We start from the raw sequence: 57,373 nt of genomic DNA, 5'->3' as shown, positions 1-57,373 counted from the left end.
CAGCGCCTCGTCCAGCAGCCGGCCCTGGTTGAGCAACGCCAGGTCCAGTGGGTCTGGCAGCAGCTTGCCATTCTGGTCGCGCACGCGCACGCCGTTGGCCCATGTTCCGCTTTCGACCTTGCCACTGGGCAGAATCAGCCGCCCATGGCCATGGTAGGCATCGTTCAGGAAGCCGCCGATGTACTTGCTGCCGTCGGCCAGTTGCAGGCTGCCCTGGCCCGACAGACGCCAGTCGGCAAACTCACCCTTGTAGTGGCTGCCATCGCTGCCCAGCAACTCGCCTTCGCCGATCAGCGAGCCGTCCTTGAATTCACCGATCCACACGTCGCCATCGGCATTTTCGTAGCGGCCTCGGCCCTCCAGGCGGTTGTCCTTGAACTCGCCGATGTACTGCTCGCCATCAACGCTGTCGTAGGTGCCGGCGCCTTGTAGCTGGCCGTTGACGAAGTGGCCGCTGAACTGGTTGCCGCTGGCATCGCTGCGCACCCCGGCGCCGTTGGGCTTGCCCTTGGCGAACAGGCCTTGGTAGCGACTGCCGTCGGCCAGCTCCAGTTGGCCTGCGCCGTCGTACAGGTCGTCCTTGAACTGGCCGCGGTATGTCTGGTCGGCTTGCTTGAGGGTGCCCTCGCCGTCGCGGCGGCCGTGGCGGAAGGTGCCGCTATAGTGGCTGCCTGGGGTGATCAGGTCACCCAGGCCCTGAAACAGCCCCTCGGCGAACTGGCCGCGGTAGACCTCACCGTTCTGGCCATGCCATTCGCCCTGGCCGTGCCACTGGCCGTCCTTGAAGCTGCCGGCGTACCAGCTGCCGTTGGGGTAGTCGATCCGGCCCTCACCCTGCAGCAGGCCATCGACCACCTGCCCCCGGTAACGCCCACCGTCAGGCAGCCGTGCGTCCGGCGGGAGCAGCGATTCGCCATCGCCACAGGCGGCGAGCAGCAGGACCAGGGTAATGGGGAGCAATGGACGCATGGCGATGACCGGGCAATAGGTCTGCCGAGTATGACGCAGAATGGGATCCTGAGACAGCGAGCCCCTGTGTCGGCGCACAGCCTTGGAACCTTGCGCGTGCCCTGTAGGAGCGGCTTCAGCCGCGAACACCGGCGAAGCCGGTGCCCTCGACCGTGTTGCTTCTTCGCGGGCCCGCCCGCTCCCACAGGTGCCACGTTGCCTTCAAGGTGCAATCAGCGCACACCTGGTGAAACGATGATCTTCACGTTCTCCTCTTTGTTGTTCACCAGTTCCTCGAAGCCCAGCTCGACAATCTGCTCCAATCCGATCCGGCCGGTTACCAGCGGGCGAATATCCAGCCGACCATCAGCAATGAAGGCAATCACGTCAGCAAACTCGCCGTTGTACGCCAACGCCCCCAGCACCTGTTTCTCGGTGGACACCAGCTCGAAGAAGTTGAACTCGCTGGGCTCTTCGAAAATACCCACCAGCACGCACTTGCCTGCTTTGCGGATGGTGTCGATGGCCAGCTTGGCCGTATGTTTGTTGCCGATGCACTCAAAACTCACATCGGCGCCCAGCCCTGCAGTCAGTGCGCGGATTTCCGCCAGGGCATCGCACTGGCTGGGGTCCAGCACCACGTTGGCGCCTACCTCTTTGGCCTTGGCTTTGCGTGCTGAGGACATTTCCAGGGCGATAACCTGCGCTGCGCCCGCGGCTTTGGCACACATGATGGTGCAAAGGCCGATGGTGCCGGCCCCCACCACTACAACGGTTTGCCCAAGCAGGCTGCCGGCCTTTTTCACCGAGTGCATACCCACCGCCAGCGGTTCGATCAGTGCCCCGGCTTCGGCAGGGAAGCCCTGCGGCAGCCGGTAGAGCAGGTTGGCGGGCACGTTGACCAGCTCGGCGAAGGCACCGTTGTTCATCAGGCCGGTGAACGCCAGGCGTTCGCAGATGTTGTACAGGCCATGGGTGCAGTAATAGCAGGTACCACAATGCTGGCACGCGTCTGCCGCCACCGGGTCGCCTACGGCATAGCCTTCCACGCCTTCGCCAAGCTTGGCGATGTGGCCGCAGAATTCGTGGCCGAGGATGCACTGGCCCTGAATGCCGGTCAGCGGGTGCGGGGCCTCTACCGGGATGAACACCGGGCCGGCAACATATTCGTGCAGGTCGGAGCCGCAGATGCCGCACCAGTCCACCTTGATCTGCACCCAGCCCGGCGCTGGGTCGGCCGGCAAAGGTACCTGTTCGACACGAATATCGTTGCGGCCATGCCAGACGGCCGCGCGCATGTGGGTGTGGCTCAGGTCATTCATTGTTGTTCTCCAGGCTCACGAAAAGGGCTTAGTGCTTGCGCAGGAATGCGAGCAGTTGCTGGTTGACCTGTTCGGCCGCCTCCATCTGCACCATGTGGCCGGCCTCTGGCAGCACCAGTACTTCGGCCTCCAGGCCCTCGGCATGGCTGGCCGGGATGATCGCATCCTTGCCACCCCACACCACCAGTGCCGGGTGATTGCCAAGGACCCCGCGCAAGTCGTGGCGCTGCCGGTCGCCGTCGGCGAGCGCCCCTGCCAGCTGCTGCAGGGCCTGGTCCACACCTTCCAGGCGCTTGAACTTGAGCATGTCCTCCAGCATTTGCCGGGTGACCAGCGCCGGGTCGGCAAACAATTGCACCATCTGCGGTTTGAGTGCATTGCGGTTGGCCGCGGTGACGAAACCTTGCAAGTACTGCCCGTTGATCGCTTCGCCCAGACCGGCGCTGGCCACCAGGCTCAGGCTGGCCACCCGCTGCGGGGCCAGGCGCGCCACGTTGAGGCTGACGGCACCGCCCATGGAATGGCCGGCCAGGTGGGCCTTGGCGATGTCCAGGTGGTCGAGCAGGGCGAGCACGGTTTCGCTCAACTCATCCAGGTCGCCCCGCTGCAGGGCCTTGGCCGACTCGCCGTGGCCCGGCAGGTCGAGGGCGATGACCCGCCGCTCGGCAGCCAGCGCCGGGTGGTTGAACAGCCAGTTGTTGAGGTCACCGCCAAACCCGTGCACCAGCACCAGCGGTGTGCCGCCTTCACCCAGCTCGAACCAGCGCAGCAGGCGCCCGCCTACTTCCGCCTTCTGAGGGGCCGGCCCCTGGCTCTGGTCGGCGCCGCCTTCGGCGACGAACTCGGCCTGGAAGCGCTGTACCACGGCATCGATCTCGGCCTCTTCTGCTTCGCCTTCAACGACCACCGCCAGCAGCGCGCCGACGGGCAGGGTTTCATCCGGCTTGGCCACCTGGCGGCGCAGCACGCCGCTGAACGGCGCTTCGACGCTGCTGCTGATCTTGTCGGTCTCGACGTCCAGCACTTCGTCGCCCTTGCTGATTTCGTCACCTTCCTGCTTGAGCCAGGTGTCCACCCGGCCCTCGGTCATCGACAGGCCCCATTTGGGCATGGTCAGGGTATGGATCTGGCTCATGCGGCACTCCTTGCGGCTTCGATCACCTTGCGCACGGCGGCTTCGATCTTCGCCGCGTCAGGGATGTACAGGTCTTCCAGGGCGTCGGAGAACGGCACCGGGGTATGTGGCGCGGTGACCATTTCGATCGGCCCCTTGAGTGCGGCAAAAGCCTTCTGTGCCACCAGCGCGCTGATGTCGGTAGCCATCGAGCAGCGCGGGTTGGCTTCATCGATCACCACCAGGCGGCCAGTCTTCTCCACACTTTCCAGAATGCTGTCCTCGTCCAGCGGGCTGGTAGTGCGCAAGTCCAGTACCTCGCAGTCGATGCCCTGGCGGGCCAGGTTGTTGGCAGCCTCCAGCGCCACATGCACCATGCGCCCGTAGGTAACGAGGGTCACGTCGTCGCCATCGCGCAAGAAGTTGGCTTCGCCGAACGGTACGGTGTACACCTCTTCCGGCACCTCGCCCTGCATGCTGTACAGCAGTTTGTGTTCGCAGAAGATCACCGGGTCGTTGTCGCGGATCGCCTGGATCAACAGGCCCTTGGCATCGTAAGGCGAGGATGGGCACACCACCTTCAGGCCGGGGATGTGCGTCCATAGCGAAGTGAGCATCTGCGAGTGCTGGGCTGCCGCACGCAGGCCGGCGCCATACATGGTGCGCATCACCAGCGGGGTCACGGCCTTGCCGCCGAACATGTAGCGGAACTTGGCGGCCTGGTTGAGGATCTGGTCCAGGCAGCAGCCGGCGAAGTCGACGAACATCAGTTCGCACACTGGGCGCAGGCCCTGGGTGGCGGCACCGACGGCCGCGCCGACGTAGCCGATTTCCGACAGCGGCGCGTCAAGCACGCGGCCGGGGAATTGGTGATACAGGCCTTTGGTCACGCCCAACACGCCACCCCAGGCGTCATCCTCGCCGGGCGCACCGGCGCCGCCGGCGACGTCTTCGCCAATGATGAACACTGTGCTGTCGCGACGCATTTCCTGGGCCAGGGCTTCGTTGATGGCCTGCTGGTAGCTGATCTTTCTTGCCATGGTGGTTCTCCTGTTGTTCTTGTAATCCGCGGCTCAGGGGTAGGCGACGTAGACGTCGGTGAGCAGGTCGGCGGGCTGTGGCTTGGGATCGGATTTGGCGCGGCGTACGGCGTCTTCGATCAGGTCCTCGACGCGGGCGTCGATGGCGTCCAGTTGCTCGGCCGTGAGCAGGCCGGCGCGGGTGGTCTTGTTGCGAAATTGCATGAGGCAGTCGCGGGATTCGCGCAGGTTCTTCACTTCATCAGGGGCGCGGTAGGTTTGCGCATCGCCTTCGAAATGGCCGTAGTAACGGCTGAGCTTGACCTCGATCAGCGACGGCCCTTGCCCGGAGCGGGCGCGCTCGATGGCAGCGCCGGCGGCCTCGTATACGGCAAAGAAGTCAAAGCCGTCGATGGTGACCCCTGGCATGCCGAAGCCGGCAGCGCGGTCGGCAATGTGGTCGCAGGCTACGGACCAGTTGGAGGCAGTGGCCTCGGCGTAGCCGTTGTTCTCGGCCACGAAGATGCAGGGCAGGTTCATGATCGACGCCATGTTCATGGCCTCGAACACGGCGCCCTCGTTGGATGCCCCATCGCCGAAGAAGGCTACCGACACGTCATCGCGGCCCTTGAGCTTGGCCGCCAGCGCCGCCCCGGCCACCAGTGGTGCGCCGGCGCCGACGATACCGTTGGCACCGAGCATGCCCTTTTCCAGGTCGGCAATGTGCATCGAGCCGCCTTTACCACCGCACACGCCGGTCTTCTTGCCGTAGATCTCGGCCATCATGCCGTATACGTCCACGCCTTTGGCGATGCAGTGGCCATGGCCGCGGTGGGTCGAGGCGATGCAGTCGCTGTCGCGCAGGTGGGCCATGACCCCGGCTGCAGAGGCTTCTTCGCCGGCATACAGGTGGACGAAGCCGGGAATTTCGCCGGTGGCGAACTCCACATGCAGGCGTTCTTCGAAGGCGCGGATGGTCCGCATGACTTCATAGGCATGCAGCAGTTGATCAGTACTGAGTTGATTGGACATCTTGTTGTTCTCCGGGGTTGTCTCAACACGGGTTTGCAGGGTGCAGCCGGTGGCCGCGCGGGACGGCCAGCAGGTGGTGGCGGGCGGCATGCGCCAGCACGGCCTCGACATCCACACTGAGTGGGCCTTGGTGGTCGAGGGTGATGGTGGGGGTGTCATGCTCGGCAAATTCGATTTCGCGTTCGCCGTCCAGGGCCAGGGTGCCGCTGGCGAGGCTCAGGCGCTGGGCGACGCCGGGCGTCAGCTGACCGCAGGCGGAGATGCCGCAGGCTTGCAGCAGGCCGGGCGCCAACGGCGCCAACAGCGCCTGTTCGGCGTCGGGGGCCAGGCGTACCCAGGCGCCGTGCGGGTCTTGCCGTGACACCGGGCACCACAGACCGCACAGGGCCGACAGGCCGATGGCGTGGGGTTCGGCGAAGCAGGCGAAGACTTCGCAGAGGTCCTCGCTGCGGCTGAGCGCACGGGCACCGATGAAGCGCTGCGGCGACACGGCCACCTCGACCAAGGCCCATTCGGCCAGCTGTTGTTCAGGCACGTTCACCAGTAAGCGTTTGTTGCGGCGCAAGCCGATGCTGGCCGGTACCCGGCCACTGGCAAGCAGGCCACCGGCCAGGCCCGCGCTGGTGGCTTCACGAAGTTCGGGGAAGGCGTTGTTGGTGCCGGTGGACAGGGTCAGCAGCGGCACGTCAGCGGCCTCGGCGGCGACCGCCTTGTGGGTGCCATCACCGCCCAGCACGGCGATCATCGCCACGCCGCGCTCGACCATGCGCCGGGTTGCCAGGCGGGTATCGGCCACGGTCTGGGTCAGTGGCAGGTCGAGGATCTCGATGGCCGGCCAGTGCTGGTCACGGGCCCCTGGGCCCTGGCTGGCCTTGAGCACTGCGGCAGCGATGCCGGTCATGTCGCTGGGCAACAACACCTGGCCAATGCCGGTGGCGCCGAAAGCGGCCAGCAGGCGCTGGATAGCCGAGGCCTTGTCGGTGCTTGAATAGAGCCCGGCATTGGCGGTCAGGCGGCGCAGGTCGCGGCCAGAGGCAGGGTTGGCAATGATCCCGACAATCGGGGCGGGTAGCGGCATGGCGCACCTCGTATTTTTGTTTGCAAGGGCAGGAGCAAGCGGGGTGCCAGCTTTCTTCGCGATGGCTGAAGTGGCCGGGCTAGAGGGTTCTGGTCGTGTTCGGGCAGGTCTTCACGGGTGTGGCGGCGAGACGCCGGGTGCCAGCGCCGGGCCAGCGTTGCCGAGACGCTGAGACGCTGCGTCTCAAGCCAGCCGGTAATCACACAGTGCTTGTCGGGGCATGCCCAGAGGCGCTTAATGGCCGGACAACGATAAAAACAGTAACGAGAACCGGAGGGCCTGAATGCTTGCCGCGAACTCCCGAGCCCATGTGGACTGCGTCAGCAGGGTGTTGAAGAATGCCGACCGCCTGCCGCAGGCGCCGGTACCACCGCTGATCCTCGATTCATGGCGCCGCTCCATGGATGTGTACCGCCTCGACCCCGGTTCCCAGCAGGGGCCGCGTATCCTTTCCCAAAGCCTGCTCAACGAATGCCGCGAACGCGCCGAGCTGTTCCTGCGCATCGCCAGCGATGCCGTGGCGCGCTTGCACGAACGGGTGCGCGGCGCTGACTACTGCGTGCTGCTTACCGATGCCCAGGGGCGCACCATCGATTACCGGGTCGAGTCGGCCATCCGCAACGACTGTCGCAAGGCCGGGCTGTATCTGGGGACCTGCTGGTCGGAGGGCGAGGAGGGCACATGCGGTGTGGCGGCGGTGCTGACCAGCAAGGCCCCGGTCACGGTGCACAAGCGCGATCACTTTCGCGCCGCCTTCATCGGCCTGACCTGCACAGCGGCGCCGGTGTTCGACCCATTGGGCGAGCTGCTGGGCGTGGTCGATGTGTCGGCCTTGCAGTCGCCGGACGATCGGCGCAGCCAGCACCTGATCCGCCAACTGGTCGAGCAGACCGCCCGCGAGATCGAAAACGCTTTCTTCATGCACAGCGCCCAGGGCCACTGGGTGATGCGCGCGCATGGCACGCCGGGCTATGTGGAGAGCCAACCCGATTACCTGCTGGCCTGGGATGCCGATGGCCGTTTGCAGGCAATCAACAGCCTGGCGCGGCAACGGCTGGTGGAGCGCCTGGGGCGCTTGCCTGAGCATATTGGCGAACTGTTCGACATCGACCAACTGCGCCGGGTGAGCGCGTCGTCCGCCCAGCGCCTGCCTGGTCTGGGCGGTTTGTATGGCCGGGTCAGCGCACCGCAGCAACGCCAGCGTGCGCAGCCTTTGCGCCAGGCCCAGGACACCCGAATCGAGCAACACCTGCGGTTGGCCACGCGGGTCAAGGACTGCAACCTGGCGGTGCTGGTACTGGGTGAGACCGGAGCCGGCAAGGAGGTATTCGCCCGCCAGCTGCACCAGCAAAGCCAGCGCTGTGATGGCCCGTTCGTTACCCTGAACTGCGCGGCCATTCCGGAAACCTTGATCGAGAGCGAGTTGTTCGGCTATGTGGCCGGGGCCTTCACCGGGGCTTCCAGCAAAGGCATGCAAGGGCTGTTGCAGCAGGCCGATGGCGGCACGCTGTTCCTCGACGAGATCGGGGACATGCCGCTGAACCTGCAAACCCGCCTGCTGCGGGTGCTGGCGGAGGGCGAGGTGGCGCCGCTGGGTGCGGCGCGGCGGGAGCGGGTGGATATTCAGGTGATCTGTGCGACCCATCGCGATCTGGCGGCGATGGTGGAGGACGGGCGATTTCGTGAAGACTTGTACTTCCGCCTGGCCAATGCCCGCTTTGAGCTACCCCCCTTGCGTGAGCGTGATGACCGGCTGGGGCTGATTCACCAGTTGCTGGCCGAAGAGGCTGCGGCCTGCGGGGTGGAGGTGGTGTTGGCGGATGACGCGCTGCAGGCGCTGCTGGTTTATCGCTGGCCGGGCAATTTGCGCCAACTGCGGCAGGTGTTGCGGTATGCCTGTGCGGTGAGTGAAGGCGGGCAGGTGCGGCTTCAGGATCTGCCGCAGGAGGTGCGCGGTGAAGCGGTTGGCTCGGCTGAAAGCGGGGTGTCGTGCCCGGCACGGCAGTTGTTGCTGGACGCGCTGATTCGCCATCGCTGGAAGCCGGCTGATGCGGCGCGGGCTTTGGGTATTTCGCGGGCGACGCTTTATCGGCGAGTGCATGAGCATCGCATCGACATGCCGCGGATGAAGGGGTAGAGCCCTGGGGGCGCGCTGCGCCCCTTTCGCGACGCAAGGCCGCTCCCACAAGGACGGCGTCAGTCCTGAGGCATGCGCGCAACCTGTGGGAGCAACTGTCTTGCTCAATTTCTAAAAGCGGGCGCGATCCCTGTGGGAGCGGCCTTGTGTCGCGATAGGGCCGCAACGCGGCCCCAGCTTCAGGCAGGCAATAAAACAACCTGGCACAGAGCCGGGGTGCCCACAAGGACGGCGTCGGTCCTGAGGCACGCGCGCAACCTGTGGGAGCGGCCTTGTGTCGCGATAGGGCCGCAACGCGGCCCCAGCTTCAGGCAGGCAATAAAACAACCTGGCACAGAGCCGGGGTGCCCACAAGGACGGCGTCGGTCCTGAGGCATGCGCGCAACCTGTGGGAGCGGCCTTGTGTCGCGATAGGGCCGCAACGCGGCCCCAGCTTCAGGCAGGCAATAAAACAACCTGGCACAGAGCCGGGGTGCCCACAAGGACGGCGTCGGTCCTGAGGCACGCGCGCAACCTGTGGGAGCGGCCTTGTGTCGCGATAGGGCCGCAACGCGGCCCCAGCTTCAGGCAGGCAATAAAAAACCCCGGCACAGGGCCGGGGTTCTGGTACATCACACTACACGATCACTCCTGGTTGGCCAGTTTGTGCTCGAGGTAGTGAATGTTGACGCCGCCTTTGCAGAAGCCTTCATCACGCACCAGGTCGCGGTGCAGCGGGATGTTGGTCTTGATGCCGTCGACGACGATCTCGTCCAGGGCATTGCGCATGCGCGCCATGGCTTCGTCGCGGTCCTTGCCGTAGGTGATCAGCTTGCCGATCAGCGAGTCGTAGTTCGGCGGAACCGAATAACCGCTGTACAGGTGCGAATCGACGCGTACGCCGTTGCCGCCCGGGGCGTGGAAGTGCTTCACCTTGCCTGGGCTCGGGATGAACTTCTTCGGGTCCTCGGCGTTGATCCGGCACTCCAGCGAGTGGCCGCGGATCACCACGTCTTCCTGGCGGAACGACAGCTTGTTGCCAGCGGCGATGCTCAGCATCTCCTTGACGATGTCGATGCCAGTGACCATCTCCGACACCGGGTGCTCAACCTGCACGCGGGTGTTCATCTCGATGAAGTAGAAGCGGCCGTTTTCGTACAGGAACTCGAAAGTACCCGCACCACGGTAGCCGATCTCGATGCACGCATCGACGCAGCGCTTGAACACTTCCTGGCGGGCTTTCTCATCGATGCCCGGGGCGGGTGCTTCTTCCAGGACCTTCTGGTGACGGCGCTGCAGCGAGCAGTCACGGTCGCCCAGGTGAATGGCGTTGCCCTGGCCGTCGGACAGTACCTGCACTTCCACGTGACGTGGGTTGGTCAGGAACTTCTCCAGGTAAACCATCGGGTTGCCGAAGGCTGCACCGGCTTCGGTACGGGTGAGCTTGGCCGAGGAAATCAGGTCCTCTTCCTTGTGCACCACGCGCATGCCGCGACCACCACCGCCACCGGCGGCCTTGATGATCACCGGGTAGCCGACGTCACGGGCAATCGCCAGGGCGACTTCTTCGTCTTCCGGCAGTGGGCCATCGGAGCCCGGTACGGTCGGTACGCCCGACTTGATCATCGCGTCCTTGGCCGAAACCTTGTCGCCCATCAGGCGAATGGTGTCGGCTTTCGGGCCGATGAAGGCGAAACCGGATTTTTCCACCTGCTCGGCGAAATCGGCGTTTTCAGCCAAGAAGCCGTAACCCGGGTGAATCGCGGTGGCGCCAGTCACTTCGGCGGCAGCGATGATCGCCGGGATGTGCAGGTAGGAATCCTTCGACGATGCAGGGCCGATGCAGACCGACTCGTCTGCCAGGCCCAGGTGCATCAGTTCACGGTCGGCAGTGGAGTGCACGGCGACGGTCTTGATGCCCAGCTCTTTGCAGGCACGCAGGATCCGCAGGGCAATTTCCCCGCGGTTGGCGATCAGGACTTTTTCGAGCTTCCCAGACATCGTTGGCTCTCCGCGATTCAAACGATGGTGAACAGCGGCTGGTCGAACTCAACCGGCTGGCCGTCTTCTACCAGGATGGCGTCGATGACACCGCCAACATCGGCTTCGATGTGGTTCATCATCTTCATGGCTTCGACGATGCACAGGGTGTCGCCTTTCTTCACGGACTGGCCAACTTCAGCGAAGTTAGGCGAGGTCGGCGAAGGCTTGCGGTAGAAGGTACCTACCATTGGCGAACGGATCACGGTGCCTTTCAGGGCCGGGGCGGCAGCAGTGGCTTCGGCGGCTGGCGCAGCAGCGGCAACCGGCGCAGCGGCAGGGGCGGCGGCCATAGGCGCCGGTGCGTAGAACTGCTGGGCAGCTGGGGTCTTGCTGTGACGGCTGATACGGACCGACTCTTCGCCTTCCTTGATCTCCAGTTCGTCGATGCCAGACTCTTCCAGCAGCTCGATCAGTTTCTTGACTTTACGGATATCCATTAATCATCAACTCCCAAAGGTTCGGTCAGGGGGCGAAATACAAAAAAACGTATCTGAAACGTTTCTCTCGAACCCCGGCCCACTTAGGCCAGGGTTTTCATCATTTGGGCTGTGCGTTGGCAGCCAGTTGTTCCAGCGCGGACTCCAGGGCCAGGCGATAACCGCTGGCGCCCAGACCGCAGATCACCCCTACGGCAACATCGGAAAAGTAGGAGTGGTGACGGAACGGTTCGCGTTTGTGCACGTTGGACAGGTGCACTTCGATGAATGGGATGCTCACCGCAAGCAATGCGTCACGTAATGCGACGCTTGTGTGGGTGAAAGCAGCCGGATTGATCAGGATGAAGTCCACACCCTCGTTGCGTGCGGCGTGAATGCGGTCGATCAGTTCGTATTCGGCATTGCTCTGCAGGTACTGCAGATGGTGGCCTGCGGCGCGGGCGCGTTGCTCCAGGTCCTGGTTGATCTGAGCCAGGGTCACGGCGCCGTAGTGGCCTGGCTCGCGAGTACCGAGCAGGTTGAGGTTGGGGCCGTGGAGCACCAGTAGCGTTGCCATCTGCGGATTCCTTGGATTTGTAGGGCAATTCGACACAGCGCGGCGAGTGTGCCGTAAAGCAACGGCAAGTGTCCAGTTCCCGGCAATAGCCAGCACGATGTCCGAGGTTCGCGCGAAGTATGTGACCGAATAATTAAATCCGGTCACTCATTTCAGGATTTTTCCCGGCTCGCGGGAAGTTATAGACCGACTTTGCCGCGCACGCGCGTCAGAATCTGCGCAAATTCACCGGCATTTATCTCGCCAATCACCCGATCAGCGGTAATTTCGCTGCCGTTCGCAGCAAAAAACAGCAGGGCGGGGGGGCCGAACAGCTGGTAGCGGTCGAGCAGCGTGCGTTGCTCGGCATTACTGTCGGTGATGTCGAAACGTAGCAGTTTGAAGCCGGCCAGCTGTGTTTGCACTTGCGGTGCATTGAGCACCTCATGCTCGATCACCTTGCAGCTGATGCACCAGTCGGCGTACCAGTCCAGCAGCACTGGCTGGCCGGCGGCCTGGGCCTGCGCCAGGGCTGCGTCCAGAGCATCAGGTGTGGTGATGGTCTGCCAGGCATCGGCTTTTGCCGTCGGGAGGCTGCCGCTGGCGGCTAGTGACGCCCCCGGCAGTGGGCGCAGTGGGTCGCCCTGGCCAGTGAGTGCGCCGTACCAGCAAGCCAGCGCGTACACCAGCAAGGCCAGGCCGAGCAGTTGCGCCAGGCGCTGGGCCGCCGTCTTGACGACGAATTCCAGCGCGCCGAGGAACAGTGCCACACCCGCGGCCAGGAAACCGACCAGCAGCAAGGTCACAGGGCCTGGCAGTACACGGCTGAGCAAACCGATGGCCAGCCCCAGCAGCAGTACGCCAATGGCGTTTTTCACCGTGTTCATCCATGGGCCGCTTTTGGGCAGCCAGGCCGCGCCACCGGTGGCCACCAGCAGCAGTGGCGCACCCATGCCCAAACCCAGGGTGAACAGCTTGAGCGCGCCACCCAGGGCATCGCCGCTGGCGCTGATATAGAGCAAGGCACCGGCCAGGGGGGCCGAGACACATGGAGAAACCAGCAAGCTGGAGAGTACACCGAGCACTGCTGCCCCCAGCAGCGAGCCGCCGCGGGTGTGGTTGGCGACGTTGTTCAGGCGGTTGCTCAGGGCCTGGGGCAGCCTCAGTTCGAAGAGGCCGAACATGGCCAGGGCGAACACCACGAAAAACAGCGCGAAAGGTACCAGCACCCAGGCCGACTGCAGGCGCGCCTGCAGGTTCAGGCTTGCGCCGAACAGGCCCATCAGTGCGCCGAGCACCGCGAAGCTGGCGGCCATTGGTAGCACGTAGGCCAGCGACAGCGCCAGGCCGCGCACGCCGCCAACCTGGCCGCGCAGCACCACACCGGAAAGGATCGGTAACATTGGCAGGACGCAGGGGGTGAAGGTCAGGCCGACCCCAGCGAGGAAGAACAGCAGCAGCGACTTCCAGTTCCAGCCGTGTTCGCGGGTGGCTGGCGTGTTTGCAACGCCTTCGCCATCGATATTCAGGCGTGCGGTTTCCGGCGGGTAGCACAAGCCCTTGTCGGCGCAACCCTGGTAGCCCACCAGCAGGGTGAAGGCGCGTGGGTCTTTGCGCGGCAACTCGATATCGAGCACCCCGTGGTACACCTCGACATCGCCGAAGAATTCATCGTGCTTGGCCTCACCCTTGGGGATGTTCGGCGTGCCCAGGATGATGTCGGCCGGTTCCGTGCGGAACTGGAAGCGGTGGCGGTAGAGGTAGTAGCCATCGGTGGCGACGAAGCGCAGCTTGATGGTTTGCGCATCGGCCTGGACCAGGTTGAGCTTGAAGGCCTCGTGTACCGGCAGGAAGTCGGCGTTGTTGGCCAGCGAAGCGGCGCCAAGGGTGGCGCTGGGGCGGTTGTCGAGCAGGCCTGCGGCGAAGACAGGGCTGGCCAGCAGCAGGAACAGCATGAAAAACAGGCGGCGCATGGCGGACTCGCGAGGTGGAACGTGCCCGGCATGATAACGGATGCGCAGGAATAATTGGCCCGAAACAAACGTAGGAGCGGGTTTACCCGCGAAGCGCCGCGCGGGCGGCGCTCGATCTCAGACCCTGAACGCTCGCACCGCCCGGTTCAGCTCACCGCCCAGGCTCAGCAGCTGTTCACCCTGTTCACGCCCCTCGCCAATGCGCTGCAGGTTGTCTTCACCCAACGCGTGAATCCGTTCGCTGTGGTCACGAATCTCGCTCACCGCGCCACTCTGCTGCGCCGTGACATCGGCAATCCGCACCGCCGTATCGGCAATGGTACGAATGGCACAGACAATCTCATCCAGTGCCCCATCCGCCGCCTGGGCTTGGTTGGCCGTGGCCTCGGCATGTTCCAGTTGCGCGCGCATCCCCGCCACCGAACTTCTGGCGGCCTGCTGCAGGCGGTCGATCAACGCCTGGATCTCGCCGGTAGCCCCCGTGGTGCGCTGAGCCAGTGAGCGCACCTCATCGGCGACCACGGCAAAGCCACGGCCCATCTCGCCGGCACGGGCCGCTTCGATCGCGGCATTCAGTGCCAGCAGGTTGGTCTGCTCGGCAATCGCGCGGATCACCGTCAGTACCCCGCCAATGGTGGCCGACTCTTCCGCCAATTGTTCGATCATGCGGGCGTTGCCTTGCACTTCATCGACCAGCTCACGCAAGCCCGACAGGCTCTGGCCGATTACCGCCTGGCCTTGTTCCACCGCACGCCCGGCATTGCGGCTGGCCTCGGCGGCTGCGCTGGCGTCACCTGCCACTTGTTGAATGGTCGCTTCCAGCTCGCCCAAGGCATCGCGGATCTGCCCGGTATCGCCGGCCTGGCGCTCGGCGCCGCCGTGCAGCGCAGCGCTCATGCCGGCCAGGGCGTGGCTGCTGCCGGCCACCTGCTCGGCGTTATGGCGGATGGTGCCGACCAGCTCCACCAGGTACTGACGCAGGCGGTTGAGCGACTCCTGGATGTCGTGCAGTTCGCGGTTGGTCTTGCCCAGGGCGATGGCTTGGGCGAAGTCGCCCTCGGCCCAGCGTGACAGGGCCGGGGCCAGTCCGGTCAGGGTACGGGCCAGGCGCCGTTGCAGCGTGTCGATCAGTAGGGCGATCAGCAGGATCAGGCCGATCATGAGGCCTTGGATAATGCGCACCTCGGCAGCGATTTTCGCATGCTGGCCGCGCACTTCGGGTTCCAGCGCGGCGATGGCCTGTTGTACGGCTTCCAGGTGCTGGCCGGTGGTGGTGGCCAGCGCGACGCGGCGCTCGATCTGTTCGCGGGTGCGTTGCAGTTCGGCCGGGTAGCGGTTGAGCAGGCTTTGCAATTCACGCTTCAGGCCTACGGCAATGTCTTCCTGCTGGGCACTGGCCTGGGATTCCAGGCCCATCATTGCAGCGAAGTCGTCGGCACCGGATTCGGCAGTGCGGGTTACGCCGAGCAGTGGCAGGCCGTCGACCGTTTGGGCCTGGGCGCGGATCAGTTGCAGCTCGCGTTCCACCTCATCGGCCAGCTCCGGGCGGCCGCTGCTGACCAGCTTGTCGCGAGCCAATGACAGCCGCCCCAGGTGCAGGGTGGCGTCGAGCAAGGGCAGCAAGTAGCGATTGGCCTCGGCGTTGCCACTGTCGCGGGCATAGCTGGCCATCTGCTCGAAGTTCGCCCCCAGCTCCCGCTCGGCTTGCAGCAGCAGGGCTTGTGGGTCGCCGGCCAGCTTACCGGCGGCCAGCAGTTCGTTGGCGGTGAAGGCCTGCAGGCTATCCAGGCTGGGGCGCAACTTCTCGGCCAGCTCTACGGGCCAATCCGTCAGTGCGGCCTGCAACTGCTGGGTCGCCTCCATGGCTGCGGCCTGACGCAGGGCATCGCCACTGCCCAGGTAGGCCTGGATATTGCGCGCCGTCTGGTTCTGGAACTGCTGAGACAGGCCCAGATAGCGCTCCATCAGCTGGTAGGGGCGCTCGAGGGCTCGCTGCGACCACCACAGGGTGGCGCCCAAGGCGATACACACGGTCACCAGCAACAGGGTGTTGAAATTGGTCAGCCACTTCAGGCGCATAGCCGCGAATTTCCTGCGCAGGTGAGAGGTAGGCGCCTGAAGTTATTGCGATTTTGTGACGGGGTGATGACGCCAGGGGCTTGGTGTCAGAAAAAAAGTGGCACAGTGCCTCTATTGGTGTGGCTGGCACAGTGAGTGCGAATCTCAGGGCTCTACACGAACGACGCAATTACGCCCCGCATGCTTGGCCCGGTACAGCGCCTCGTCCGCTGCACTGGCCATGGTCAGTGCATCCAGCCCCTCGTCCAGTTGCACCACCCCTGCACTGAAGGTGCACTGCAAATCCCGCGGCTGCGCCGGGTAGAGAATTTCGGCAAAGCGCCGGCGAATTTCGTCCAGCACCTTGTGTGCGGCGTCCAGCGCGGTATTGGGCATGACGATGGCAAACTCTTCGCCACCGTAGCGGCCAATGAAGTCGGTCTTGCGCAAGCGCTGCTTGAGGAATAGGGCAAGGCTCTTGATCACTCGGTCGCCCATGGGGTGGCCGTGGCGGTCGTTGATCTTCTTGAAGTGGTCGATGTCGAGCATGGCAAAGCTCAACGGCTGCTGCTCACGGCGGGCGCGGAAGCTGCAGTCTTCAAGCAGCTGCAGGATATGGGTGTGGTTGTACAGCCCGGTCAGGCTGTCGCGGACCATGCGTGCCTTCAAATGGCGAGCGCGGGCGGCGCGGTTGCGCACGGTAGTGATCAGGTGGCGTGAGCGAAACGGCTTGGTCAAAAAGTCATCACCGCCTTCGCTCATGGCATCCAGTTGCTTGTCCAGGTCGTCCTCGGCAGACAGGTAGATGATCGGCACGCTCACATAGCGGTCACTGTGGCGGATTACCTTGGCCAGCTCCGGGCCGGTGCAGGCCGGCATGTACAGGTCGAGGATGATCAGGTCAGGCTGGAAGTCGGCAAGCTCTGCCATCGTGCGGATCGGGTCGGTCAGGCTGCGGGTGAGCATGCCGGCGCCGGCCAGTACACGCTCGGTGTACAGGGCCTGGGTGCGCGAGTCGTCGATGATCAGCACGCGCAACGGGTCGTGCGGGGCGGTGTTGGTCAGCAGTTCGACCTTTTCCAGCAAGCTGGAAGCTTCCAGGCTGCCGGTGAGAAAGTCCTGACCACCGGCGCGTACTGCGGCAAGGCGGGTCGGGGTGTCGGCTTCGTGATGGCTGAAGAACAGCAACGGAATGGCGCGTGCCAGGCCCTGCTGCACTTGGGCGGCCAGCAGCAAGCCCAGGCCGGCGCCGGTGAAGTCGACATCCATGATGATGGCCGAAGGCGGGTACTCGCTGATCGAGGCGAGAAACGCCGCTGTGCTGGGCAACGCTTGCACCACCAGGCCAAAGAATTCCAGTTGCTGGGCCAGGCGCTGGGCACGCTCGTGGTCCTGCAGCAGGATGTACACCGGTTTGCGCACCGGCAGCAGCAGCGGGTCGAGCGGGTCGTCCTTGCGCAGGCCGTTACGCGTCAGCTGTTGGACGGGGCACTGCGGGCTCGGCTCGACTGCTTGGCTCATGTCCTGGCTACTTATAGGTTGGGATGTGCAGGGGCAATGATGGCTCTATGCTAGCAGCTCTTTTCACGTGCGTGAGTGCCCTGCGTCAACAAAGCGGGCAGAACGAATATTCAGTTGCTGACTGAATGGTCGCTTATGCGTACGGTGGTGTCTGCTTTATAGTGCAGCCATTCGGGCTTCCCGTGGCACGCTAGCGCAGGCCTGTGGTCAAAGCCCCTGAACCGTCGTGACTGATTAAGGACAAAGCCATGCTGGACTGGAAAAACCGCGAGGCCAAAGCCGAGCCCCGTGAGCGTGTCGACGGGCGCGGCGCTGCCGCCCGTAGCTACCTTGGCGGCCTTTGGAGCCGTGCCCTGGGGACCCTGATCGGGTTGTACCTGCTGGTGTGTATCGGCCTGGGCTGGTACTGGAGCCAGGAGCCTGCTCTGTTCCCGGTGCAGCAAAACGCCCAGGCCGCAGCCGAACGTACTGGCCAGCAGATGGTGGTGGGCTATACCACCGTCGAAACCCTCAAGACCGTGGCCGGCACCTTGCTGAACAAGCCGGGCGGCTACATTTCCAACGACCGCTTCCCGCCAGGGCTGTGGATGGACAACATGCCAAGCTGGGAATATGGCGTGCTGGTCCAGGTCCGTGACCTGTCCCGTGCCCTGCGTAAAGACTTCGCCCGTTCGCAGTCGCAGTCCACCGAAGACGCCGACCTGGCCAAGGCCGAGCCGCGCTTCAACTTCGACAACAAGAGCTGGATTCTGCCATCGAGCGAGTCGGAGTTCGAAGAGGGCATCAAGTCGCTGACCCGCTACCAGACCCGTCTGGCTGCCGGGGACAAGGGCGCTATCTTCTATACCCGCGCCGACAACCTGAACAACTGGCTGGGTGACGTGGCCACCCGCCTGGGCTCGCTGTCGCAGCGCCTGTCGGCCAGCGTTGGCCGGGTCAAGCTCAACACCACGCTGAAGACCGAGTCGGTCGTTGCCGGCCAGGCGCCGCAGGTGGATGAGGAGCTGGTGGAAACCCCATGGCTGCAGATCGACAACGTGTTCTATGAAGCCCGTGGCCAAGCCTGGGCGCTGTCGCACCTGCTGCGTGCCATCGAGGTGGACTTCGCCGACGTGCTGGCGAAGAAGAATGCCACCGTCAGCGTGCGTCAGATCATCCGTGAGCTGGAGGCCTCGCAAGAGCCGCTGTGGAGCCCGATGGTGCTCAACGGCAGTGGCTTCGGCATGTGGGCCAACCACTCGTTGGTCATGGCCAACTACATTTCCCGGGCCAACGCTGCGGTTATCGATCTGCGTCAGCTGCTGTCGCAGGGTTGATGATGGCTATCAGCCCAACCGAGGCCGCCCATCGGGCGGCTTCCGACCGCGAGCTGGTCACCTGGGTGGACGAAACCGACCAGGTACTGGGCGCCTTGCCCCGTGCCGAGCTGCGCGAGCGTGGCCTGATCGGTCGCTGCACGTTCATTCTGCTGTTCAACAGTGCCGGTGAATTGTGTGTACACCGGCGTACCCTGAGCAAGGCGCTGTACCCCGGGTATTGGGATGTGGCGGCGGGCGGCATGGTCACGGCTGGGGAAGCGTATGCCGAGTCGGCCGCGCGCGAGCTGGCCGAAGAGCTGGGCATCGAGGGCGCCGAGCTGCGCTTTCACGAGCGGTTCTACTTCGACCAGCCGGATAACCGCTTGTGGTGTGCGGTATATTCGGCGGTGTCGGATGCGCCGTTGCGGTTGCAGCCGGAAGAGGTTATTGAAGCGCGCTTCATCGGTCTGGAACAGGCTGAGCAGGAAAGCCTGAGCAAGCCTTATTGCCCGGACTCGTTGGCGGCGTTGCAGCGCTATAAGGCCACTTTGTAGGCTCGGGTTTGCCCGCGAAATACCGGCCCAGACACCCGTTTCGCAGGGCAAGGGCTTTGCCCTTGTTCGCGGGTAAACCCGCTCCTACACAACCGGCGTATTTATCGTTACACTGCGCGCCCTTTTCGGGCTGCCGCAATTCTTGCAGCAGTAGCGCCGCCCCTGCCAGAGTGGGGCTTCGCGGTCGGCCTCAACCCCAAGGCACGACCAGTTTTTGTCCTCAGCACCGAGGAACAAAAGTGGCCAAGAAAGCTTCTTCCTTTTCCGCCCTTGGCGGTCTCGTGTACTCCACCGACGCCGGTCGGCACTGCCCCGACTGTGGCCAGCCGGTGGACGCCTGCACCTGCAAGCAGCAAATCATCCCCGAAGGCGACGGCATTGCCCGCGTGCGCCGCGAAAGCAAAGGCCGTGGCGGCAAGACCGTGACCACTGTCACCGGCGTGCCGCTGCCGCCCGACCAGCTCAAGGAGCTGGCGACCACGCTCAAGCGCCGCTGCGGTACCGGCGGCGCCCTGAAGGACGGGGTTATCGAGATCCAGGGCGACCATGTCGAGCTGTTGATCGGCGAGCTGACCAAACAGGGTTTCAAGGCGAAAAAGTCCGGCGGCTGAGGCCATCGCACGATTTTTTGCCCAGCGCTTTCTAAACTCGTTCCCGTGGTCAGAGTCTATGCCTGAGCACGGATGAATCGTCATTTTCAGCTTTTACACTCGCCCCGCTGCCTGCGGGCAGTGTCTTCGACTTATTTATAGGGGACTTGAATGTCCGTACGACGCACACGCAAAGACGATGGTAGCCAATGGACCGTGGCTGACAGCCGCAGTGTTTATGGCATCCGCCATTGGGGCGCTGGCTATTTCGCCATCAATGAAGCCGGGCGCGTCGAAGTACGCCCCAACGGCCCTCAAAGTGCTCCGATCGACCTGTTCGAACAGGTCGACGAACTGCGCCAGAGCGGCTTGTCGCTGCCCTTGCTGGTGCGCTTCCCTGACATTTTGCAGGACCGTGTGCGCCAGCTGACCGGTGCCTTCGACGCCAACATCGCGCGTCTGGAATACCAGAGCCAGTACACCGCGCTGTACCCGATCAAGGTCAACCAGCAGGAAGCGGTGGTGGAAAACATCATTGCCACGCAAAACGTTTCCATCGGCCTGGAAGCCGGCTCCAAACCCGAGTTGCTGGCAGTGCTGGCGCTGGCGCCGAAGGGCGGCACCATCGTCTGCAACGGCTACAAGGACCGTGAGTTCATTCGCCTGGCACTGATGGGCCAGAAGCTTGGCCACAATGTGTTCATCGTCATCGAGAAAGAGTCGGAAGTGGCCCTGGTGATCGAAGAGGCTGCCGAGCTCAAGGTGAAACCACAGGTTGGCCTGCGCGTTCGCCTGTCGTCGCTGGCCTCGAGCAAGTGGGCCGACACCGGTGGCGAGAAGTCCAAGTTCGGTTTGTCCGCCGCCCAGTTGCTTTCGGTGGTGCAGCGCTTCCGCGATGCGGGCCTGGATCAGGGCATCCGCCTGCTGCACTTCCACATGGGTTCGCAGATCGCCAACCTGGCTGACTACCAGCACGGTTTCAAGGAAGCCATCCGTTATTACGGCGAACTGCGTGCGCTGGGCCTGCCGGTCGACCACATCGACGTGGGTGGCGGCCTGGGTGTGGACTACGACGGCACTCACTCGCGCAATGCCAGCTCGATCAACTACGACATGGACGACTACGCCGGCGTGGTGGTGGGCATGCTGAAGGAGTTCTGCGACGCACAGGGCCTGCCGCACCCGCACATCTTCTCGGAGAGTGGCCGTTCGCTGACCGCGCACCACGCCATGCTGGTGATCCAGGTGACCGACGTCGAGAAACACAATGACGACGTACCGACCATCGAGAACAAGGAAGCCCTGCCCGAGACCGTGCAGTGGCTGGTCGACCTGCTTGGCCCGACCGACATCGAGATGGTCACCGAGACCTACTGGCGTGCCACCCACTACATGGGTGATGTGGCCGCGCAGTACGCTGATGGCAAGATCAGCCTGGGCGAGAAAGCCTTGGCCGAGCAGTGCTATTTCGCCGTGTGCCGCCGTCTGCACAACTCGCTGAAAGCCCGCCAGCGCTCGCACCGCCAGGTGCTGGACGAGCTGAACGACAAGCTGGCCGACAAGTACATCTGCAACTTCTCGGTGTTCCAGAGCCTGCCAGACACCTGGGCCATCGGCCAGGTCCTGCCGATCATCCCGCTGCACCGCCTGGACGAAGAGCCGATGCGGCGTGCGGTATTGCAGGACCTGACTTGCGATTCCGACGGCAAGATCAACCAGTACGTTGACGAGCAGAGCATCGAAACCAGCATGCCGGTGCATGCGGTGAAGGAGGGCGAGGATTACCTGCTAGGCGTGTTCCTAGTGGGTGCCTACCAGGAAATCCTGGGTGACATGCACAACCTGTTCGGTGACACCGACTCGGTGAACATCTACCAGAATGCCGACGGCAGCGTGTACCACGCGGGTATCGAAACCCACGACACCATCGAAGACATGCTGCGCTACGTGCACCTGTCGCCGGAAGAGTTGATGACGCATTACCGCGACAAGGTCGCCAGCGCCAAGATCACTGCGCGTGAGCGGACCCAGTATCTGGATGCCTTGCGCCTGGGGTTGACCCGGTCTTCGTACCTGTCGTCGTAATTGACGGGGCCGCCCCGCAAAAACTGCACGGTTTGCTTGTTTTTGTGGGCGCGGCCTCGCGTCGCGATATGAGGGCGAAGCCCTCACCGTGTCATACCCGGTAATGGTCCTGTCCTCGCCCGTCGCATTCGCGGCGCTAACTTTGAATGCACAATTCAAAGGAGAACGACATGGAACGTCCAGGCTCCCATCGTTTACGTAATGGCCGGGTGTCCGAATCCGGGCGCCTCTACCTGTTGACTACAACTACCCGCAGCCGAACGCCGTTGTTCAAAGACTTCCGATTCGCCAGGACCGTGATCCAGCAGTTGCGGTTCAGCGATGAGCGCAAGGCTTGTCGATCGCTGGCATGGGTGTTGATGCCGGATCACCTTCACTGGCTCATCGAGCTGGGTCCAGTGAGCCTGGGTAGGCTGATGTGCGAATTCAAATCCAGAAGCAGCTGTGCCTTGTACAAGGCCGGTGTTGAAAGACGGCATATCTGGCAAACCAGCTTTCATGACCGGGCTTTGCGTCGCGAGGAGGATGTGCGAGCGGTGGCCCGCTACATCATCGCCAACCCCATTCGGGCCGGCCTGGTGCGGCGGGCTGGCGAGTATCCCCATTGGGACTGTGTATGGCTGTGAGCATGTGAGGGCTTCGCCCTCATTTCGCGACACAAGGCCGCTCCCACAGGGACCGCGAAAGCAGGCTGACCCGCTATCCCCCAATCAGCCAGCCCGCGAAAGCAGGCCGACCCGCTATCCCCCAATCAGCCAGCCCGCGAAAGCAGGCCGACCCGCTATCCCCCAATCAGCCAGCCCGCGAAAGCAGGCCGACCCGCTATCCCCCAATCAGCCAGCCCGCGAAAGCAGGCCGACCCGCTATCCCCCAATCAGCCAGCCCGCGAAAGCAGGCCGACCCGCTATCCCCCAATCAGCCAGCCCGCGAAAGCAGGCCGACCCGCTATCCCCCAATCAGCCAACCCGCGAAAGCAGGCCGACCCGCTATCCCCCAATCAGCCAGCCCGCGAAAGCAGGCCGACCCGCTATCCCCCAATCAGCCAACCCGCGAAAGCAGGCCGACCCGCTATCCCATGTGGGAGCGGCCTTGCGTCGCGATGGGCCGCAAAGCGGCCCCAATCAGCCAAACCACAGGTCTCTCTGCTGCAACCGCCACCCTACCCACCCCAACGTCACCGCCCGCAACCCCATGAACCCAAGAAACGCCATCCACAACCCATGGTTGCCCAACCCGCTCATGGCCAGTGCCACCGGCAGCGCAACCAACACCGAAACCAGCATTGCATTACGCATTTCCCGCGCCCGGGTCGCGCCGATGAACAACCCATCCAGCAAGTAACTCCACACCGCGATCAGCGGCAGCAACGCCAGGTAGGGCAAATACGGATAAGCCGCCGCCCGCACACTGTCGATATCAGTCTGCAAGTCGATGAACAGGTGCCCACCCAGCAGGAACAGCCCGGCAAACCCCACGCTGGTGATCAGTGACCAACCACAAGCGACCACCAGCGAGCGGCGCAAAGTGTCGCGGTCACGGGCACCAATGGCATGGCCGCACAAGGCCTCCACCGCATGGGCCAGCCCATCCAGCGCATAGGCCGTCAGTAGCAGGCCATTTAGCAACAGGGCGTTGGCCGCCACGGTCGCTTCACCCAGACGCGCGCCCTGCACGGTAATCAGCAGGAACACCAGTTGCAGTGCCAGGCTACGCAGGAAGATGTCGCGGTTCACCGCCAGCAGTGGCCTCCAGGCCTGCCAGCGCTTGAGCGCTGCCCACACGATCTGCCCCGGGTAAGCCCGCAGGGCCGGGCGGGTCAGGGCCAAACCGAGCAGGGCGGCACTCCATTCGGCAATTACCGACGCCCGCGCCGAGCCCAGTACACCCCAGTCCAGGCCCAGCACGAACCACAGGTTCAAGGCGATGTTCAGCAGGTTGGTGGTCAGCAGGATGGCCAGTGGCGCCCTGGCGTTCTGGGTGCCGAGGAACCAGCCGACCAGCGCGTAACTGGCCAGCGCCGCAGGCAGGCCAAGCAGGCGGGTATGGAAGAAGTCTTCGGTGGATTGCTGCAGGGCTGCGCTGGGTTGCATCGCATGGAGTGCGAGCTGGCTGAAGGGCAGGGCCAGCAGGCCGATCAACAGGGCGAAGCCGACCGCCAGCAGCAGCCCTTGCATCAGTACCTGGCGTAGCGCTGCACCGTCGCCACGGCCGGCGGCCTGGGCAGCGAAGCCGGTGGACCCCATGCGCAGGAAGCCCATCAGGCCGACCATGAAGGTGAACAAGGTGGCGCCCACGGCCACGGCGCCCAGTTGGTGGGCGTGCGGGAGATGACCGATGACCGTGCTGTCGACCAGCGCCACCAGCGGTACCGAGATGTTGGACAGGATCATCGGCGCGGCCAGCGCCCAGACCTTGCGGTGGGTGGGGCGGTGGCGCCAGTCGGCAGCGAGTTGGGGCATGTGCATTCCATGAGATTTTGGGGCCGCTGTGTGCCCCTTCGCGAGCTTGCTCGCTCCCACAGGAAAGTGTTGCTCTTGCGGCCGGCACCAAACCTGTGGGAGCGGGCAAGCCCGCGAAGGGACGCCATGCGGCCCCTTTAACGAATGGCCACAGTGTAACGACCAGGCAACCATTTAGCGCGACCATGGTCTGACCTGGCGCGCAACGCCGGGTGCTGCACCTGACGTTGCGCTATAGTTGCTGCCCTCACGTACACGCTGCCCAAGAGTTCCTATCTCATGTTCAACAAAGGATTGTTGCTGGCCTGCGCGCTGGCGTTGCTCAGTGCCTGTGACTCTTCCACGCCGGGCAAACCGGCGCCGGTCGAGAAAACCGTGGCGCCCGCGCCCGCCGAAACCCCCGCCCCCAAGCGTGAGGACCCGGCCGTGCTCGCCAAGCGCTACGAGGGCCGCGAACTCACGGTGCTGGACGTATCGGAAGTGCAGCTCGATGGCGCGGCAACGCTGTCGATCAGCTTCTCAGCACCGCTGGATGCCAAGCAGGACTTCGCTACCAAGGTGCACCTGGTCGACACCGTCAAGGGTAAGCTAGATGGCGCCTGGGAACTCTCCGACAACCAGATGGAGCTGCGCCTGCGCCACCTGGAGCCGCAGCGCAAGCTCGTGCTGACCGTCGACAAGGGGCTGCTGGCAGTCAACGGCAAGCAGCTGGACAGCGAGTCGATCACCCGCCTGGAAACCCGCGACATGCAGCCGACCATCGGCTTTGCCAGCCGCGGCTCGCTGCTGCCTACCCGCCTGGCAGAAGGCCTGCCGGTGATTGCTCTGAACGTCGACAAAGTGGATGTCGAGTTCTTCCGCGTCAAGCCAGACATGCTCTCGACCTTCCTGGCCAACTGGGGACGCAACAGCAGCCTGTACTACTACCAGTCCAAGGAAACCCTGGACATGGCCGAGCTGGTCTACAGCGGCCGCTTCGATCTAAACCCGGCGCGCAACACGCGCGAGACCGTGTTGCTGCCGATTGCCGGCATCAAGCCGTTGCAGGCGCCAGGCGTGTACCTGGCAGTGATGCGCGCCTCGGGTACCTACGATTATTCTCAGCCGGCAACCCTGTTCACCCTCAGCGACATCGGCGTGTCGGCCCACCGCTACCGCGACCGTATCGACGTGTTTGCGCAAGCCCTGGAAGGCGGCAAGGCGCTGAGCGGCGTCAACCTGGAAATCCATGACGAAAAGGGCAAGCTGCTGGCCCAGGCCACCACCGATGGCAAGGGGCATGCCCAACTGCCAATCACGCCAAAGGCCGATACCCTCATTGCCACCCAGGGCGTGCATACCACGCTGCTGCGCCTGAACACCGCAGCCCTGGACCTGGCCGAATTCGACATCACCGGGCCTCAGGCCAACCCGCTGCAGTTCTTCATCTTCGGCCCGCGTGACCTGTACCGCCCGGGTGAGACGGTGCTGCTCAACGGCCTGCTGCGCGACCAGGACGGCAAGCCGGTCAAAGCCCAGCCGGTGAGCGTGGAAGTGCGTCGCCCGGATGAACAGGTGAGCCGCAAGTTCGTCTGGGAAGCCGACAGCAATGGCTTGTACCAATACCAGTTGCAACTGGCCACCGAGGCCCCGACTGGCCGTTGGCAACTGCTGCTCGACCTGGGTGGCGGGCGCAAGCAGGTCTATGAATTCCTCGTTGAAGACTTCCTGCCCGAGCGCCTGGCGCTGGAGCTCAAGGGCAGCAGCACACCGCTTTCGCCGGATGAAGATGCGCGTATCCAGGTCAATGGCCGTTACCTCTATGGTGCGCCGGCCGCCGGCAACCGCCTGAGCGGTCAGGCCTATGTACGCCCGCTGCGCGAGGCAGTACCGGCGTTGCCTGGCTACCAGTTCGGCTCGGTCACCGAAACCGATCTGAACCAGGACCTGGAACTGGACGAAGTCACCCTTGACCAGGCCGGCAAGGCGGTGGTCGATATCGAAAGCCGTTGGGCCGAAGCCCGCTCTCCGCTGCAACTGACCGTGCAGGCCAGCCTGCAGGAGTCGGGTGGCCGGCCGATCACCCGGCGCCTGGAGCAGCCTATCTGGCCGGCTGAGCGCCTGCCGGGCCTGCGAGGCCTGTTCGAAGGTGAGGAGACCGATAGCGACGGGCCCGTGGAATTCGAATTCCTGGTGGCCGACCGCGACGGTAACAAACTGGCGGCCGACGCGCTTAAGGTGCGCCTTGTTCGCGAACGCCGCGATTACTACTGGAATTACTCGCAAAGCGACGGCTGGAGCTACGCCTACAACGAGAAGTTCCTGACCCAGAACGAAGAGACGATCAGCGTCAAGGCAGGTTCCACCGCCAAACTCAGCTTCCAGGTTGAGTGGGGCCCGTACCGCGTCGAGGTCGAAGACCCGCAAACCGGTCTGGTGTCCAGTGAGCGCTTCTGGGCCGGCTACCGTGCCCAGGACAACGCTGAGGGCGGCGCGGTGCGGCCGGACCAGGTCAAGCTGGCGCTGGACAAACCCTCCTACACCGATGGCGCTACTGCCAAGGTCACCGTCACCCCGCCCGCTGCGGGTAGCGGCTACCTGATGATCGAGTCCAGCGATGGCCCGCTGTGGTGGCAGGAGATCGATGTGCCCGCCGAGGGCAAGACCTTTGACGTGCAACTGGACAAGGCCTGGGCCCGTCACGACCTGTACATCAGCGCGCTGGTTATCCGCCCTGGTGAGCGCAAGGCCAATGCCACGCCCAAGCGCGCCGTGGGCGTGCTGCACCTGCCGCTGGACCGCGCCGAGCGCAAGCTTGCGCTGAGCCTGCAGGCGCCGGAAAAAATGCGCCCGAAACAGCCTTTGACAGTGAAGGTAAAGGCCGCCAACGCCGATGGCAGTGTGCCCAAGCAGGTGCATGTGTTGTTGTCGGCGGTGGACGTGGGCATCCTCAACATCACCGATTTCAAAACCCCCGACCCGTTCGCCAGCCTGTTCGGGCGCAAGGCCTATGGTGCCGATCAACTGGACATCTACGGCCAGTTGATAGAGGCCGGCCAAGGCCGCCTGGCCAGCCTGGCGTTCGGTGGTGACGCAGCGATGGCCAAGGGGGGCAAGCGACCCAACACTACGGTAACCATCGTCGCCCAGCAGAGCCTGCCGGTGACGCTGGACGACAAGGGTGAGGGCCAGGCCACGGTCGACATCCCCGACTTCAACGGTGAACTGCGGCTGATGGCGCAGGCCTGGACCGAAGAGCACTTCGGCATGGCCGAAGGCAAGACCGTGGTCGCCGCGCCGTTGATTGCCGAGCTTTCGGCCCCGCGCTTCCTGGCCGGTGGCGACCGTACCAGCCTGGCACTGGACCTGGCCAACCTGTCCGGCCGCGCCCAGCAACTGAGCGTCGAAATCACCACGGATGGGCAACTGAGCCTGGCGGCCAATGCCGTGCAGAGCGTTAACCTGGCCGAAGGGCAGCGCTCGACGCTGATGATTCCGGTGCAGGCCCAGGGGGGGCTGGGGCAGGGCAAGGTGCATGTCCGGGTGACGGGCCTGCAACTGCCGAACGAGCCGGTCAATGCGTTCGAGCGTGAGTGGACGCTGGGCGTGCGCCCGGCCTACCCGGCAATGCTCAAGCACTACCGTGTGGCCTTGAAGGACCAGCCGTGGACTCTGCCCGAAGCAGACCTGGCCGCCTTCGAACCCGCAGGCCTGGAAGCCAGCCTGGCCTTGTCGAGCCGGCCGCCGCTGAACCTTGCCGAGCAGATTCGCGCGCTGCAAGCCTACCCCTACGGCTGCCTCGAACAGACCACCAGCGGCCTGTACCCTTCGCTGTACGCCGATGCCGACAGCCTCAAGCGCCTTGGCATCAAGGGCGAGCCGGCGGATGTGCGCAAACGCAAGATCGAAATGGGCATCGAGCACCTGCTGGGGATGCAGCGCTACAACGGCAGCTTTGGCCTGTGGAGTTCGGACAGCGAAGAAGAGTACTGGCTGACCGCCTATGTGACTGACTTCCTGCTGCGTGCCCGTGACCAAGGGTATGGCGTACCCGCCGAGGCATTGAAGAAGGCCAGTGAGCGCTTGCTGCGTTACCTGCAGGAACGCAACCTGATCGAAGTGGACTACAGCGAAAATGCCGACCACACGCGCTTTGCGGTGCAGGCCTACGCGGCGCTGGTGCTGTCGCGCAGCCAGCAGGCGCCGTTGGGTGCCCTGCGCGGGCTGTTCGAACGTCGCGCTGATGCCCGCTCCGGTCTGCCGCTGGTACAACTGGCAGTGGCGCTGGACAAAATGGGCGACAAACCGCGTGCCGAGCAAGCCTTGCAGGCGGGCCTGGGCATCAGCCGTGGCAAAGGCTGGCTGGCCGATTATGGCAGCGCCCTGCGTGACCAGGCACTGATCCTGGCGCTGCTGCAGGAAAGCAACCTGGCCAGCAGCCAGGTCGATCAGCGCCTGTTCGCCTTGTCGGATGAACTGGCGGCCAACCGTTGGCTGTCGACCCAAGAGCGCAATGCACTGTTCCTCGCTGGCCGTGGCCTGCTGGGCAAGCCGGAAGGCCAGTGGCAGGCACGCCTGGACAGCGCGGGTGAAGTGCGCGAGTTGAACAATGCCGAGGCCGGTATGAAGCTGGAAGGCCCGTTACTGGCCTCGCCTCTGAGCGTGCAGAATGAAGGCAACGAGACGCTGTACCAGCAACTGACCTTGTCCGGCTACCCACGACAGGCACCTGCTGCTGGCGGCAACGGCCTGCAGATTCACAGAGAGTACCTGGGCATGAATGGCCAGCCGCTGGACCTGCACAACCTGCGCAGTGGCGACCTTGTGCTGGTGCACCTGGCGCTCAAAGCTGAGGACCACGTGCCGGATGCGTTGGTGGTGGACCTGCTGCCGGCCGGCCTGGAGCTGGAAAACCAGAACCTGGCTCAAAGCGCCGCCAGCCTGGACAACGCCAGCAGTGCAGTGAAGGCGTGGCGCGAGTCGATGCAGAATGCCAGCGTGGTGCATCAGGAGTACCGTGATGACCGTTATGTTGCCGCGCTCAAGCTTGACGGCTATGGCACCACCCACCTGCTGTACCTGGCGCGAGCAGTGACCCCGGGCACCTACCGCGTGCCGCCGCCGCAGGTCGAGTCGATGTATCGGCCGAACCTGCAGGCCGTGGGCGATGGGCAAGGGGAGATGACGGTGAAGGCCCGCTAGAGGCCCGCTCTACGCGGACAATGTGGGAGCGGCCTTGCGTCGCGATAGGGCCGCAAAGCGGCCCCGACAATTCAAGCGGCGAAGCTGAAAGCCTGGGGCTGCTGTGCAGCCCTGTCGCGACGCAAGGCCGCTCCCACAAAGACCGCGCAGATCAGTGGATCACCCAGCTCATCACCCACAGCCCCAGCACCAGCCAGATGATTCCGAGGATGATCGAGGCGCGCATGAATGCGCGGATTGCCGAGTACAGCAGCATCAGGCCGATGATCAGGGCCAGGATGCTCAGCAGCGAAGTGTCCATGCCCAAGGTGCGCGACAGGCCATCGATGAAGTTGCCACCGGCATTGGCCAGCAGGTTGAACAACCCGCTCAATGCGTCGACGATGAAGCGGATCAACGACCCCAGTGCCTGGCCCAGCCACTCGAAAAAACCTTCTACATGCATAGTTGCTTCCTGATGAAAAAATCGGCGAGGTTGTCGTCCCAAAGCCTTTGGCCATTACCTGGCGAGGTCGGCTCCCGATGCCAAGCTTAGCGCGACTACGGTGCCGTGCGGGCAGGTTGTTGCGTGCCACGCTGATCAGTCTGCTGGTGCTCGGCAGCCTGTTCTGGCTGGCTGATCGTATCTGGCCGCTGCCGCTGCCGGGTGATGACCTGGCCCGGGTAGTGCTGGCCGAAGACGGCACGCCCTTGTGGCGCTTTGCCGATGCTGATGGCGTGTGGCGCTACCCCGTGAGCCCTGAAGAGGTTTCGCCGCTTTACCTGCAGGCTTTGCTGACTTATGAGGACCGTTGGTTCTACAACCACCCAGGGGTCAACCCGCTGGCATTGGTCCGCGCGGCCTGGCTGAACCTGCGCGGCGGGCGTGTTGTGTCGGGCGGCAGCACATTGTCGATGCAGGTGGCACGCCTGCTCGACCCGCACGACCGTACCCTGGTCGGCAAACTGCGCCAGCTATGGCGCACCTTGCAGCTGGAATGGCACTTGTCCAAGCGCGACATCCTGCAGATCTACCTGAACCGCGCACCTTTCGGCGGCACGCTTCAGGGCGTGGCGGCAGCCAGCTGGGCGTACCTGGGCAAGTCGCCCCTGCACCTGACACCTGCCGAAGCGGCACTGCTGGCCGTGCTGCCCCAGGCACCCAGCCGGCTGCGCCCGGACCGCCACCCCGAGCGTGCCCAGCGTGCCCGGGACAAGGTGCTGCAGCGCCTGGCTGAGTACCAGGTATGGCCGGCCCAGCAAATTCGCGAGGCGGCCGAGGAGCCGCTGGTGTTGGCGCCACGCCAGGAGCCGGCCCTGGCGCCATTGTTGGCCCGGCGCCTGAACAGCGCTGACAGCCCGCCGCTGATCCGTACCACGCTTGACGCTGCGCTTCAGCGGCGCCTCGAAGACTTGCTGCTGGGCTGGCGCGCACGGCTGCCGGAGCGTACCTCGGCCGCCATTCTGGTGGTCGAAGCGCAGAGCATGGCGGTGCGCGCGTACCTGGGCTCGATAGATTTGTCTGATGAGCGCCGCTTTGGCCATGTCGACATGGTGCGTTCGTTACGTTCGCCCGGCTCCACCCTCAAGCCGTTTCTTTACGGCATGGCGCTGGACGATGGCCTGATCCATTCCGAATCGCTGTTGCAGGATGTTCCACGACGCTATGGCGACTATCGCCCTGGCAACTTCTCCATGGGGTTCAGCGGGCCGGTGTCGGCCAGCTCGGCACTGGCCCTGTCGCTCAACCTGCCCGCCGTGCAATTGCTGGAGGCCTACGGCCCGAAACGCTTTGCCGCGCAACTGCGCATGGCGGGCATGCCGTTGATACTGCCACCCCTTGCCGAGCCCAACCTGTCGTTGATCCTGGGCGGTGCCGGCAGCCGGCTGGAGGACCTGGTCGGCGGCTACGCGGCGCTGGCGCGGGGTGGCAACAGTGCGCAGGTGCGCTTGCAGCCACAGGCCCCCTTGGTGGAGCACCGGTTGCTGTCACCGGGGGCGGCGTGGATCATCCGGCGTATCCTCAGTGGCCAGGCGCGCCCGGACCGCGACCCGCACGCCGAACTGGTGCAGCGCCCGCTACTGGCCTGGAAAACCGGCACCAGCTACGGCTTTCGCGATGCCTGGTCGATTGGCGTGGGGCCGCGTTACCTGATCGGCGTATGGATTGGCCGCCCCGACGGTACACCGGTGCCTGGGCAGTTCGGTCTGGCGTCGGCGGCGCCGCTGATGTTGCAGGTGCACGATCTGTTGAGCAATCGCGACAGCCAACGCGGCATCAGCGTCCCGGTAGCGCCGGTACCTGCGAATATCGGCGTTGCGGCGATCTGTTGGCCGCTGGGCCAGCCGATGAGCAAGCAGGACACCAACTGTCGGCGTCAGCGCTTTGCATGGACCCTGGACGGCACCACGCCACCCACCTTACAGGCAGCCGACCAGCCGCTGGGCCTGGGCTTGCGCGAAAAAGTGTGGGTCAACGAGCAGGGCTTGCGGGTGGATGGTAGCTGCCCGGGCGCCAAGGCGCGTGACATCGCCCTGTGGCCGGCGCCGCTGGAGCCTTGGCTCCCCCGTGTCGAGCGGCGCATGGCACGTTTGCCGGCCATCGACCCGGCCTGCCCGGCGCAGGTGCCGGCCAGTGCACCACCGCTGTCGATTGTCGGCGTGCGCCCAGGCGACAATCTGCGCCGCCCGGCCACCAGCACTGAGCCGTTGCAATTGCAGGTCTCTGCCTTGGGGGGTGGTGGACGGCGCTGGTGGTTCCTCAACGGCCAGCCGTTGGGTGAAACCCAGGGGCAGGACAGCCTGTTGCTGCGTTTGCCACAGGTGGGGCAGGCCGAACTCAGCGCGCTGGACGAAAGCGGTCAGACGGCGCGGGTGGCGTTCCAGGTCAGTGAGTAGGTGTTCGACGACAGCCGGGCCAGCACCTACGCTTGCAAGTGACGGGTGTGACCGGCTGGCGCCCCGCAACCCATGGGAACATGGAGTGCCCTATGCGTTCTCTGGTCGTGCCCCTGATGTTGCTGCTTTGGGCACTTGCTGCCCACGCCGACCCGTTGCCGGGGTTTCTCGACAGCCATGAATACGAGCGGCGTCTGCCCAGCGCCAACCTGCCGATGACGGACTACTCCCCTGCGAGCCCCCGCATACGGCTGGCCGGGGCGGCTATCGACAACCCCGACTGGGCCCCGGCCAACACCCGGCTGGTACTGCATAAAGTGCGCTTCGAGGGCGGCACGGTGTTCCCCCTGGGCGACCTGCGCGAACACTATCAGCCGCTGATCGGGCGCGAAACCACGGTGGGTGAATTGCAGCAATACACCCAGCGCCTGACCCAACGCTACCGGCAGGAGGGCTACTTGCTGTCGTATGCCTACTTGCCTGCTCAGGATGTGGCCGATGGCAGGGTCAACGTGGTGCTGGTCGAAGGTTACGTACGTGATTACCGCGTGGACGGCGATATTGGGCCGGCCAGCGAGTATTTGCAGCAGCTGCTGGCGCGCATTGAGGCCGAGCGCCCACTGACCCGCGAAACGCTGGAGCGCTATCTGGGCCTGGCTACGCGCATGCCAGGGGTCGTGGTAGAGGCCGAACTGGCAATGGCGCGGGCTGCCGATGGTGTCGCCCAGCTGACCGTGCATGCACGGCGCAAGCCGCTCAGCGCCGCTGTGAGCGTGGCCGACTCCAGCCGTGATGCTGCACAGGCCCTGATCACCGTAGCCAGCAATGCCCAGACCCGCCATGGCGAACGTGTCAGGGCCAGCTGGCTGCTGCCCCCTGGCAATGACCGGGTCTACTACCAGCGTCTCGATTACAGCCAGTACCTGGACGCCGCCGGTAGCCAACTGCTGCTGTCGGCGTCGCGCTACCGCAGCGAGCCCGGCACGCGCATACGTTTGAACGATGGCCGCGATATCACCCGCGAGCACGACAGTGAGCGCTATGCGATCGGCCTGCGTCAGCCGGTGGTTGTCAGGCCGAATGAGTGGCTGGCGGTGCAGGGGCACGTGTACTCGGTCAGTGAGCATGATGAAGACCGGATGGCCGAGCAGCCATCGTCTCGCAAGTACGACACCTATGTGCGGGCGCTGTCATTCGAAGGTGACTGGCGCAAGGTGGAGCAGGGGCGTTTGCGTATCGTCAGTGCCGGGGTCCATCAGGGGCTGGACTACCTGGGGGCGCGCAGCGATGCTGACTACGATCTCGACTTCCTGCGCTTGCGGCTTTCCGGTTTGCAGAGCGACACCCTGTTGGAAAACGGGCAGGGGGTGGTGTCCGGGGCGTTGTACTGGAGTGATGATCGATTGCCCGACAGCGAGCGTGCGGGGTTTGGCGGGCAGCATTTCGGGCGCGGTTACCCGCGCGATCAGGCGGACGGTGACAAGGGCTGGGGTGTGGCTTACGAGCTCAACTACAGCGTGCGCAGTCGCTGGCTTGCGCGGGTTCAGCCCTATGCGGTGGTGGATACCGCTCAGGCCTGGCACAACCGGGGACCGGTGGAGGACGCCCATCTGGCGTCGGTGGCGCTGGGTGTGCGGTTAGGGGGTGGGCATGTGTTCAATGTGGCGCTGGAAGTGGCCAAGCCGTTGGCGGATGTGGCGCTGGATAGCCTGGACCGTGGGCCTCGGCTGTCGTTGAACCTGGCGATCCAGTTGTAGCAGGCAACTGTGGGCTTGCAGGAGCAGCCTTTCGCAGCGCAAGGCCGCTCCAGAATGGTGTGCCGAGCCTTCACTCAATGGGTCGTGAACCGCTGGTGCACGGGCGACGAGCTGGGGGTCAGCGCCAGAGCCAGTTGGGTGCGGTTGTGCATATGCGTCAAACGCAAAACCTGAGACACATACAGCTTCACGGTGTTTTCGGTAATGCCCAGTTCACAGGCGATCTGGTAATTGGTCTTGCCCTTGCTAACCAGGCGCGCCACTTCCAGCTGGCGTGGTGACAGTTTCTCGAACGCTGCTGGCAGCTCGCTTTCGCTTTCTTCTGCATCACTGGCACGCCGGTGGGTGCCTTGGCCACGGGCTTTTTCCAGGTCCTGATACAGTTCGTCCACCGACTCGGCCAGTTCCTGCAAGCGCTGGTTCAGCCCACCCAGATCACGGAGGTTGCGCTGGCGCTCCAGCAAGGCCTCTTCCTGCCGACGGACGCCTGCCAGCAGTTCATCAAGGTCCATCGGCTTCTGGTAGTAATCGGCAAAACCTTCGCGTATCGCCCGGATCAAGTCCTGTTTCTCGGCCCGCCCTGTCAACATGATGGCTTCGAACGTGCGCTGGCTGCCGTTGATTTCCTTCAAGGCGCGCACCAGCTCGATGCCATCCCGATCTGGCATGTGCAGGTCACAGATGAGCAAGCCGATGGTCGGGTCTGCCACATAGTGCTCAATGGCTTCGTCGGTTGAGAGGGCCGTAACGCAGGTATAGCCCTTGGTTTGAAGGAATTCACTCAGCTGTTCGACAATGACCGGTTGGTCATCAACCACCAACACCTTTACTTCACTCACTGATCTGGACACGATCAACTCCCTGTTCTTATACAGCCCTGCTCCCGTGCCAGACGCTCTGGCAGCTTAAAAGTAGTCGCACTCAGCGAATATGTACAAGGCGTGTACAGGTTATCGGACCACTGGAAGGCTTATTGGATCCATACGGCCGTTAGAAGAAAACCTGATAACACATAGGGCACGAACGCCTGCTTGTCGCCCATTTCCTCGGTCAGGGCCTTCAAACGCTTCTTTACCTTGGGGTTGAGCAGCGTCCACAGGCGGCGGCGGGTCAGTAGCCAGACAAGTACAGTGACACCCGCGCCAATGAAGGTGCCGAGCACATATTGCGGGCTGGTGGCCAGGGCCAGGGCGCCCATCAGCTTGACGTCGTCGGCGCCGAAGCGGCCGAGCATGTAGCCTGGCAGGGTCAGCAGCATGACGATGGCCAGCGCCCAACCGGCCTCGTTGGCTTCGGCGCCTATCCAGCTGTGGCCGGTGCTGAACAGCCAGGCCAGGGCGCAGCCAGCCACTCCCAGGGTCAGCACGTTGGAGATCTGGCGTTGACGCACATCCTGTTCGGAGCACAAGGCAAGCCACAGCAGGAGAACAATGCTTTGCATTGGCAGGTCGCCTTTCCCAAATGTTGAACACATCTACCCGGTCAGTCAGGTTTCCTTAAATGAAGATAGACGGGAACGTGCGGGGGAGTGCGGTTGGCATCTGAAAAAAGGCGTGCGTGGAATGGATTTTGTCGTAGCTGACACAGGCCAGGTCGGTGACGCAGTCGTACTTGGAATCGCCACCTATGTAGGCGTGGGTTCACCCGCGAACACCCGCGAAGCCGGTGCCATGCACCGGGCCAATTGCTTCGCGGGTAAACCCGCTCCCGCAGGGCCGCGGTGCATGTAAAAGCCGTGTTCCAACGCTATTTTTTGCTGCCCGGTGGGTAGTTGCCCAGCACCTTGGCCACGGTGTTGCGGATTGCGCTGTTACGTTCTTCCGGGCTTGGCGGGTAGTTGTTCATGATCTGCTCGGCACTGCCGCGCCATACCAGCTTGCCGTCACGCCCATCGAACATGTCGACCTGGATGGTGGCGACCTTGTAGTCGACACTGCGGGTTTCGTTGTACATCGGGCCACCCCAGTAGCCGCCCCAGTAGCCACCCCAGCCACCGCCGTAGTTGGTGGTGATCTGTTGTTGGCGCTGCTCCACGATCAGGTATGTGCGTACTGCCAGGTCGGGCCGCGCTCCGCCTTGTACCGGACGCAGGCCGCGTTGGTCGAGTTGGTCTGCCACCGCCTGGCGAATGCGCTGCTCGGTGAGGTCGCTCTTGATCCGCGGGTCATCCGGGCGGTACTGCAGGCCTGGCTCCTGCCATGCCCAGCTGCGGTAGGTGGCAAAATCGCGGCTGGCATCGAAATCCTGCTGGACGTTATTGCTCGAGCAGGCAGCGAGCAATAACGCGAATGACAGTAGAACGAGACGGCGCAACATGATGGTTCTCCGTTAGCTATTAACTGGGAGGATAGCCGCTGAGTGCCTTGTGCACAGAATCGCGCAAGGCACTTTCGCGTTCGCGGGGCGAGTCCTTGTTGCTGCTGCTTTCGGCGCTGGCGCTCCAGACCGGCTGGCCGCTGCGGGCGTCGTACAAGTCGATGCGCACCACCAGGACTTCGACCTCGTAGGTACGCACGATGGGCACGCTGGCATAGCCTCCATAACCGTGGCGGTAGCCGCCATAGCCGACCCCCCCATAGGGATACGGCCCGTAGTAGGGGTCGTAGGTGTCGTAGTCACGCACTTGGCGCAAGCGTTTTTCCAGGCGCATATCGGCGCTCACCAGCAAGTCGCCAGGGCCTGTGCGAGCGGGGCGCAGGCCATGCTGGTCGAGCGCACCGCTGACGGCATCGGCCAGTTGCGCCGGGTCGGCATCGACAGCGCCGCTGGGCAACTGGCCGTTGCGCCAGCTCCAGCTGCGGTAGTGCCCATAATCACGAGCGGGCGCAGGGTATGCACTGGCGTCGAAGGTGGTGGCCGCCTGGGCAGGGGCTGGTGGTAACGGGCGGCTGCTGGCCACATAAGGGTTGCTGCCCTGGCAGCCAGCCAGGGCAATGGGCAGCAGGGCCAGGCACAACAGACGGTACGGCATGTGTTCCTCCTGGCGCGGCGGATTAGCGGGGGCGGCAAACCCAGTGCAGGTAGCGGCCAAGCCCGGCGAAGGTGGGGTGGCGACGGTGGGCCAGTTCCATTTCCAACAGGTCGAGCAGCTCGGCCTTGCTCTGGAATTCCTTGGGCATATAGTCGTGAAACACCCGCACGCCGCTTTCGCTTTCAACCTGCCACATAGGCTCAAGTTGCGCCTTGAGTTCGCGTGGATCAAGCGGTTTCTGTGGGGTCAGGCTCTGCTTTTCACCTTCCAGCCGGTTGCTGCGCAACTTGCGGAAATGGCCCTTGAGCAGGTTGCGATAGACCAGTGCGTCGCGGTTGTAGAAGGCCAGCGATAACCAACCGCCGGGGGCCGTGAGCTGGTGCAGCACCGGCAGGATGCTCTCGGGTTCGGCCAGCCATTCGAGCACGGCGTGGCAGAGCACCAGGTCGTAGCGCTCGGTCAGCTGACCGAGCAGGTCTTGCCAGGGCGCCTGGATGAAGGTCGCGGTCTGGCCGGCTTCGGCAAAGCGCGCCCTGGCGCCGTCGAGCATGGGCGCCGCGGGTTCGGCCAGAGTCAGCTGGTGGCCGCGCTCGGCCAGCCACAGGGCCATGTGGCCCAATCCGGCGCCGATGTCGAGGATGCGTAGCGGGCGGTCGGGTAGCGCTTCGGCCAGGTCGGCCTGCAGCACGGCCAGGCGGATCGCACCCTTGGCGCCGCCATAGATCTTTTCGGCAAAGCGAGTGGCCAGCTCATCGAAATGACGGTCGTTCATCGGGCGAAGCGCCTCTCGCTGTCGGCCAGCTTGGCACGCACCACTTGGTCCATGTCCAGACCCAGTTCGCTGCACAGCAGCAACAGGTAGAGCACCACGTCACCGATTTCCTGGCCGGCGTGGGCCAGTTTGTCGGCAGGCAGCTGGCGCGATTCGTCCTCGCTCAGCCACTGGAAGATTTCTACCAGTTCGGCCATTTCGACGCTGGCGGCCATGGCCAGGTTCTTCGGGCTGTGGAAGCCGCGCCAGTCATTGGTATCGCGGATCTGATGCAGGCGTTGGGTGAGTTCTTGCAGGTTCATCGGGGGTCTCCTATTGCTGCATAGCTTCTGCCCAGGCCCGATGCAAAGCAAGCGTATACCGCCAGGACAGGCCCGGCCCTACAGGCACTCCCAACGGCCGACCATATGCAGCACGTCCCCGTGCCCGTCCAGGCGCAGTTGGCCCGAAGGGCCCGCTTCACTGGCACTGAGCACCACCTCTGAAGGCAACCTGACCGGCTTGCGGAAGTCCACCTCAAAGGCAAAGCCACTGTGCGGCAAGTGCCCGCGCAGCGCGGCCAAGGCCATGGCCTTGGTCCACATGCCATGGGCAATGGCCGTTGGAAAGCCAAATAACCGCGCACTGACAGCACTGAGGTGGATAGGGTTGTAATCCCCGCACACCCTGGCATATCGCCGGCCGATATCACTGTCGGCATACCAGCGGGTGGCCTCGGGCAATGAATCAGGCGCCGTGTCGGCGGGCTCACTTGCCTCGCCTTCCAGGGTCAAGCCACGCACCAACATGCGGCTGGTCTCGCGCCAGAGCAGGCCGATGCCATCTTCAGCCTCGGTGACCAGGTCGAAGGTGCCACCTTTGGCATGGCGCTGCAGGTTGTGCGCGTACACCGCAAAACGCAGCCCTTCGACACCACCCAGGGGGCGCAGCACTTCGATGCGGTTGTGCAGGTGTACCAGACCAAGCAGCGGGAAGGGGAAATCATCGGCTGTCATCAGCTGCAATTGCAGGGCAAACGCCATCACATGAGGATAGGTCCCCGGCAGGCGGCCATCATCGGGAAAGTGGCAAAGCCTTCGATAGGCACCCAGATTGCCCGGTTGGACCCGCATGAAACAGCGCAGGCCATCGTCCGGCAGCCGGTCGCCGCTGATGGAGCGTTTGCTGGCTGCGCGCAGGTACAGGCTGGCGCGGGCGGCCGGGTTGTGCAGGTCGTGCCATTGTCGGCTCATGTTCAAGCCCCCATCAGTGCCTGGCCGCACACCCGCAGCACCTGGCCGTTGACCGACCCGGAGCCTGGCTGGCTGAGCCACGCAATGGCTTCGGCGACATCCTGCGGGCGCCCACCCTGGCCCAGCGAACTCAAGCGCCGGCCCGCCTCGCGCAGGCCCATGGGCATGGCTGCAGTCATGTGGGTTTCGATGAAACCGGGGGCGATGGCGTTGATGCTGCCACCGCGCTCGGCAAGCCGTGGCGCCCAGGCCTGGGCCAGGCCGATCAGCCCGGCCTTGCTCGCGGCATAGTTGGCCTGCCCGCGGTTGCCGGCAATGCCGCTGACCGAGGCCAGCAGGGTGATGCGCGCGTTTTCCCCCAGCGCGCCGTTGTCATACAACGCCTGGGTGAGCACTTGCGGTGCCTTGAGGTTCACGGCCAGCACGGCGTCCCAGTATTCCGGCGTCATGTTGGCCAGTGTCTTGTCGCGGGTGATACCGGCGTTGTGCACCACGATATCGATGCCGTCGGGCAGGGCCGCGAGCAGTTGCGTTGCCGCATCGCTAGCGCATATATCCAGTGGCAGTGCCTTGCCGCCGAGGCGTGCAGCGAGGGCGTCGAGGTCCTGGCTGGCCTGCGGTACATCCAGCAGCAGTACATCGGCGCCGTCCCGTGCCAAGGTTTCCGCAATGGCGGCGCCGATACCGCGCGCAGCCCCCGTGACCAGCGCACGGCGGCCGCCGAGTGGGCGGGTCCAGTCCTCCACCTGGCCGGTGCAGGCTTGCAGGCGCAGTACCTGGCCAGAGATGAAGGCACTCTTCGGCGAGAGGAAGAAGCGCAGGGCGCCTTCCAGCTGATCTTCGGCACCGGGGGTGACATACAACAGCTGGGCAGTGGCGCCGTTGCGCAGTTCCTTGGCCAGTGAGCGGCTGAAGCCCTCAAGGGCACGTTGTGCAACGCTGGCCAGTGGGTCGTCGAGGCTTTCCGGTGCACGGCCCAGCACCAGGACATGGGCGCATGGGGCCAGACTGCGTAGCAGCGGCTGGAAAAATTCACGCAACTGCTTCAGTGCATCGCTGTCGGACAAGTGACTGGCATCGAATACCACGGCCTTGATTTTCGGCCCCAGGCCGGCCACCCAGGCTTCAGCCTGCAGGTTGTCGGCATTGAAGCTGTATACCTCGTCAGTGAGGCGTGGGGCGATGGCTTCGACCTGCTTCGCCAGTGGCCCGCCACCCAGTACCAGGGCACCTTCCACCGGCCGTAGGCGTCCAGCCTGCCAGCGCTCCAGTGGCGCCGGGCGTGGCAGGCCAAGGGCATCCACGAGGCGGCGGCCGAGATTGGAGTTGGCAAAACCGAGGTAGCGATCGCTCATGAGTGGTCTCCCGAAAGGCAAGCTTGAAAGTGTGGACCAACTTTGCGGCAGGGTCGTTCGAATGCGGTAAAAACACCTAGGCTGTACCGAACAAATTGTTTCAGGAGGAACACGCGCATGCGTTCAACTCGCCGGGTCGCGATCCTGGGCGGCAACCGGATCCCTTTCGCCCGCTCCAATGGCGCCTACGCCACGGCCAGCAACCAGGCGATGCTCACGGCCGCGCTTGAAGGCTTGATCGAACGCTATCGCCTGCACGGCCTGCGGTTGGGCGAGGTGGTGGCCGGTGCTGTGCTCAAGCACTCGCGCGACATGAACCTGACCCGCGAGTGCGTGTTGGGTTCGCGCCTGTCACCGCAGACCCCGGCCTATGACATCCAGCAGGCCTGCGGTACCGGGCTGGAGGCTGCGCTGCTGGTGGCCAACAAGATTGCCCTGGGGCAGATCGACTGCGGTATTGCAGGCGGTGTCGACAGCACCTCCGTTGCGCCGATCGCCGTCAACGAAGGCTTGCGCCATATATTGCTGCAGGCCAACCGTGGCAAAAGCCTTGGCGAACGGTTACAGCCCTTACTCAAGCTGCGGCCACATCACCTGAAACCCGAGCTACCACGCAATAGCGAGCCGCGTACGGGGTTGTCGATGGGCGAGCATTGCGAGCGCATGGCCCACACTTGGCGCGTTGGCCGCGCCGAGCAGGACGAATTGGCGCTGCTTAGCCATCAAAAGCTGGCCGCTGCCTATGCCGAGGGTTGGCAGGACGACCTGTTGACGCCGTTTCTTTCGCTGGTGCGGGACAACAACCTGCGCCCCGACCTGAGCCTTGAGCAGTTGGCCAGGCTCAAACCAGCCTTTGACCGCAGCGGGCAGGGCACGTTGACGGCGGGTAATTCCACGCCGTTGACCGATGGTGCTTCGCTGGTGCTGTTGGGCAGCGAAGCGTGGGCGCAGCAGCAGGGGTTGCAGGTGCTTGCCTATCTGGTCGATGGCGAAACCGCTGCGGTGGATTTTGTCACGGGGCGCGAAGGGTTGTTGATGGCGCCGGTGTATGCCGTGCCACGCTTGCTGGCACGCAATGGCCTGACGCTGCAGGACTTTGACTACTACGAAATCCACGAAGCCTTTGCTGCCCAGGTGCTGTGCACGCTCAAGGCCTGGGAAGATGCCGATTACTGCCGTGAGCGGTTGGGCCTGGAGGCGCCGCTGGGCGCGATCGACCGCAGCAAACTCAATGTGAAGGGCAGTTCGCTGGCGGCCGGGCACCCGTTTGCGGCAACCGGTGGGCGGATATTGGCCCACCTGGCCAAGCTGCTGGCGACGGCGGGTAAGGGGCGCGGGCTGATTTCGATCTGTGCGGCAGGCGGGCAGGGGGTGACCGTTATCGTCGAGCGCTGAAGCACCTCCAGGGTAACTGCAGAGGCGGTGAGTGCCTCGATCATGATCCAGCTGTTAGGCTTGTCTGGTCAGAACTACAAGAACATACCATGCCGATCATCGGACACCCCCGCGCTATCCCCGCGCTGGAACACCTGCCCAGACCGCTCTACGCCCGTGCCGAAAGCCTTGGCGCCGGTTCGTGGACTACCCGCCACCAGCACGACTGGGTGCAGTTCTCCTACGCCATCAGCGGTGTACTTGGCGTGTACACACGCGACGGCAGTTACTTTGCCCCACCGCAGTGGGGTGTGTGGATTCCTGCCGATGCCGAGCATGAAGTGGTCACCTCGATGCAAGCCGAGATGCGCAGCCTGTATGTGCGCCGCGATGCCTGCCCATGGGCGCCGGAACAATGTCGAGTGCTGGAAGTCACGCCGCTGGCGCGCGAGCTGATCAAGCAGTTCTGCCTGTTCCCGGCAGATTACCCAGAGGACGACAGCGCCGAATCGCGTCTGGTGGCAGTGCTGCTCGATCAGTTGCGCACCTTGCCGGAAGTCGGTTTTTCGCTGCCGTTGCCCCGCCACCCTGGTTTGCTGGCGCTGTGCAATGGCTTGATCGCTGCACCAGACCAGCCGCAGACCTTGCAGCAATGGGCGCGGGAGCTGGGGTGTTCGGAGAAGACGCTGATGCGGCTGTTTCAACGGGAAACCGGGTTGAGCTTTCGTAATTGGCGCCAGCGCATGCGGTTGTTGTCGTCGCTGGCGTTGCTGGAGGCGGGGGAGAATGTGACCGAGGCGGCGCTGGGGTGTGGGTATGACTCCACGTCGGCCTACATTGCGGCGTTCAAGCAGCTGTTTGGCGCGACACCGGGGGAATTGAAGCTCTGATTTTCGGTTGCCTGTGCCGGCCCTTTCGCGGGGTTATCCGCGAAAGGGCCGGCACAGGCCATACGTCAGGTGCGGAACCTGCGCACCAGCGTATCCAGCTCATTGGACAGCCCGGCCAGGCTCTCGGAGTCCTGGCGCGCCGCCTGGGCCAGCTCGGCCACCAACTGCGCATCCCCGTGAATCTGGCTGATGTGCCGGTTGATGTCCTCAGCCACCTGATGCTGTTCTTCGGCTGCCGTGGCGATCTGGGTGTTCATGTCGCGGATCACATCCACCGACTCACGGATCTGCCCGAAGCTGTCGCGGGCCAGACCAATGCGGCTCACCGACTGCTGCGACACTTCCAGGCTGGCGTGCATCTGCTCGGCCACTTCGGCGGTACGGCTGGCCAGGTTGCCCAGCAAACCGTCGATTTCAGCGGTGGAGTCGGCAGTACGCTTGGCCAGCGCCCGTACTTCGTCGGCCACCACGGCAAAGCCGCGGCCCTGCTCACCGGCACGGGCCGCTTCGATGGCGGCGTTCAGGGCCAGCAGGTTGGTTTGTTCGGCAATCGAACGGATGGTGCCGAGGATCGACTGAATGGCGTTGCTGTCACGCTCCAGTTGCTGGATCGACTGGGCCGATTGCTCGATCTCCTGGCTCAGGCGATCAACGCTGTGTACCGCTGCATCGATCTGTTGCTGCCCTTCGCGGGCCTGCTGCTGGCCGCTGTCGGCCGACTGCGCGGCCTGGCTGCAGGACCGTGCCACTTCATTGGCGGTGGCGACCATTTCGTGGAATGCAGTGGAAACCATATCCACGGCTTCGCGCTGGCGGCCGGCCGCCTCGGCCATGTCGCTGGAGACGCGGGTCGAGCTGCTGGACGTGCTGAGGATCTTGCTGGCGGCAGCACCGATGTGCTGGATCAGGCTGCGAATGGCACCGAGGAACTGGTTGAACCAGCTGGCCAGTTGCGCGGTTTCGTCGCGGCCGCGGATTTCCAGGTTGCGGGTCAGGTCACCCTCACCTTGGGCAATGTCCTCCAGGCCGTTGGTGACGCTGTTGATCGGGCGCACGATCAGTTTGGCGAAGGCCGCACCGACCACCGCGAACAGCGAGGCCAACACCACAGCGATGACACCGATCAGCCAGGTGAGCCGGGTGGTGGTCTGCATCACTTCGCTTTGTTCGATCAGGCCGATGAAGGTCCAGCCCAGCTGCTGATCGGGGTAGACGTTGGCCATGTAGTGCACGCCATTGAGTTCGACCTCGACCAGGCCTTTGCCGGCTTTGGCCAGCTTGGCGTAACCGTCGCCAAAGCTTCCCAGCTGCTTGAAGTTGTGGGCGGCGTCGCGCGGGTCGACCATCACGTTGCCGTTGCTTTCCACCAGCATCAGGTAGCCGCTTTCGCCCAGTTTGATCTGCTTGACGATTTCGGTCAGGCCCTTGAGCGACACGTCGATGTTGACCACGCCGCCGGGGTTGCCCAGCTGGTTGGCCACGGTGCGCACGGTGCTGACCAGCACCGCATCGTCGGCGGCCCAGTAGTAGGCGCCGGTACGCATCGTCTTGCCAGGGTTGGCCATGGCAAGTTGGTACCAGGGGCGCGTGCGTGGGTCATAATTGACAAACTTCTGGCCGGCCGGCCAGCCAGTGTAGCCGCCGTCATTCACCCCGTAGGACAGGTAGGCGTAGGCGGGGTGTGAGTTGGCCAGGCGAGTCATGAAGTCGAGAATTTTGCTGGCCTGCTCGCCCAGTTCGTAGGACGGGGTTGCGCTCATGTACTTGTTCAGCTCGCTGCCCGTGGCGGCAACCATTGGCTGGGAAGCCATGTACTCGACGTTCTGGTTGATCCCCTGGAAGAAGATGTTCATCGCGTTGCTGACCTGGCGGATTTCCCGGCTGCTGCTGTCGAGGAATCCGTCGCGGGCTTCGCCGCGCAGGTTGATGACCACCAGGGTGGCCACGAGAACGATGGGCAAGCCGGCGATGACCGCGAATGCCCAGGTCAGTTTCTGTTTGATGCTCATCGACGCTCCCGGAATTTTTGTTTTCGACACACGAGGCAGGTAGCAACTGCATCGGCAGCATCCGGGTTTTATGAAGCCAAAACGCCCGTATTTATTGGATAAAGTCGTGGTTGGTGACTATTCGGTCGTGTTTGGACATTTATGGCATGCCAAAGGCGCGTGGCAGCTCAGTGACAGCAGCTGCCCGCAGCGCCATTGGCCAGGTCTTTGAGGATCGGGCAGTCCGGACGGTCGTCACCCTGGCAGTGCGAAACCAGCTCGCCGAGGGTGTCGCGCAGGCTCACCAGCTCCTCGATGCGCCGGTTCAGTTCATCGATGTGGTGCATGGCCAGCGCCTTCACATCGGCGCTGGCACGTTGGCGGTCCTGCCACAAGGTCAGCAACTTGCCGACCTCTTCGAGGGAAAAGCCCAGGTCGCGGGAGCGTTTGATGAAGGCCAGGTTGTGCAAGTCTTGCGCCTGGTACAGGCGGTAGCCGCTGTCGCTGCGAGTGGCGGGTTTGAGCAGGCCGATGGACTCGTAGTAACGGATCATCTTGGTGCTGAGCCCGCTGCGGCGGGCGGCCTGGCCGATATTCATGGCGCCTCCTGGGTGCTGCTGGTGGGTTTCCACGTTTTAAGCCACAGTGCATTGCTGACGACGCTGACACTGGACAGGGCCATGGCAGCTCCTGCCAGTACCGGGTTGAGGTAACCCAGCGCGGCGAGCGGAATGCCGATCAGGTTGTAGATGAAGGCCCAGAACAGGTTCTGGCGGATCTTCGCGTAGGTTTTGCGGCTGATTTCCAGCGCGGCGGGCACCAGACGCGGGTCGCCACGCATCAGGGTGATGCCGGCGGCCTGCATGGCCACGTCGGTACCGCCACCCATGGCAATGCCGATGTCGGCCGCGGCCAACGCCGGTGCATCGTTGATGCCATCGCCAACCATGGCGACCACCCCATCCTGCTTGAGCGCGGCCACGGTCGCGGCCTTGTCGGCCGGTAGCACTTCGGCGTGCACATCGTCGATGCCCAGTGCCTCGGCAACCACTTTGGCGCTGCCACGGTTGTCACCGGTCAGCAGGTGGCTGCTGATGTGTTGGGTGTGCAGGGTTTCGATGGCCTGCGCGGCGCCAGGCTTGAGGCTGTCACCAAAGGCGAACAGGCCCACGACTCTCGGTTGCGCGCCGCGCTCGATCAGCCACGACAGTGTGCGCCCTTCCGCTTCCCAGGCCTGGGCCTGGGCGGCCAAATCGCCGGGCTGCAGACCGCTTTCGTCAAGCAGTCGGCGGTTGCCCAGCGCCAGTTCACGGCCTTCAACGCGCCCGGCAATGCCGCGCCCGGTCAGTGACTGGCTGTCGGCAACGGTTGGCACGTCCAGCCCTTGCTCTGCACAGGCCACCAGTACCGCCTTGGCCAGCGGGTGTTCACTCCCGCGCTGCAGGGCGCCGGCCAGGCGGTGAAGGTCGGCACTGTTGCCGTCCAGCGCCTGACTGTGAACCACCCGCGGGCTGCCGGAGGTGAGGGTACCGGTTTTGTCGAACACTACGCGGTTGACCGCATGGGCACGCTCCAGAGCTTCGGCATCCTTGATCAGGATGCCGTGGCGGGCGGCGACCCCGGTGCCGGCCATGATCGCGGCGGGCGTGGCCAGGCCGAGGGCGCAGGGGCAGGCGATGACCAGCACGGCGACGGCGTTGATCAGCGCGGTTTCCAGCGGTGCCCCAGCCAACCACCAGCCGATCAGGGTGATCAGGGCCAGTACCAGCACGGCCGGGACGAACACCTGGCTGACACGGTCGACCAGCTTCTGGATCGGTGCTTTGGCGGCCTGGGCGTCTTCCACCAGACGGATGATGCGCGCCAGCACGGTCTCGGTGCCCAGCGCCTGGGTACGCACCAGCAGCCGGCCTTCGCCATTGATGGCGCCACCGGTGACGCTGTCGCCGGGTTGCTTGGGCACTGGCAGGCTCTCGCCGCTGATCAGGGCCTCATCGGCATGGCTGCTGCCGTCTTCGACCACGCCGTCGACCGGGAAGCGTTCGCCGGGCTTGACCAGTACCAGGTCGCCCACGCGCAAGTGGGCGATGGCCACGTCCTCTTCCACGCCGTCGACCACGCGCAGGGCGCGTTCCGGGCGCAGGGCTTCGAGGGCTCGGATGGCACTGGCGGTCTGGCGTTTGGCGCGGCTTTCCAGGTACTTGCCCAGCAATACCAGGGCAATCACCACGGCTGAGGCTTCGAAGTACAGGTGCGGGGCCATACCGGCGGGAGCCTGTGCCCATTGGTACAGGCTCAGGCCATAACCAGCGCTGGTGCCCAGGGCCACCAGCAGGTCCATGTTGCCGGCGCCGGCGCGCACGGCCTTCCAGGCTGCAATGTAGAAGCGGGCACCGAGAATGAACTGCACGGGTGTGGCCAGCAGGAACTGCGCCCAGGCGGGTAGCATCCAGTGCAAGCCGAACGGTTGTACCAGCATGGGTAATACCAGCGGCAGGGCCAACAGCAAGGCTGCACCGACTGCCAGGCGCTCGTTGCGCAGGCGGCGCTGGACAGCGCTTTGGTCGTCCTTGGTCGATTGCGGCAGGCTGGCGCTGTAGCCTGCCTTTTGCACAGCGTCGATCAGCAGGTTGTCATCAAGGGCCGCAAGCACTTCGAGGTGCGCGCGTTCGCTGGCCAAGTTGACGCTGACCCGCTCGACCCCGGCCAATTTGCCCAGGGCGCGCTCTACTCGGCCGACACAACTGGCGCAGGTCATGCCGCCTATCTGCAGTTCGAGGGTGCGGGTTGGTACCCCGTAACCGGCCTCGCGCACGGCTTCGACCAAGGCTGGCAGGCTGGCAGGCGGGGCTACAACCCGGGCTTTTTCAGTGGTGAGGTTTACGCTGACCTGTTCAGCGCCGGTGACCTTGCGCAGGGCGCGCTCGACCCGGCCAGCACAGCTGGCGCAGGTCATGCCGGAGATCGGCAGGTCGTATGTGGTGGATGCGGGCATGGCTCTCCTCCTTGGACAGGCCTCCAGCATCAACCTTGCCACGCAGGCAAGGTCAATAGCCCAGGTCGGCTCGTTTCAACTCCAGCCCATATTGCCCCATGGCGATGCGGTATTTGTTGATCTGGCCCGCCTGCAGATTCAAACGCGTGCTGCGCTGGTCCTCTATACCTGCGGCGCAACCCGGCATTTGCCCAGGCAGCAGGCGCAGGCGCACATCCACCGGGCCAGGCGGCAGGTTGAACGAGGTGGACTGCTCCTGGAAAACGCGCCCGGAAAGCTGGTCGTTGAGGTATACGCCGATTTCGCAACTGGTGGCCACTTCCAGGCGCTCCCGGGAAATGATCAGTACGCTGTAGGCCGAGTTGCCCTCGGCGAATGCCGGTGGCACCACAGCCAGCGCGCCCAAGAGCCCGACGACGCCCAATGCTGCCCTGAACATGAAAAATCTCCTGCTTGCCTGATCGTCAAAGGCGCAGCTTGGCCGACGCGGACGCGGATTTCCACCCCGGGCGTTGCAGGCAGGGCTTGACCTTGCCCTCATGGCAAGCTTGAGACTTGTGAAAAACCTGAAGGAGGTAACCCCCATGCAAGTGTTCAATGTACAAGGCATGACCTGCGGCCATTGCGTGAAAGCCGTGACCCGCGCGGTGCAGGAGCAGGATGCGGCAGCCAGGGTGGAAGTTGATCTGGCAGGTAAACAGGTGCGTGTGCAGAGCGAGTTGGCGCAGGAGCAGATTCTCACTGCGATTCGCGATGAGGGGTATCAGGCCGAAATCGCCTGAAGACCTGATTGCTCCCACCGGGGGTAACAGTGTTGCAAATGTTTTCACATTGACAGGGTCCACAGCAGGTAGAATCAGTCACTTGCTTAGCCTGCTATGGATTCCTGATGAACCTGCGAATGGTGCTCATCCTGGGCGCACTCAGTGCGTTCGGGCCCTTGGCGATCGACTTTTACCTGCCAGCCTTCCCGGCCATGGCGCAAGCGTTCGCCACCGATGAAAAACACGTCCAGGCCACATTGGCCGCCTACTTCCTGGGCCTGTCTATCGGGCAGTTGGCCTATGGGCCGGTTGCCGACCGCTTTGGCCGACGCAAACCGCTGATGTTCGGCGTTACGCTGTTCACCTTGGCATCACTGGCCTGTGCCTACGCCCCCAACCTCGATACCTTGGTGGTGGCGCGTTTCATCCAGGCACTGGGTGGTTGTGCCGGCATGGTGCTTTCGCGGGCCATCGTCAGCGACAAGTGCGACCCGGTAGCTTCAGCCAAAGTGTTTTCGCAACTGATGCTGGTCATGGGCTTGGCGCCGATCCTGGCACCGATGCTGGGTGGGGTGCTGGTGAACCTGGCCGGCTGGCAGTCGATCTTCCTTGCGCTGAGCCTGTTCAGTGCCGGCTGCCTGCTGGCGGTAAGCCTGGGCCTGCCGGAAAGCCTGCCCGAGCATATACCCCGGCAACCGCTGTCTGGCGCCTTGCGCCAGTACCTGCGGCTGCTGGCTGACCGGGTTTTCCTCGGCCATGCCCTGACCGGCGGTATCGCCATTGCCGGCATGTTTGCCTATATCGCCGGTTCACCTTTCGTGTTCATCAAACTGTATGGCGTGCCCGCTGAGCACTACGGCTGGCTGTTCGGCACCAACGCCGCAGGTTTTATTCTGGTGGCGCAGGTGAACGCCCGCCTGCTGGCCAAACGCGGGCCGGCCTTCCTGCTGGGCCGTGCGGTGTGGCTGTATCTGGTTGCGGGCCTGGTGTTGCTGGGCGTGGCGGCGTTGCGCCCTGCGCAACTGTGGCCGCTACTGGTGCCGCTGTTCATCTGTATCGCCAGCCTTGGTTGCATCATTCCCAATGCTTCGGCCTGCGCCATGAGTGGACAGGGCGCGCGTGCCGGCAGCGCCTCGGCACTGATGGGCTGTGTGCAGTTCAGCGTAGCTGCGGGTGCTGCGGCGCTGGTCGGGCTGCTGCATGATGGCAGTGCGGTGCCCATGGCAATCGTGATCAGCCTGTGCGGGGCGCTGGTGGTCAGTGTTGCGCTGTTGACCCGGCGTTTGCAGGCCAAGGCTCCCGCATGAGCGGGTGAGGTGCCTGCAGCCGGGTTTCCAGCGTGGCGACGAAGGCACGCGCCTCAGCCTCGCTGCGGAAACTGACCACATGCTGATCGAGCTGGACTTGCCAAGGGCAGGCGGGGTTTCGGCTCGACGCACTTACGATAATTTTCATCGCTGCATACCTCCAGGAAGGGGAGCCGCTCAAGTGTAGCGCTGGCCCGCCAGCCTGCCATGACACGGCTTCAGCGTCCTGACTGACGGTAAGTGTGTGCATTTTCCTGGCGGTGTCTCCTACTTTGGGCGCAATGCCTGCAAACCCGCAGAACCTTCGCTTTGTTTCGCACTATTTGTGGAAGGTTGCTGTGGGCCACATCTGAAATGGCTGCAAGTTTGTTTTCATCAAGATGTTTCAGCGCGTTTGTGTGGGCGTACCGGTGCCTTGATTGACTGGGTGCCGGGGCGTTTTCGAAGCCGCCTCGCTGCTTGCCATGGGTAGGCATACCCAGTGGTTTTTCGTCATGAGTACGATGGCACCTGGCCGTCTGAACCGGCGTTTTCTGCGGCTTATACTGGCGAGCCAGGCCAGTGCCAGCGAGAGGCGCTTCCCTGGCAGGGTTGGCCATCGCATCCCCACAGTGAACTTGCAGGGAGTTACAAGGACATGAACGCAGCCAGCAGTATCAGCCAGATCGCCAGCCTGATGGCCGACCCCAAGCGAAGTGCCATGTTGTGGGCATTGATCGATGGCACACCGCGGTTGGCCAATGAGCTCGCGATAATGACTGGCCTGACTTCATCGTCAGCCTGCGCGCACCTTTCGCTGCTGTCGTCGGCCGGTTTGCTCAGGCATGAAGCCAGGGGCCGCAAACGTTACTTCTGCCTGGCTACCCCGCAGGTCGGAGCGGCGGTAGAGGCCTTGGCCAGCGTACAGCTGGAAAGCGCCAGGGGAGAGCGTGCCGAAGCGCCGGTATCGTCGCTGCCGCTGTCGATGCGCCGGGCGCGCCGTTGTGGCGATCACCTGGGTGGGGAGTTGGCCAGTGAGCTGTACCATCGCATGGTGGTGGCTGGCTGGTTGGAAGGCAGCGGACGGCACTTGAGGGTCAGTGACGAGGGGCGGGCGCAGTTGGCCTTGGTCGGGGTGTACATCGATGCCCTGGCGCCACACCAGCAACGAGGTTGCGTGATCTGCCGCTGCACCGAATGGAATGACCAAGGCCCGCATCTGGGTGGCGTACTGGGTCAGGCCTTGTTCAGGTTGTTCCTGCAATCTGGCTGGATGCGCGAGATAGAGGACTCGCGGGCACTGCATATTTCGGCGCTGGGTATCCAGCAGATCAATCGCATAGCCCGCGTGGCGACGTTGCAGGTCGGTTGAGCGCAACGTCGTCATGCTACTCAAACCAGCCGTGCGTCCAGGCTGTTCTGCGCCAGGCGACGAGCCTGGTCTTCGGTCATGCCCAAGTGGGTATGCAGAGCGTGGAAGTTCTCCGTGACGTAGCCACCGAAGTAGGCCGGGTCGTCCGAGTTGACCGTGACTTTCACACCACGCTCGAGCATGTCGAGGATGTTGTGCTGGCTCATGTGGTCGAACACGCAGAGCTTGGTGTTGGACAGCGGGCACACCGTGAGCGGGATCTGCTCGTCGATGATGCGCTGCATCAGGCGCTCGTCCTCGATGGCGCGCACGCCATGGTCGATACGTTTGATCTTCAGCAGGTCGAGGGCTTCCCAGATGTACTCGGGCGGGCCTTCTTCGCCAGCATGGGCAACGGCGACGAAGCCTTCGCTACGGGCGCGGTCGAACACCCGCTGGAACTTGCTGGGCGGGTGGCCCATCTCCGAGCTGTCCAGGCCTACGGCAATGAACGCATCGCGGAACGGCAAGGCCTGATCGAGGGTCTTGTGCGCTTCATCCTCGCTGAGGTGGCGCAGGAAGCTGAGGATCAGGCCGCTGCTGATGCCCAGTTGTTCGCGGCCATCCTTGAGCGCCTGGCTGATGCCGTTGAGCACCACTTCGAAAGCAATGCCGCGGTCGGTGTGGGTCTGCGGGTCGAAGAAGGGTTCGGTGTGGATCACGTTCTGGGCCTTGCAGCGTTGCAGGTAGGCCCAGGTCAGGTCGTAGAAGTCCTGCTCGGTGCGCAGCACATCCGCGCCCTGGTAATACAGGTCGAGGAACTCCTGCAGGTTGTTGAAGGCATAGGCACCGCGCAAGGTCTCCACATCGGCCCAGGGCAAGGCGATCTTGTTGCGCTCGGCCAGGGCGAACAGCAACTCTGGCTCCAGTGAGCCTTCCAGGTGCAGGTGCAGTTCGGCCTTGGGCAGGGCGTTCAACCAGTCATACATAGTGGTCATCTCAATCAGGTACGGTTGCGGCCATTCTACAGGGGCTGGCTGGGCAATGCGCCCAGCCGGGCTGCGACCTGGTGAATCACCAGACCAAGGGTTCGCCCTTGTAGTTGATGAAACGCAGGCCGCCCTTGCCGCTTTGGGCCTTGATCTGTTCGATCATGCCGCGGGTGCTGGTGAGCACATCGATTTCGGCGTTTTCGCCACCCATGTCAGTTTTCACCCAGCCCGGGTGCATGGCCAGCACGCACAGGTCCGGGCGCTGCTGCTCAACGAAGAAGCTGTTGATCATCGAGTTCAGTGCCGCCTTGCTGGCCTTGTACAGGCAGATTTCGCCACCGTCTGGGATGGTGACGCTTCCCAGGATCGAGCTCATGAAAGCCAGCACACCACTGCCTTCGCGTATTTGACCCACCAGGCGGCGAGCCACGCGTATCGGCGCCACAGCGTTGGTCATGAACAGATCGCCAATGTCGCTGTTGTGGACTGCCTCCAGGTCTTGCGGCAGGGGGCCCATGACTCCGGCGTTGACGAATATCAGGTCGAACACCTGGCCTTGCAGGCATTGCTTCAGGCTGTCGAGCTGAACGGTGTCGTTCATTTCCAGCTGCTCGATATGCACGCCGGGCACGTTCGCCAGGGCGCCGGGCTGCTGCGGGTTACGGACGGTGGCAGTGATGTGCCAACCGTCTTCGTGCAGGCGTTGTACCAAGCCCAGGCCAAGCCCGCGCGAGGCGCCGATGATGAGGGCAGTTCTTGAATTGGCCATAGGAACATTCCTTTATCGGTGTAGGAGAAAGGAATTGAGCATACGTCACGGCGAATACGCGTGCCTGGTTTACGTCTGGTTAAAAAATGGTCAGTTTTGTCTGGGCCTTGCGGGGCCGGGCGCTTCGCCTGTTGGCGCACGGGTTATCCACAAGCTGGTCCACAGTTATTGTGTGCAAGGTGAGCAAGCGGGGTGCGGCTTGGATGGGCGGTTCGCTGGGGATAAGTCGCGCACATTCAGCAGTTTACGACTGTCATCAAATAGTGATCAAAATATGATCAAAGCTCTGGGGGCCTCGAAATCACTAGCCTGCAAGAGAGTGCCCCAAGCTTATCCACAGGCAGGCCCACAGTTGTTGTGGGCAATGTTCAGCGTGCTTCGAGCAAAATACGCCCGCGGCTCAGGTCCGCCAGTTGCTGTTGCAATGGCGCCAGGTGGGCGTCACCGAGGGCAATCACCAGGTCCACACCATTGGCGGTGAACTGTTCATCCAGGACCAGGCCGTCAATCTCGGCCAGGCGCAACTTCACCAGCGCCAGTTCGCTGAAACTGCAACTGCAGCTGAAGTGGCTGCGCTGCACCAGTAGGCGCTTGGGCGCCTGTTGCAGGCACTTGTTGGCGCCGCCGCCATAGGCCCTGGCCAGGCCGCCGGTACCCAGCTGGATGCCGCCGTACCAACGGATCACCAGCACCACCACCTGGTCGCAGTCCTGCGCTTCAATGGCCGCCAGTATCGGCCGCCCTGCAGTGCCGCCGGGTTCGCCGTCGTCACTGCTGCGGTACTGCGCGCCGAGTTTCCAGGCCCAGCAGTTGTGGGTAGCGGCCAGGTCGCTGTGGCGTTCGATGAAACTCATCGCTTCGGCGGCGCTGCTGATCGGCCCGGCGAGGGTGATGAAGCGGCTTTTGCGGATTTCCTCGCGGTATTCGCAGAGGTCGAGCAGGGTAGAAGGCATAAAGGACAGTCAGGCAGCCGGCTTGATGCCGCAGCCCTTCAAAATGATGTGGATAAGGTTGTTGCTCGCGTCTTCCATGTCCTGCTTGGTCAGGCGGCTGCGGCCAGTCACCTGGCAGATCTGGGTGGCGAAGTCGGCATAGTGCTGGGTGCTGCCCCAGAGCAGGAAGATCAGGTGCACCGGGTCGACCGGGTCCATTTTGCCTGCTTCGATCCAGGCCTGGAATACCGCAGCACGGCCGCGGAACCATTCGCGGTAATCGGCACTGAAGTATTCGGTCAGGCAGGTGCCACCGCTGATCACTTCCATGGCGAAAATGCGCGAAGCTTGCGGGTTGCGCCGGGAGAACTCCATTTTGGTGCGGATGTACTGGCTCAGGGCTTCACCGGGGTCGTCATCGACGCTCAAGGCGTTGAAGGTGCTGTCCCACAACTCGATGATGTTGCTGAGCACGGCGATGTACAGGCCCAGCTTGTTGGTGAAGTAGTAATGCAGGTTAGCCTTGGGCAACCCCGCCTTGAGGGCGATGGTGTTCATGCTGGTGCCCTTGAAACCATGGCGGGCGAACTCATCTTCGGCGGCCTGGATAATGGCCTGTTCGTTCTTCTGGCGGATACGGCCCGCGGGCTTGCCCGAGGCGGAGAGGCGATGCGCAGGGACTTCTAGGGTCATGGACGATTCCGTACGGGGCAGTGGCTGCGGCTGTGGGACAAGATTACCTGCCTGTGCCGAAGTGACAAGCGTTTGCGGCACAGACTGGCATCAACGTGTCGCAGCCAGGCTTTCGAGGAAGCTTTCCAACACCAGGTTGGGGCGCCGGCCTTTGCGGGTAACCCAGCTCAGGCTCAGGTCATAAAAGCGCTCCTTGGGCTTGAGCGCACGCAAACGGCCTTGCTGTACCCAGAACATGGCGTAGTGGTCGGGCAGATAGCCAATATAACGCCCGGTGAGGATGAGAAACGCCATGCCCTCGCGGTCAGAAGCACTGGCTGTGCAATTCAGCGCCTGGTAGTGCGCCTGGATGTCGGCCGGCAGGCGGAAGGTGGGGGTGATGGCTTCCTGGCTGTTGAGGCGTTCGTCGTCTATCTGCTGGTCGTCGGCGTAGAACAGCGGGTGGCCGACTGCGCAGTACAGCAGCGAGCGTTCGCTGTACAGCGGTTGGTACTCAAGCCCCGATAGCGGGCTGGTCTGTGGGACGACGCCAACGTGCAGGCTGCCGTCGAGCACGCCGTGCTCGACCTGGCTGGGGGCGATCATACGGATCTGGATGCGTACATCAGGGCCGCGGTCCTTGAGTTCCGCCAGGGCATGGGTGATACGCATGTGCGGCAGGGTCACCAGGTTGTCGGTCAGGCCGATGTTCAGCTCGCCGCGCAAATGCTGGTGCAGGCCATTGACCTCGGTGCGGAAGGTTTCCAGCGCGCTGAGCAGTTGCAGGGCTGAATGGTAGACCTCGCGGCCTTCCTCCGTCAGCGAGAAACCGGCGCGGCCGCGCTGACACAGGCGCAGGCCGAGGCGTTGTTCGAGGTCGTTCATCTGCTGGCTGATGGCCGAGCGACCAATGCCCAGTACGTTTTCGGCAGCGGAGAAGCCACCACACTCGACGACGCTGCGATAGATCTTCAGCAGGCGGATGTCGAAATCGCTGACTTGGGCGAGTGGATCGGGTCTTCGGCTCATCAGTTTAGTCTCGGCCTGCCTGAAGGTTAGAAATGTAGGCTTTTTCAGACTCTATCGCCGTGCCAACTTAGCTGCAACAACATCCATCGTTGCCTAATCGTCTTCCGAGGAACCGCCGATGAACATGCCCGAAACCGCCCCCACGGGTATCGCCAGCCAGCTCAAGCTGGACGCCCACTGGATGCCCTATACCGCCAACCGCAACTTCCAGCGCGACCCACGCCTGATCGTGGCGGCCGAAGGCAACTACCTGGTCGATGACCACGGGCGCAAGATCTTCGACGCCCTGTCTGGCCTGTGGACCTGCGGCGCAGGGCACACTCGCAAGGAAATCGCTGACGCGGTGACCCGCCAACTGAGTACGCTGGACTACTCCCCAGCGTTCCAGTTCGGCCACCCGCTGTCGTTCCAGCTGGCGGAAAAGATCGCCGAGCTGGTTCCGGGCAATCTGAATCACGTCTTCTATACCAACTCCGGTTCCGAGTGCGCCGATACCGCGCTGAAGATGGTGCGTGCCTACTGGCGCCTGAAAGGCCAGGCAACCAAGACCAAGATCATCGGCCGTGCCCGTGGTTACCATGGCGTGAACATCGCCGGTACCAGCCTGGGTGGCGTCAACGGTAACCGCAAGATGTTTGGTCAGCTGCTGGACGTCGACCACCTGCCTCACACCGTGTTGCCAGTGAACGCCTTCTCCAAAGGCATGCCGGAAGAGGGCGGTATCGCGCTGGCTGACGAAATGCTCAAGCTGATCGAGCTGCACGATGCCTCCAACATCGCAGCAGTCATCGTCGAGCCGCTGGCCGGTTCGGCCGGTGTGCTGCCGCCGCCGAAGGGTTACCTGAAGCGTCTGCGTGAAATCTGCACCCAGCACAACATTCTGCTGATCTTCGACGAAGTGATCACAGGCTTCGGCCGCATGGGCGCGATGACCGGCTCGGAAGCCTTCGGCGTTACCCCGGACCTGATGTGCATCGCCAAGCAGGTGACCAACGGCGCCATCCCGATGGGCGCAGTGATTGCCAGCAGCGAGATCTACCAGACCTTCATGAATCAGCCGACCCCGGAATACGCCGTGGAATTCCCACACGGCTACACCTACTCGGCGCACCCGGTAGCCTGTGCCGCCGGTCTCGCCGCGCTGGACCTGCTGCAGAAGGAAAACCTGGTGCAGTCCGCGGCTGAACTGGCGCCGCATTTCGAGAAGCTGCTGCACGGCGTGAAGGGCACCAAGAATATCGTCGATATCCGTAACTACGGCCTGGCCGGCGCCATCCAGATCGCCGCCCGTGACGGTGATGCCATCGTTCGCCCATACGAAGCGGCCATGAAGCTGTGGAAAGCCGGCTTCTATGTACGCTTTGGTGGCGACACCCTGCAGTTCGGCCCAACCTTCAATACCAAGCCGCAGGAACTGGACCGCCTGTTCGATGCTGTAGGCGAAACCCTGAACCTGATCGACTGATCTTTCCGATTTTGATGCCAGGCGCATGCCCGCAGCGCGCGCCTGGCTCTCCTTTGTTTATCTGGAGTTTTGCATGAGCATTGTTCAGCACCTGATTCACGGCGAACTGGTTACCAAGGGTGAGCGCACCGCCGATGTCTTCAACCCGTCCACTGGCCAGGCCGTTCGCAAGGTCGAACTGGCCAGCCGCGCAACCGTGCAGGAAGCGATCGACTCGGCCAAGGCAGCCTTCCCGGCCTGGCGCAACACCCCTCCGGCCAAGCGCGCCCAGGTGATGTTCCGCTTCAAGCAACTGCTGGAGCAGAACGAAGCCAAGATTTCGCAGATGATCAGCGAAGAGCACGGCAAGACCCTGGAAGACGCCGCCGGTGAACTGAAGCGTGGTATCGAGAACGTCGAGTTCGCGTGTGCAGCCCCTGAAGTGCTGAAGGGTGAGTACAGCCGCAACGTCGGTCCGAACATCGATGCTTGGTCCGACTTCCAGCCGCTGGGCGTGGTTGCCGGTATCACCCCATTCAACTTCCCGGCCATGGTGCCGC

The 57,373-nt window shown here is 63.7% G+C and carries 48 protein-coding genes and 1 pseudogene (2 of these 49 only partly in view); 16 read left to right on the top strand and 33 right to left on the bottom strand.

Annotation, left to right across the window (positions count from 1 at the left end; genetic code table 11):
• The 6 genes from V6093_RS15020 to V6093_RS14995 form a co-directional block, all read right to left on the bottom strand.
• Nucleotides 1–969 carry the 5' portion of a C13 family peptidase gene (locus V6093_RS15020; RefSeq protein ID WP_108078533.1) on the bottom strand. It extends 765 nt beyond the left edge of the window, so 969 of the gene's 1,734 nt are visible here — the first part of the coding sequence; it begins with the start codon at nt 967–969; its stop codon lies beyond the left edge, outside the window.
• A gap of 212 nt (nt 970–1,181) precedes the next feature.
• Nucleotides 1,182–2,246 carry a 2,3-butanediol dehydrogenase gene (locus V6093_RS15015; RefSeq protein WP_406669824.1) on the bottom strand — a complete coding sequence of 355 codons (1,065 nt, stop codon included), beginning with the start codon at nt 2,244–2,246 and terminating at the stop codon, nt 1,182–1,184.
• A gap of 52 nt (nt 2,247–2,298) precedes the next feature.
• Nucleotides 2,299–3,405 (bottom strand): acetoin dehydrogenase dihydrolipoyllysine-residue acetyltransferase subunit, encoded by a 1,107-nt coding sequence (locus V6093_RS15010; RefSeq protein ID WP_003255342.1) that lies wholly within the window; start codon nt 3,403–3,405, stop codon nt 2,299–2,301.
• Nucleotides 3,402–4,424 (bottom strand): alpha-ketoacid dehydrogenase subunit beta, encoded by a 1,023-nt coding sequence (locus tag V6093_RS15005; RefSeq protein ID WP_003255340.1) that lies wholly within the window; start codon nt 4,422–4,424, stop codon nt 3,402–3,404. The genes V6093_RS15010 and V6093_RS15005 overlap by 4 nt, the downstream gene beginning before the upstream one ends.
• Before the next feature lie 33 nt (nt 4,425–4,457).
• A complete protein-coding gene (locus V6093_RS15000) occupies nt 4,458–5,435 on the bottom strand; it encodes a thiamine pyrophosphate-dependent dehydrogenase E1 component subunit alpha (protein WP_003255338.1) in 978 nt (325 codons plus the stop codon).
• A gap of 22 nt (nt 5,436–5,457) precedes the next feature.
• The gene (locus tag V6093_RS14995; protein ID WP_003255336.1) at nt 5,458–6,513 is read right to left on the bottom strand and encodes an ATP-NAD kinase family protein; all 1,056 of its coding nucleotides are present in this window, start codon (nt 6,511–6,513) and stop codon (nt 5,458–5,460) included.
• Between the two features lie 283 nt (nt 6,514–6,796).
• Between V6093_RS14995 and V6093_RS14990 the strand changes: the two genes are divergently transcribed.
• Nucleotides 6,797–8,650, top strand: coding sequence for a sigma-54-dependent Fis family transcriptional regulator (locus V6093_RS14990; RefSeq protein WP_003255335.1), 1,854 nt, complete (start codon nt 6,797–6,799; stop codon nt 8,648–8,650).
• Nucleotides 8,651–9,274: 624 nt separating this feature from the next.
• On the opposite strand, the gene accC is transcribed toward V6093_RS14990, so the two are convergent.
• The 6 genes from accC to V6093_RS14960 form a co-directional block, all read right to left on the bottom strand.
• Nucleotides 9,275–10,630, bottom strand: a complete 1,356-nt coding sequence (gene accC / locus V6093_RS14985) for an acetyl-CoA carboxylase biotin carboxylase subunit (protein ID WP_003255333.1) — start codon at nt 10,628–10,630, stop codon at nt 9,275–9,277.
• A gap of 17 nt (nt 10,631–10,647) precedes the next feature.
• A complete protein-coding gene (gene accB, locus V6093_RS14980) occupies nt 10,648–11,109 on the bottom strand; it encodes an acetyl-CoA carboxylase biotin carboxyl carrier protein (protein ID WP_003255332.1) in 462 nt (153 codons plus the stop codon).
• Between the two features lie 100 nt (nt 11,110–11,209).
• Nucleotides 11,210–11,665 carry a type II 3-dehydroquinate dehydratase gene (gene aroQ, locus V6093_RS14975; RefSeq protein ID WP_003255330.1) on the bottom strand — a complete coding sequence of 152 codons (456 nt, stop codon included), beginning with the start codon at nt 11,663–11,665 and terminating at the stop codon, nt 11,210–11,212.
• 179 nt (nt 11,666–11,844) lie between these two features.
• The gene (locus V6093_RS14970) at nt 11,845–13,617 is read right to left on the bottom strand and encodes a protein-disulfide reductase DsbD (protein ID WP_406669547.1); all 1,773 of its coding nucleotides are present in this window, start codon (nt 13,615–13,617) and stop codon (nt 11,845–11,847) included.
• A 117-nt stretch (nt 13,618–13,734) separates the two neighbouring features.
• On the bottom strand, nt 13,735–15,696 hold the full coding sequence (locus tag V6093_RS14965; protein WP_406669546.1) for a methyl-accepting chemotaxis protein: 1,962 nt from the start codon (nt 15,694–15,696) through the stop codon (nt 13,735–13,737).
• Nucleotides 15,697–15,840: 144 nt separating this feature from the next.
• On the bottom strand, nt 15,841–17,196 hold the full coding sequence (locus V6093_RS14960) for a diguanylate cyclase (protein WP_003255323.1): 1,356 nt from the start codon (nt 17,194–17,196) through the stop codon (nt 15,841–15,843).
• 248 nt (nt 17,197–17,444) lie between these two features.
• Between V6093_RS14960 and V6093_RS14955 the strand changes: the two genes are divergently transcribed.
• The 5 genes from V6093_RS14955 to V6093_RS14935 all read left to right on the top strand — a co-directional run bounded on the left by V6093_RS14955 (nt 17,445) and on the right by V6093_RS14935 (nt 22,349).
• Nucleotides 17,445–18,512, top strand: coding sequence for a DUF2333 family protein (locus V6093_RS14955; RefSeq protein ID WP_003255321.1), 1,068 nt, complete (start codon nt 17,445–17,447; stop codon nt 18,510–18,512).
• A 2-nt stretch (nt 18,513–18,514) separates the two neighbouring features.
• On the top strand, nt 18,515–19,048 hold the full coding sequence (locus V6093_RS14950; RefSeq protein ID WP_003255319.1) for an NUDIX hydrolase: 534 nt from the start codon (nt 18,515–18,517) through the stop codon (nt 19,046–19,048).
• A gap of 239 nt (nt 19,049–19,287) precedes the next feature.
• On the top strand, nt 19,288–19,659 hold the full coding sequence (locus tag V6093_RS14945) for a translation initiation factor Sui1 (RefSeq protein ID WP_003255318.1): 372 nt from the start codon (nt 19,288–19,290) through the stop codon (nt 19,657–19,659).
• A gap of 150 nt (nt 19,660–19,809) precedes the next feature.
• The gene (gene speA / locus V6093_RS14940) at nt 19,810–21,723 is read left to right on the top strand and encodes an arginine decarboxylase (RefSeq protein WP_003255317.1); all 1,914 of its coding nucleotides are present in this window, start codon (nt 19,810–19,812) and stop codon (nt 21,721–21,723) included.
• 170 nt (nt 21,724–21,893) lie between these two features.
• Complete coding sequence (locus V6093_RS14935; RefSeq protein WP_017148076.1) at nt 21,894–22,349, top strand: REP-associated tyrosine transposase; 456 nt, start codon at nt 21,894–21,896, stop codon at nt 22,347–22,349.
• Between the two features lie 495 nt (nt 22,350–22,844).
• Here V6093_RS14935 and V6093_RS14930 read toward each other — a convergent pair whose 3' ends face one another.
• Nucleotides 22,845–24,182 (bottom strand): MATE family efflux transporter, encoded by a 1,338-nt coding sequence (locus V6093_RS14930; RefSeq protein ID WP_406669545.1) that lies wholly within the window; start codon nt 24,180–24,182, stop codon nt 22,845–22,847.
• Between the two features lie 279 nt (nt 24,183–24,461).
• On the opposite strand from V6093_RS14930, the gene V6093_RS14925 reads away from it, so the two are divergent.
• A complete protein-coding gene (locus V6093_RS14925; protein WP_406669544.1) occupies nt 24,462–29,363 on the top strand; it encodes an alpha-2-macroglobulin family protein in 4,902 nt (1,633 codons plus the stop codon).
• A gap of 151 nt (nt 29,364–29,514) precedes the next feature.
• Here the strand turns inward: V6093_RS14925 and V6093_RS14920 are convergent, their stop codons facing one another.
• Nucleotides 29,515–29,808, bottom strand: coding sequence for a hypothetical protein (locus V6093_RS14920; protein WP_004577004.1), 294 nt, complete (start codon nt 29,806–29,808; stop codon nt 29,515–29,517).
• Nucleotides 29,809–29,885: 77 nt separating this feature from the next.
• Between V6093_RS14920 and pbpC the strand changes: the two genes are divergently transcribed.
• Nucleotides 29,886–32,240 carry a peptidoglycan glycosyltransferase PbpC gene (pbpC, locus tag V6093_RS14915; RefSeq protein ID WP_406669543.1) on the top strand — a complete coding sequence of 785 codons (2,355 nt, stop codon included), beginning with the start codon at nt 29,886–29,888 and terminating at the stop codon, nt 32,238–32,240.
• 92 nt (nt 32,241–32,332) lie between these two features.
• A complete protein-coding gene (locus V6093_RS14910; RefSeq protein ID WP_108079008.1) occupies nt 32,333–33,997 on the top strand; it encodes a ShlB/FhaC/HecB family hemolysin secretion/activation protein in 1,665 nt (554 codons plus the stop codon).
• A 74-nt stretch (nt 33,998–34,071) separates the two neighbouring features.
• Here V6093_RS14910 and V6093_RS14905 read toward each other — a convergent pair whose 3' ends face one another.
• The 8 genes from V6093_RS14905 to V6093_RS14870 all read right to left on the bottom strand — a co-directional run bounded on the left by V6093_RS14905 (nt 34,072) and on the right by V6093_RS14870 (nt 40,327).
• Entirely contained in the window at nt 34,072–34,848 is a 777-nt protein-coding gene (locus V6093_RS14905) for a response regulator transcription factor (RefSeq protein ID WP_047605352.1), read from the bottom strand.
• 119 nt (nt 34,849–34,967) lie between these two features.
• Nucleotides 34,968–35,438, bottom strand: a complete 471-nt coding sequence (locus V6093_RS14900) for a prepilin peptidase (RefSeq protein WP_406669542.1) — start codon at nt 35,436–35,438, stop codon at nt 34,968–34,970.
• Between the two features lie 305 nt (nt 35,439–35,743).
• On the bottom strand, nt 35,744–36,313 hold the full coding sequence (locus V6093_RS14895) for a DUF4136 domain-containing protein (RefSeq protein WP_003255304.1): 570 nt from the start codon (nt 36,311–36,313) through the stop codon (nt 35,744–35,746).
• 19 nt (nt 36,314–36,332) lie between these two features.
• Entirely contained in the window at nt 36,333–36,968 is a 636-nt protein-coding gene (locus V6093_RS14890) for a DUF4136 domain-containing protein (RefSeq protein WP_003255302.1), read from the bottom strand.
• Nucleotides 36,969–36,990: 22 nt separating this feature from the next.
• The gene (locus V6093_RS14885) at nt 36,991–37,740 is read right to left on the bottom strand and encodes a methyltransferase domain-containing protein (protein WP_004576999.1); all 750 of its coding nucleotides are present in this window, start codon (nt 37,738–37,740) and stop codon (nt 36,991–36,993) included.
• On the bottom strand, nt 37,737–38,042 hold the full coding sequence (locus V6093_RS14880) for a MazG-like family protein (RefSeq protein ID WP_003255298.1): 306 nt from the start codon (nt 38,040–38,042) through the stop codon (nt 37,737–37,739). Before V6093_RS14880 ends, V6093_RS14885 begins: the two co-directional genes overlap by 4 nt.
• Nucleotides 38,043–38,120: 78 nt before the next feature.
• A complete protein-coding gene (locus V6093_RS14875) occupies nt 38,121–38,972 on the bottom strand; it encodes a MaoC/PaaZ C-terminal domain-containing protein (protein ID WP_047605346.1) in 852 nt (283 codons plus the stop codon).
• A gap of 2 nt (nt 38,973–38,974) precedes the next feature.
• Nucleotides 38,975–40,327 carry a 3-oxoacyl-ACP reductase gene (locus V6093_RS14870; RefSeq protein WP_019750363.1) on the bottom strand — a complete coding sequence of 451 codons (1,353 nt, stop codon included), beginning with the start codon at nt 40,325–40,327 and terminating at the stop codon, nt 38,975–38,977.
• 117 nt (nt 40,328–40,444) lie between these two features.
• Between V6093_RS14870 and V6093_RS14865 the strand changes: the two genes are divergently transcribed.
• Both V6093_RS14865 and V6093_RS14860 read left to right on the top strand, forming a co-directional pair.
• Nucleotides 40,445–41,722 carry an acetyl-CoA C-acetyltransferase gene (locus V6093_RS14865; RefSeq protein ID WP_406669541.1) on the top strand — a complete coding sequence of 426 codons (1,278 nt, stop codon included), beginning with the start codon at nt 40,445–40,447 and terminating at the stop codon, nt 41,720–41,722.
• A gap of 89 nt (nt 41,723–41,811) precedes the next feature.
• Nucleotides 41,812–42,591 (top strand): helix-turn-helix transcriptional regulator, encoded by a 780-nt coding sequence (locus V6093_RS14860; RefSeq protein WP_003255291.1) that lies wholly within the window; start codon nt 41,812–41,814, stop codon nt 42,589–42,591.
• A 65-nt stretch (nt 42,592–42,656) separates the two neighbouring features.
• Here V6093_RS14860 and V6093_RS14855 read toward each other — a convergent pair whose 3' ends face one another.
• The 5 genes and pseudogenes from V6093_RS14855 to V6093_RS14835 all read right to left on the bottom strand — a co-directional run bounded on the left by V6093_RS14855 (nt 42,657) and on the right by V6093_RS14835 (nt 48,013).
• The gene (locus tag V6093_RS14855; protein WP_371914709.1) at nt 42,657–43,385 is read right to left on the bottom strand and encodes a methyl-accepting chemotaxis protein; all 729 of its coding nucleotides are present in this window, start codon (nt 43,383–43,385) and stop codon (nt 42,657–42,659) included.
• A 129-nt stretch (nt 43,386–43,514) separates the two neighbouring features.
• Nucleotides 43,515–44,402, bottom strand: a pseudogene (locus tag V6093_RS14850) (cache domain-containing protein); the annotation flags it as partial.
• Nucleotides 44,403–44,767: 365 nt separating this feature from the next.
• Nucleotides 44,768–45,178: a Cu(I)-responsive transcriptional regulator gene (cueR, locus tag V6093_RS14845; RefSeq protein ID WP_004576995.1), complete on the bottom strand. Its 411-nt coding sequence runs from the start codon at nt 45,176–45,178 to the stop codon at nt 44,768–44,770.
• The gene (locus V6093_RS14840) at nt 45,175–47,574 is read right to left on the bottom strand and encodes a heavy metal translocating P-type ATPase (RefSeq protein WP_406669540.1); all 2,400 of its coding nucleotides are present in this window, start codon (nt 47,572–47,574) and stop codon (nt 45,175–45,177) included. Before V6093_RS14840 ends, cueR begins: the two co-directional genes overlap by 4 nt.
• Nucleotides 47,575–47,626: 52 nt before the next feature.
• The gene (locus tag V6093_RS14835; protein WP_003255287.1) at nt 47,627–48,013 is read right to left on the bottom strand and encodes a hypothetical protein; all 387 of its coding nucleotides are present in this window, start codon (nt 48,011–48,013) and stop codon (nt 47,627–47,629) included.
• 145 nt (nt 48,014–48,158) lie between these two features.
• On the opposite strand from V6093_RS14835, the gene V6093_RS14830 reads away from it, so the two are divergent.
• A complete protein-coding gene (locus tag V6093_RS14830) occupies nt 48,159–48,356 on the top strand; it encodes a heavy-metal-associated domain-containing protein (RefSeq protein ID WP_003255286.1) in 198 nt (65 codons plus the stop codon).
• A 107-nt stretch (nt 48,357–48,463) separates the two neighbouring features.
• Nucleotides 48,464–49,645 carry a multidrug effflux MFS transporter gene (locus V6093_RS14825; RefSeq protein ID WP_003255285.1) on the top strand — a complete coding sequence of 394 codons (1,182 nt, stop codon included), beginning with the start codon at nt 48,464–48,466 and terminating at the stop codon, nt 49,643–49,645.
• Here the strand turns inward: V6093_RS14825 and V6093_RS14820 are convergent.
• Nucleotides 49,596–49,793, bottom strand: a complete 198-nt coding sequence (locus V6093_RS14820) for a hypothetical protein (RefSeq protein ID WP_003255284.1) — start codon at nt 49,791–49,793, stop codon at nt 49,596–49,598. The genes V6093_RS14825 and V6093_RS14820 overlap by 50 nt on opposite strands.
• A gap of 489 nt (nt 49,794–50,282) precedes the next feature.
• On the opposite strand from V6093_RS14820, the gene V6093_RS14815 reads away from it, so the two are divergent.
• Nucleotides 50,283–50,996 carry a helix-turn-helix transcriptional regulator gene (locus V6093_RS14815; protein WP_004576993.1) on the top strand — a complete coding sequence of 238 codons (714 nt, stop codon included), beginning with the start codon at nt 50,283–50,285 and terminating at the stop codon, nt 50,994–50,996.
• A 20-nt stretch (nt 50,997–51,016) separates the two neighbouring features.
• Here V6093_RS14815 and V6093_RS14810 read toward each other — a convergent pair whose 3' ends face one another.
• The 5 genes from V6093_RS14810 to V6093_RS14790 form a co-directional block, all read right to left on the bottom strand.
• Nucleotides 51,017–51,964, bottom strand: coding sequence for an adenosine deaminase (locus V6093_RS14810; protein ID WP_003255282.1), 948 nt, complete (start codon nt 51,962–51,964; stop codon nt 51,017–51,019).
• A gap of 85 nt (nt 51,965–52,049) precedes the next feature.
• A complete protein-coding gene (locus V6093_RS14805) occupies nt 52,050–52,736 on the bottom strand; it encodes an SDR family oxidoreductase (RefSeq protein WP_265978205.1) in 687 nt (228 codons plus the stop codon).
• A gap of 368 nt (nt 52,737–53,104) precedes the next feature.
• Nucleotides 53,105–53,689, bottom strand: a complete 585-nt coding sequence (locus V6093_RS14800) for a YigZ family protein (RefSeq protein WP_003255280.1) — start codon at nt 53,687–53,689, stop codon at nt 53,105–53,107.
• Between the two features lie 9 nt (nt 53,690–53,698).
• The gene (locus V6093_RS14795; protein ID WP_003255279.1) at nt 53,699–54,361 is read right to left on the bottom strand and encodes a TetR/AcrR family transcriptional regulator; all 663 of its coding nucleotides are present in this window, start codon (nt 54,359–54,361) and stop codon (nt 53,699–53,701) included.
• Between the two features lie 90 nt (nt 54,362–54,451).
• Nucleotides 54,452–55,372 carry a LysR family transcriptional regulator gene (locus V6093_RS14790; RefSeq protein WP_029380767.1) on the bottom strand — a complete coding sequence of 307 codons (921 nt, stop codon included), beginning with the start codon at nt 55,370–55,372 and terminating at the stop codon, nt 54,452–54,454.
• 115 nt (nt 55,373–55,487) lie between these two features.
• On the opposite strand from V6093_RS14790, the gene V6093_RS14785 reads away from it, so the two are divergent.
• Entirely contained in the window at nt 55,488–56,834 is a 1,347-nt protein-coding gene (locus tag V6093_RS14785) for an aspartate aminotransferase family protein (RefSeq protein WP_004576992.1), read from the top strand.
• A gap of 73 nt (nt 56,835–56,907) precedes the next feature.
• Nucleotides 56,908–57,373: the 5' portion of a CoA-acylating methylmalonate-semialdehyde dehydrogenase gene (locus V6093_RS14780; RefSeq protein WP_003255276.1), read on the top strand. It continues 1,028 nt past the right edge of the window; only the first 466 of its 1,494 coding nucleotides appear in the window; it begins with the start codon at nt 56,908–56,910; its stop codon lies beyond the right edge, outside the window.

The organism is Pseudomonas putida group bacterium ESBL64, assembly GCF_045277175.1.
In the GTDB taxonomy this organism is placed as follows: domain Bacteria; phylum Pseudomonadota; class Gammaproteobacteria; order Pseudomonadales; family Pseudomonadaceae; genus Aquipseudomonas; species Aquipseudomonas alloputida.
Note: the sequence above shows the minus strand (reverse complement) of the source record. Positions and strands in the feature narration are given on the sequence as shown.

Coding starts and splice junctions, on each gene's coding strand:
- V6093_RS14990 (WP_003255335.1), top strand. CDS start 6,797: ATGCTTGCCGCGAACTCCCGAGCCCATGTGGACTGCGTCAGCAGGGTG.
- V6093_RS14910 (WP_108079008.1), top strand. CDS start 32,333: ATGCGTTCTCTGGTCGTGCCCCTGATGTTGCTGCTTTGGGCACTTGCT.
- V6093_RS14890 (WP_003255302.1), bottom strand. CDS start 36,968: ATGCCGTACCGTCTGTTGTGCCTGGCCCTGCTGCCCATTGCCCTGGCT.
- V6093_RS14960 (WP_003255323.1), bottom strand. CDS start 17,196: ATGAGCCAAGCAGTCGAGCCGAGCCCGCAGTGCCCCGTCCAACAGCTG.
- V6093_RS14955 (WP_003255321.1), top strand. CDS start 17,445: ATGCTGGACTGGAAAAACCGCGAGGCCAAAGCCGAGCCCCGTGAGCGT.
- V6093_RS14870 (WP_019750363.1), bottom strand. CDS start 40,327: ATGAGCGATCGCTACCTCGGTTTTGCCAACTCCAATCTCGGCCGCCGC.
- aroQ (WP_003255330.1), bottom strand. CDS start 11,665: ATGGCAACGCTACTGGTGCTCCACGGCCCCAACCTCAACCTGCTCGGT.
- V6093_RS15000 (WP_003255338.1), bottom strand. CDS start 5,435: ATGTCCAATCAACTCAGTACTGATCAACTGCTGCATGCCTATGAAGTC.
- V6093_RS14820 (WP_003255284.1), bottom strand. CDS start 49,793: ATGAAAATTATCGTAAGTGCGTCGAGCCGAAACCCCGCCTGCCCTTGG.
- V6093_RS14920 (WP_004577004.1), bottom strand. CDS start 29,808: ATGCATGTAGAAGGTTTTTTCGAGTGGCTGGGCCAGGCACTGGGGTCG.
- V6093_RS14965 (WP_406669546.1), bottom strand. CDS start 15,696: ATGCGCCTGAAGTGGCTGACCAATTTCAACACCCTGTTGCTGGTGACC.
- V6093_RS15015 (WP_406669824.1), bottom strand. CDS start 2,246: ATGCGCGCGGCCGTCTGGCATGGCCGCAACGATATTCGTGTCGAACAG.
- V6093_RS14925 (WP_406669544.1), top strand. CDS start 24,462: ATGTTCAACAAAGGATTGTTGCTGGCCTGCGCGCTGGCGTTGCTCAGT.
- V6093_RS14800 (WP_003255280.1), bottom strand. CDS start 53,689: ATGCCTTCTACCCTGCTCGACCTCTGCGAATACCGCGAGGAAATCCGC.
- V6093_RS14840 (WP_406669540.1), bottom strand. CDS start 47,574: ATGCCCGCATCCACCACATACGACCTGCCGATCTCCGGCATGACCTGC.
- V6093_RS14855 (WP_371914709.1), bottom strand. CDS start 43,385: ATGGTTTCCACTGCATTCCACGAAATGGTCGCCACCGCCAATGAAGTG.
- V6093_RS14950 (WP_003255319.1), top strand. CDS start 18,515: ATGGCTATCAGCCCAACCGAGGCCGCCCATCGGGCGGCTTCCGACCGC.
- V6093_RS14815 (WP_004576993.1), top strand. CDS start 50,283: ATGAACGCAGCCAGCAGTATCAGCCAGATCGCCAGCCTGATGGCCGAC.
- V6093_RS14795 (WP_003255279.1), bottom strand. CDS start 54,361: ATGACCCTAGAAGTCCCTGCGCATCGCCTCTCCGCCTCGGGCAAGCCC.
- V6093_RS14805 (WP_265978205.1), bottom strand. CDS start 52,736: ATGGCCAATTCAAGAACTGCCCTCATCATCGGCGCCTCGCGCGGGCTT.
- V6093_RS14825 (WP_003255285.1), top strand. CDS start 48,464: ATGAACCTGCGAATGGTGCTCATCCTGGGCGCACTCAGTGCGTTCGGG.
- V6093_RS14865 (WP_406669541.1), top strand. CDS start 40,445: ATGCGTTCAACTCGCCGGGTCGCGATCCTGGGCGGCAACCGGATCCCT.
- cueR (WP_004576995.1), bottom strand. CDS start 45,178: ATGAATATCGGCCAGGCCGCCCGCCGCAGCGGGCTCAGCACCAAGATG.
- accC (WP_003255333.1), bottom strand. CDS start 10,630: ATGTCTGGGAAGCTCGAAAAAGTCCTGATCGCCAACCGCGGGGAAATT.
- pbpC (WP_406669543.1), top strand. CDS start 29,886: ATGCCAAGCTTAGCGCGACTACGGTGCCGTGCGGGCAGGTTGTTGCGT.
- V6093_RS14830 (WP_003255286.1), top strand. CDS start 48,159: ATGCAAGTGTTCAATGTACAAGGCATGACCTGCGGCCATTGCGTGAAA.
- V6093_RS14860 (WP_003255291.1), top strand. CDS start 41,812: ATGCCGATCATCGGACACCCCCGCGCTATCCCCGCGCTGGAACACCTG.
- V6093_RS14970 (WP_406669547.1), bottom strand. CDS start 13,617: ATGCGCCGCCTGTTTTTCATGCTGTTCCTGCTGCTGGCCAGCCCTGTC.
- V6093_RS14935 (WP_017148076.1), top strand. CDS start 21,894: ATGGAACGTCCAGGCTCCCATCGTTTACGTAATGGCCGGGTGTCCGAA.
- V6093_RS14875 (WP_047605346.1), bottom strand. CDS start 38,972: ATGAGCCGACAATGGCACGACCTGCACAACCCGGCCGCCCGCGCCAGC.
- speA (WP_003255317.1), top strand. CDS start 19,810: ATGTCCGTACGACGCACACGCAAAGACGATGGTAGCCAATGGACCGTG.
- V6093_RS14895 (WP_003255304.1), bottom strand. CDS start 36,313: ATGTTGCGCCGTCTCGTTCTACTGTCATTCGCGTTATTGCTCGCTGCC.
- V6093_RS14900 (WP_406669542.1), bottom strand. CDS start 35,438: ATGCAAAGCATTGTTCTCCTGCTGTGGCTTGCCTTGTGCTCCGAACAG.
- V6093_RS14930 (WP_406669545.1), bottom strand. CDS start 24,182: ATGCCCCAACTCGCTGCCGACTGGCGCCACCGCCCCACCCACCGCAAG.
- V6093_RS14785 (WP_004576992.1), top strand. CDS start 55,488: ATGAACATGCCCGAAACCGCCCCCACGGGTATCGCCAGCCAGCTCAAG.
- accB (WP_003255332.1), bottom strand. CDS start 11,109: ATGGATATCCGTAAAGTCAAGAAACTGATCGAGCTGCTGGAAGAGTCT.
- V6093_RS14880 (WP_003255298.1), bottom strand. CDS start 38,042: ATGAACCTGCAAGAACTCACCCAACGCCTGCATCAGATCCGCGATACC.
- V6093_RS14885 (WP_004576999.1), bottom strand. CDS start 37,740: ATGAACGACCGTCATTTCGATGAGCTGGCCACTCGCTTTGCCGAAAAG.
- V6093_RS14835 (WP_003255287.1), bottom strand. CDS start 48,013: ATGTTCAGGGCAGCATTGGGCGTCGTCGGGCTCTTGGGCGCGCTGGCT.
- V6093_RS14810 (WP_003255282.1), bottom strand. CDS start 51,964: ATGTATGACTGGTTGAACGCCCTGCCCAAGGCCGAACTGCACCTGCAC.
- V6093_RS14995 (WP_003255336.1), bottom strand. CDS start 6,513: ATGCCGCTACCCGCCCCGATTGTCGGGATCATTGCCAACCCTGCCTCT.
- V6093_RS15005 (WP_003255340.1), bottom strand. CDS start 4,424: ATGGCAAGAAAGATCAGCTACCAGCAGGCCATCAACGAAGCCCTGGCC.
- V6093_RS15010 (WP_003255342.1), bottom strand. CDS start 3,405: ATGAGCCAGATCCATACCCTGACCATGCCCAAATGGGGCCTGTCGATG.